The sequence below is a fragment of the Priestia sp. FSL P4-0332 genome (assembly GCF_038005845.1).
Classification (GTDB): domain Bacteria; phylum Bacillota; class Bacilli; order Bacillales; family Bacillaceae_H; genus Priestia.
Genome location: NZ_JBBOUA010000001.1, coordinates 247,501 through 305,171 on the forward strand (window position 1 = coordinate 247,501; position 57,671 = coordinate 305,171).

A 57,671-nucleotide genomic window follows, 5' to 3' on the forward strand; every position below is an offset into this window, starting at 1 on the left:
CGTAAGGACTGGTGGAGCGCTTAGAAGTGAGAATGCCGGTATGAGTAGCGAAAGACAAGTGAGAATCTTGTCCACCGAATGCCTAAGGTTTCCTGAGGAAGGCTCGTCCGCTCAGGGTTAGTCGGGACCTAAGCCGAGGCTGAAAAGCGTAGGCGATGGCCAACAGGTTGATATTCCTGTACCACCTCCCCGCCGTTTGAGTAATGGGGGGACGCAGTAGGATAGGGTAAGCGCGCTGCTGGATATGCGCGTTCAAGCAGTTAGGCTGATGAGTAGGCAAATCCGCTCATCATAAAGGCTGAGCTGTGATGACGAGGGAATTATAGTACCGAAGTTCCTGATTCCACACTGCCAAGAAAAGCCTCTAGCGAGGCGGGAGGTGCCCGTACCGCAAACCGACACAGGTAGGCGAGGAGAGAATCCTAAGGTGATCGAGAGAACTCTCGTTAAGGAACTCGGCAAAATGACCCCGTAACTTCGGGAGAAGGGGTGCTCTGGTAGGGTGTATAGCCCGAGAGAGCCGCAGTGAATAGGCCCAGGCGACTGTTTAGCAAAAACACAGGTCTCTGCGAAGCCGCAAGGCGAAGTATAGGGGCTGACGCCTGCCCGGTGCTGGAAGGTTAAGAGGAGGGGTTATCCTTTGGGAGAAGCTCTGAATCGAAGCCCCAGTAAACGGCGGCCGTAACTATAACGGTCCTAAGGTAGCGAAATTCCTTGTCGGGTAAGTTCCGACCCGCACGAAAGGCGTAACGATCTGGGCACTGTCTCAACGAGAGACTCGGTGAAATTATAGTACCTGTGAAGATGCAGGTTACCCGCGACAGGACGGAAAGACCCCGTGGAGCTTTACTGTAGCCTGATATTGAATTTTGGTACAGCTTGTACAGGATAGGTAGGAGCCTGAGAAGCCGGAGCGCTAGCTTCGGTGGAGGCGTCGGTGGGATACTACCCTGGCTGTATTGAAATTCTAACCCGCGGCCCTGATCGGGCCGGGAGACAGTGTCAGGTGGGCAGTTTGACTGGGGCGGTCGCCTCCTAAAATGTAACGGAGGCGCCCAAAGGTTCCCTCAGAATGGTTGGAAATCATTCGTAGAGTGTAAAGGCACAAGGGAGCTTGACTGCGAGACCTACAAGTCGAGCAGGGACGAAAGTCGGGCTTAGTGATCCGGTGGTTCCGCATGGAAGGGCCATCGCTCAACGGATAAAAGCTACCCCGGGGATAACAGGCTTATCTCCCCCAAGAGTCCACATCGACGGGGAGGTTTGGCACCTCGATGTCGGCTCATCGCATCCTGGGGCTGTAGTCGGTCCCAAGGGTTGGGCTGTTCGCCCATTAAAGCGGTACGCGAGCTGGGTTCAGAACGTCGTGAGACAGTTCGGTCCCTATCCGTCGTGGGCGTAGGAAATTTGAGAGGAGCTGTCCTTAGTACGAGAGGACCGGGATGGACACACCGCTGGTGTACCAGTTGTCTTGCCAAAGGCATCGCTGGGTAGCTATGTGTGGACGGGATAAGTGCTGAAAGCATCTAAGCATGAAGCCCCCCTCAAGATGAGATTTCCCATAGCGCAAGCTAGTAAGATCCCTGAAAGATGATCAGGTTGATAGGTCAGAGGTGGAAGCGTGGCGACATGTGTAGCTGACTGATACTAATCGATCGAGGACTTAACCAAACTTTAAAAGCGTAAGCTTTACTCAGCAAACTGTTATCTAGTTTTGAGAGAACAATCTCTTGTCTGGTGGCGATAGCGAAGAGGTCACACCCGTTCCCATACCGAACACGGAAGTTAAGCTCTTTAGCGCCAATGGTAGTTGGGACTTTGTCCCTGTGAGAGTAGGACGTTGCCAGGCCAATAAAAAGACTAGTCATTCAATGACTAGTCTTTTTTGTTTCTAAAAATTACAGCGTGAATTTAACTTTTAAATTATGTTACACTATAGTGGATTCATTTAATTTTTTATTATAAAAGTTCTTTTTGACGTTGTAAGAAACTTCTTTCGAACTGGAGGCTGCATTTTGGGTAAGAAATCAAAAAAAGTACTATACGAATTACAGGAAAATGAAACAATCGCAAGTTGTTTAGATCGGATGAAAAAAGACGGGTATATGCCCGTTCGACGTATGGAAAAGCCTATCTTTGAAGAAAAAGAAATAAATGGTAAAAAAGAGTACGTTCCAGTAAGACAACAGATTGTTTTCGAGGGCAAAAGTCTCTAAATACGAACATTTTAATGATAAAAATAGTAAACATTCGATTTTTGGGTTGACTTTTTTCTGGTTTGGCTGTTATTATTAAGTTGTCAATTGAGATATCCGAAACCTCATATAATAGTGGGAATATGGCCCACGAGTTTCTACCCGATGACCGTAAATCATTGGACTATGAGGAGAGTACAATTACTAAATAGGTAAACAAGATTCCTTTTCAAAAGGAATGTTGATACATGAAACCTAGGGTAGTTGTGGCTTTCCTTTAGTGAGCCATAACGTACCCTAGGTTTTTTTATAACGTGAAAAAGGAGCTTTTATTCATGAATGTAAAAGTTGCTGTTGTAATGGGCAGTCAGTCAGACTGGAGCACTATGAAATATGCGTGTGACATTTTAGATGAATTAAATATTGAATATGAAAAGAAAGTTGTATCAGCACATCGAACGCCGGATTATATGTTTGAGTACGCTGAAACTGCTAAAGAACGAGGGATTAAAGTTATTATTGCTGGCGCTGGTGGCGCTGCTCACTTACCTGGTATGATTGCTGCAAAAACAATTTTACCTGTAATAGGTGTACCGGTTAAATCAAGTAACTTAAACGGTTTAGATTCACTTTTATCGATTGTTCAAATGCCAGGCGGCGTACCGGTAGCTACAGTAGCTATTGGAAAAGCTGGTTCTACGAACGCTGGGTTGCTAGCAGCACAAATCTTAGCAACACAGGATCCAACGTTAAGTGATCAACTTGAAAATCGTAGAGAGTCTATTAAATCATCTGTGTTAGAAAGTAGTGATCAACTTGTCTAATTTACTTATACCTCCTGGTAAAACAATTGGAATCGTAGGCGGTGGACAGCTTGGGAGAATGATTGCACTATCTGCTAAAGAAATGGGTTATTACATTGCAGTGCTTGAACCAACAGAAGATTCTCCTTGCGGTCAAGTAGCAGATATTAAAGTCATTGGCAACTATGATGATAGAAAAGCGGTTGAACAGCTTGCTGAAGTGTCAGATGTCATCACCTATGAATTTGAAAACGTTGATGTTGAGATGATGAAATGGCTAGAAACAAAATGCTACGTGCCACAAGGCAGTCATTTACTAGCCGTTACACAAAATCGTCGTTTAGAAAAAGAAATGATTACAAAGCTTAATCTAGACGTTCCTGACTACGCAATCGTTACGACTGAAGAAGAACTTTTAAAAGCTGTCGAAACAATTGGTTATCCTTGTGTTGTAAAAACTTGCCGAGGCGGATATGACGGTAAAGGGCAAGTTCTAGTGAAAAATGAAAATAATATTCGTGAAGCAGCTGAGCTATTAGCGCAATCGGAATGTATTGTAGAACAGTGGATGAATTTAGATAAAGAAGTATCAGTTATTGTGCACCGCAATGCAAAAGGCGAAACGGTATGTTTACCAGTAGCTGAGAACATTCATAAGCATCATATTTTACACCAAACAATTGTTCCGGCACGTATTACAGCAGATCAAGAAGCGAAAGCTCTTCAATATGCGCAAGAAATAGCAAAAGGATTAGATTTAGTTGGTACATTAGCAGTTGAGATGTTCCTAACTGAAGAAGGTCAGCTTTATATAAATGAAATGGCACCTAGACCTCATAATTCAGGTCATTATTCAATCAATGCTTGTGATCTTTCTCAATTTCAACAGCACGTAAGAGCCATTTGTAACTGGACCCTAGCACAGCCGACTTTATTAAAACCTGCTGTTATGGTTAATCTATTAGGGGAACATATTGAGAACACAATGGCAAAAATCGAATGTTTAGATGATATGCACTTGCATTTGTACGGAAAAAAAGTTGCAAAAGAGAAGAGAAAAATGGGACATATCACGGTATTAGCTGATAAGATAGATGAGGCGATAGAAAAAGCCGAATCTCTAGGAATTTGGGAAAGAACGGAGGAAGTAACAACATGATTGAACGTTATACAAGACCAGAAATGGCAGCTATTTGGACAGAAGAAAATAAATTTAAAGCTTGGTTAGAAGTTGAAATTCTAGCTTGCGAAGCATGGTCAGAATTAGGACATATTCCGAAAGAAGATGTGAAGTTAATTCGTCAAAATGCATCTTTTGATATTAACCGCATCAATGAAATTGAACTAGAAACGCGTCATGACGTAGTAGCTTTCACTCGTGCAGTATCTGAAACGCTTGGTGAAGAGCGCAAGTGGGTACACTACGGTTTGACTTCAACTGACGTAGTTGATACAGCTCTATCTTATTTATTAAAGCAAGCTAATGAAATCTTGCTAAGTGACGTAGAGCGCTTTGTAGAAGTACTAAAGGAAAAAGCTCAAGAACATAAGTATACGGTTATGATGGGACGTACGCACGGTGTACACGCTGAGCCAACGACATTTGGTTTGAAAATGGGATTATGGTACGAAGAAATGAAGCGTAACCTAGAGCGTTTAAAACGTGCAGCAGCTGAAGTGGAATTCGGTAAAATGTCAGGAGCAGTTGGAACGTTCGCTAACATCGATCCTTTCGTTGAAAAATACGTATGTGAGAAGTTAGGAATTTCACCAGCACCAATCTCTACGCAAACATTACAGCGTGATCGTCATGCACACTATATGTCAGTCCTAGCGTTAATTGCGACATCTATTGAGAAATTTGCAGTAGAAGTTCGAGGTCTTCAAAAGAGTGAAACACGTGAGGTTGAAGAGTACTTTGCAAAAGGTCAAAAAGGATCATCTGCAATGCCTCATAAACGTAATCCAATCGGTTCTGAGAACGTAACGGGACTTGCTCGCTTAATTCGCGGCTATATGGTTACAGCTTATGATAATGTACCGCTTTGGCATGAGCGTGACATCTCTCATTCATCGGCAGAGCGTGTCATCTTACCTGATGCAACGATTGCTTTAAATTACATGTTAAATCGTTTTGCAAACATTGTTAAAAACTTAACAGTATTCCCTGACAACATGAAGCGCAACATGGATCGTACACTAGGATTAATTTACTCACAGCGTGTACTGTTAACACTAATCAATAAAGGCATGGTACGCGAAGAAGCATACGACTTAGTACAGCCAAAAGCAATGGAAGCATGGGAAACGCAAGTTCCTTTCCGTTCTTTAATTGAAGGCGAAGAACGTATTACTCGCCACTTATCACCAGAAGAGATTGAAGATTGTTTCGATCATAAGCACCATTTAAAAAATGTAGATATGATTTTTGAACGTTTAGGTCTTTAATAAAAAAGGCAAGGCACGTCCTTGCCTTTATCTAAGAAAGTGTATCTGAATATTCTGTATGTAGAGGTGACAGCATGGAAAAGCAAGAGTTACTTTATGAAGGAAAAGCGAAAAAGATTTACGCTACTGATGAGCAAGATGTATTGTGGGTTGCTTATAAAAATGAAGCTACAGCATTCAACGGTCAGAAAAAAGCGGAGATTAGCGGAAAAGCACAGTTGAACAATCAAATTAGTAGTTTACTATTTTCAATGTTACATGAGCAAGGGATTACAACTCACTTTGTGAAGCAGCTTTCAGATCATGAACAAGCGGTTAAGAAAGTAGAAATTGTCCCGCTTGAAGTTGTTGTACGAAATGCTACAGCAGGAAGCCTTGCGAAGCGAATTGGCGTAGAAGAAGGTATTCGTTTTGAACAGCCAATCGTTGAACTTTACTACAAAGATGATGCGCTTGGTGATCCATTAATTCTTGCAGAACATGCGATTTTCCTTAAAGCTGCAACTCAAGAAGAGATTGATAGTTTAAAGGCACAAGCACTTCAAATTAACGAAATATTATCGAAATTTTTCAAAGATAAAGATATTTTCTTAGTGGATTTTAAATTAGAATTCGGCCGTACTTCTCAAGGCGACATTATTTTAGCGGATGAAATTTCACCTGACACTTGCCGCTTCTGGGATGTTCATACGAACGAAAAATTAGATAAAGATGTATTCCGCAGAGATTTAGGCGGTTTAACAGAAGCATACGAAAAAATCTTACAGCGAATCGGAGGATAACCCAACCATGTATAAAGTAAAAGTATTTGTCACATTAAGAGAAAGTGTATTAGACCCTCAAGGAGTAGCCGTTAAAAATTCATTGCACCGTATGTCTTATGAAGAAGTAGAAGAAGTACGCATCGGTAAATTTTTAGAGCTAACAATCGACAGCACAGATTCATTAGATGAACGCGTAAAAGAAATGTGTGAAAAGCTTTTAGTTAATACAGTAATTGAAGATTACCGTTACGAGGTTGAGGAGGTTGTCGTACAGTGAAATTTGCTGTAATTGTTTTTCCAGGATCAAACTGTGACGTCGATATGTATCATGCTATCAAAGATGAGCTTGGTGAAGAAGTAGATTACGTTTGGCACGATACAGAATCATTAGATCAATATGATGGTATCTTGCTTCCAGGTGGTTTCTCATATGGAGATTACCTTCGTTCAGGTGCTATCGCTCGCTTCTCAAATGTAATGGACGCTGTAAAAAAAGCAGCAAGCCAAGGAAAGCCAGTACTAGGTGTATGTAATGGATTCCAAATTTTATTAGAAGCAGGATTACTGCCAGGTGCTATGCGCCGTAATGAAAACTTAAAATTCATCTGTAAAACAGTGAATTTGAAAGTAGCTAATAACGAAACAATGTTTACAAATGCTTATGGCAAAGATGAAGTAATTGCTATTCCAGTGGCACACGGTGAAGGCAACTACTATTGTGATGAACACACGTTACAAAAATTGATTGAAAACAACCAGATTCTTTTCCAATACGCAGGTGATAATCCAAACGGAAGTCTTCAAGATATTGCAGGGATTACGAACGAAACAGGCAACGTATTAGGAATGATGCCTCACCCAGAAAGAGCGGTAAGCGATCTTTTAGGAAGCGCGGACGGACTTAAATTATTTCAATCAATCGTAAAGCAGTGGAGGGAACAAAATGTCGTTACTTCTTGAACCAAATGTAGAGCAAATTAAAGAACAAAAGTTATATCGAGACATGGGATTAACAGACGAAGAGTTTGCGAATGTAGAGCAACTGCTTGGTCGTACTCCTAATTATACAGAAACAGGCTTATTCTCTGTTATGTGGTCAGAGCACTGCAGTTATAAAAACTCTAAGCCTGTACTGAAAAAATTCCCTATCACGGGTGAAAAAGTATTACAAGGTCCTGGTGAAGGAGCTGGTATCGTTGATATTGGTGACAACCAAGCCGTTGTATTTAAAATCGAAAGTCATAACCATCCATCAGCGATTGAACCTTATCAAGGAGCAGCAACTGGTGTAGGTGGTATCATTCGTGACGTCTTTTCAATGGGAGCAAGACCGATTGCACTTTTAAACTCTTTGCGTTTTGGTGAATTAACTTCTCCAAAGGTTCGTCATTTGTTTGAGGAAGTAGTAGCGGGAATCGCAGGTTACGGTAACTGTGTAGGAATCCCAACAGTAGGCGGAGAAATTCAGTTTGAAGCTTCATATGAAGGAAATCCGCTTGTTAACGCTATGTGTGTGGGTTTAATTAATCACGAAGACATTCAAAAAGGTCAAGCTAAAGGCGTTGGCAACACGGTTATGTACGTAGGAGCAAAAACGGGCCGCGACGGTATTCACGGGGCAACATTCGCTTCTGAAGAACTATCTGATCAGTCAGATGAAAAGCGTCCTGCTGTACAAGTAGGAGATCCATTTATGGAAAAACTTCTTCTTGAAGCTTGCTTAGAACTTATCAAGTGTGACGCTTTAGTCGGTATTCAAGATATGGGTGCTGCGGGCTTAACAAGTTCTTCAGCAGAGATGGCAAGTAAAGCAGGTTCTGGTATTGAAATGAACCTTGATCTTGTACCTCAGCGTGAAACAGGTATGACACCATATGAAATGATGCTTTCAGAATCTCAAGAGCGCATGCTCATCGTTGTTGAAAAAGGCCGTGAAAATGAAATCGTAGAAATCGTAGAAAAATACGGATTAGAAGCGGTTTCAGTTGGTCACGTAACCGACGATAAGCGCCTTCGTTTAACTCATAACGGAGAAGTAGTCGCAGATGTTCCTGTAGATGCATTAGCAGAAGATGCACCGGTGTACCACAAGCCATCTCAAGAACCAGCATACTATCGTGAGTTCCAAGAGCAATCAGCATATGCTCCTACTGTTGAAAATCACAGTGATATGTTAGTAACACTTTTAAAACAGCCTACTATTGCAAACAAAGAGTGGGTTTACAACCAATATGACTATCAAGTACGTACAAACACAGTTGTATCTCCTGGATCTGACGCGGCGGTTGTTCGTGTACGTGATACAAATAAAGCATTAGCGATGACAACAGACTGTAACTCTCGCTATTTATACCTAGACCCAGAAGTAGGCGGCCGTATTGCAGTAGCAGAAGCTGCTCGTAACCTTGTATGTTCAGGTGCACAGCCTCTTGCAATTACAGACTGCTTAAACTTCGGTAACCCTGAAAAACCAGAAATCTTCTGGCAAATTGAAAAAGCAACAGACGGTATGAGCGACGCTTGCCGTGAGCTATCGACTCCGGTTATCGGCGGTAACGTATCTCTTTACAATGAAACAAAAGGTGAAGCAATTTACCCAACTCCTGTTATCGGAATGGTTGGTTTGATCGACGATATCAACCATATTACAACTCAATATGCGAAGCAAAAAGATGACTTAATCTATGTTATTGGTAAAGCTGAAGCAGAATTCGCAGGTACTGAGCTTCAAAAAGTACTAGAAAACGGTACGGTATTTGGGCATTCACCTAAATTAGATTTAGCAGTTGAAAAAACACGTCAAGATCAGCTTCTTCAAGCAATTCGTGAAGGTGCAGTTCAATCTGCTCACGATATTGCAGAAGGAGGATTCGCGGTAGCCCTAGCTGAAAAAGTGATGAACGGCAGCGGATTAGGTGTGGACGTAACGGTAGACGGCGAAGCAACAGCAGAGCTATTCAGTGAAACACAATCACGTTTTATCGTAACGGTTTCTCCAGAGAATAAAGAAAAATTCGAAATGCTTGTACAAGATGTAACATTAGTAGGACGCGTAACAGAAGACGCAACATTAACTGTTAAACATCAAGAAAATGTTCTTGTTCAATTATCAGTTGAAGAATTAACTACTGCTTGGAAAGGAGCGCTTCCATGCTTGCTGAAATCAAAGGCTTAAACGAAGAATGTGGCGTATTCGGTGTATGGGGACATGAAAATGCAAGCCAGATTGCTTATTACGGTTTGCATAGCTTGCAGCACCGCGGACAAGAAGGCGCTGGTATTGCTGTAACAGACGGAGAAAAAGTGACAGTAATGAAAGGCGTCGGTCTTGTTAACGAAGTATTTGGCCACGGAGAGTTAGAGCAACTAAACGGTAAAGCAGCAATTGGACACGTTCGTTATGCAACAGCTGGAGGCGGAGGGTTTGAAAATGTTCAACCCCTTCACTTCCGCTCTCATAGCGGAAGCCTTGCGTTAGCTCATAATGGAAACTTGGTTAATGCAAATGCATTAAAGCATCAGCTGGAAAACCAAGGGAGTATTTTTCAATCAACATCGGATACAGAAGTACTGGCTCACTTAATTAAACGAAGCGGCTATGAAGATATGAAAGATAAAGTAAAAAATGCTTTATCAATGGTTAAAGGCGCATACGCATTCGTTATCTTAACAGAAGATACGATGATGGTTGCACTTGACCCTCACGGATTGCGTCCGCTATCAATTGGACGATTAGGTGATGCTTATGTAGTAGCTTCTGAAACATGTGCATTTGATATTGTTGGAGCAGTTCATGAGCGTGATGTAGAGCCGGGTGAATTACTCATTATTAACGATGAAGGTATTCAATCAGAACGTTTCACATTAAACGTAAACCGCGCAATTTGCAGTATGGAATATATTTATTTCTCAAGACCAGATAGTAATATTGATGGAATCAATGTCCACTCTGCACGTAAAAATTTGGGGAAACAACTTGCAGTTGAGTCACCAATTGAAGCAGACGTTGTAACAGGCGTTCCAGATTCAAGTATTTCAGCAGCGATCGGTTTTGCAGAACAGTCAGGTATCCCATACGAATTAGGTTTAATTAAGAATCGATACGTAGGCCGTACATTCATTCAGCCTTCACAGGAACTGCGTGAACAAGGTGTAAAAATGAAGCTGTCTCCAGTACGTAAAATTGTAGAGGGTAAACGTGTTGTTATGGTAGATGATTCTATCGTTCGTGGCACAACAAGCCGTCGCATTGTTCGTATGCTTCGAGAAGCAGGAGCAACTGAAGTACATGTACGCATCAGTTCACCACCTATTAAAAATCCATGTTTTTATGGAATTGACACGTCGTCATCTTCTGAGCTAATTGCTGCTACGCGCTCTGTTGAAGAAATTCGTGAATTAATTGAAGCTGATTCACTTGTTTTCTTAAGCAACGAAGGATTAGTAGATGCAATCGGCAGACAGTATGAAGGCAACGGCGGACAGTGTATGGCATGTTTCACTGGAAAGTATCCAACTGAAATTTATCCAGATACTGTACACCCTCATGAAAAGGTAACTTGTTAGTTTTAACGTAAAAAAGGAGTGACAACATGTCATATTCATATAAACAAGCTGGAGTTGACTTAGAAGCAGGATATGAAGCTGTTTCACGTATTAAAAAGCACGTAGAACGAACTGCTCGTGCAGGTATTATGGGAACAGTCGGCGGCTTTGGCGGAATGTTCGATTTATCTACATTGAATTTAAAAGAACCTGTTCTTGTTTCTGGTACAGATGGAGTAGGAACAAAATTGAAGCTTGCTTTTCAAATGGATAAGCATGACACAATTGGTGTGGATGCAGTTGCCATGTGTGTAAACGACGTGTTAGCACAAGGAGCAGAGCCTCTTTACTTCTTAGATTATATTGCTTGCGGGAAAGCAGTTCCTGAAAAAATTGAATCGATTGTAAAAGGAATTGCAGACGGCTGTGAACAATCCAACTGTGCGTTAATTGGCGGAGAAACAGCTGAAATGCCAGGTTTGTACGAAGAAGATGAATATGATCTTGCTGGGTTTACAGTAGGAGCAGTAGAAAAGTCAGAAATTATTACTGGAGATGAGATTGAAGCTGGTCAGCTGTTGATCGGTATTTCATCTAGCGGTATTCACAGCAACGGCTACTCTCTTGTACGTAAAATTGTTGATGATCAAGGATTAAATCTTCACGAAACTTACTCTGGTTTTAATGAAAAGCTTGGAGTTGAGTTATTAACACCAACAAAAATATACGTGAAGCCGGTCCTAAAAGCATTACATGCAGCTAAGATTGCAGGTATGGCTCATATTACTGGAGGCGGATTTGTTGAAAATATCCCTCGTATGCTTCCTGAAGGTTTAGGTGTAGAAATCGATTACGGTTCTTGGCCAATTCCATACGTGTTTGATTTCCTTGAAGAGCAAGGCAAGCTGGACCGTAAAGAAATGTTTGAAGTATTCAACATGGGAATCGGATTTGTTTTAGCTGTTGAACCTGAAGATATGAATAAAGTCATTGAAGCAATTGAAAACGAAGGCGAAAAAGCATTTGTTATCGGACGTGTAAAAGAAGGAACAGGTGTTGAATTTGCTGGAGGGACGTTTGCATGATAAATATTGCAGTGTTTGCTTCTGGAAACGGCAGTAACTTTCAATCCATCTACGAAGCAACTCAGTCAGGTCGATTAAAAGCAAATATTGCGCTTGTTGTTTGTAATAAACCGGATGCATACGTAATTGAACGAGCAAAAGCATGTGGAATACCATGCTTTGTTTGTTCGCCTAAAAACTATGAAAATAAAGAAGCGTACGAGGAAGCAATTCTTGCAGAGCTTACATCAGCTAAAGTAGAATTTCTTGTTTTAGCAGGATATATGCGATTAGTTGGTTCGACGTTGCTTAAGCCATACAAAAATCGTATTGTTAATATTCATCCGTCGCTTTTACCTGCATTTCCTGGGATTGATGCTATTGGTCAGGCTTTTGATGCAGGAGTAAAAGTGATTGGAATTACCGTGCATTTTGTAGATGAAGGAATGGATACAGGACCAATTATTGATCAGCAGGCTATTCGCATTGAAAAAGGCGATACAAGAGAAACAGTTGAGGCCCATATTCATGAAATTGAACATCAATTTTATCCCGCGGTACTAAATGAATTATTTGAACAAGCCGCAGTTAAATAAATAGGATGTAACCTTGTCAAAAAAGTTTTAATCCTTTACTATGGTAGAGTAGTAGTGAAAGAAAGATTTTAAATGAGAGATCGGATCAGGAGGAGTTTACAAAATGACAGCAAAACGCGCACTTATTAGCGTATCTGATAAAGAAGGTATTGTTTCATTTGCACAAGAATTAAAGGACTTAGGAGTAGAAATTATTTCAACTGGCGGTACAAAGCGTACTCTAGAAGAAAACGGTATTGACGTTATCGGAATTTCTGAAGTAACTGATTTCCCAGAAATTTTAGACGGCCGTTTAAAAACATTGCATCCTAACGTTCACGGTGCTTTATTAGCGTTACGCGATAATGAAGAGCATCAAGCACAAATGAAAGAGCATAATATCTCGCCAATCGACTTTGTAGTTGTAAACTTATATCCATTTAAAAAGACAATTGAAAAAGAGGATGTAACGCTTGCTGAAGCGATTGAGAATATTGACATCGGTGGACCTACAATGCTTCGTTCAGCTGCGAAAAACTATCGTTCTGTCTCAGTTGTAGTAGATCCAAGCGATTACGCAACCGTAGTAGAAGAGTTAAAAGCTGATGGCAATGTTTCATTTGAAACCAATCAACGATTAGCAGCAAAAGTATTCCGTCATACGGCAGCTTATGATGCATTAATCGCTGAATACTTAACAAACATTACAGGTGAAACAACTCCTGAGAAATTAACAGTAACGTATGAGCGTGTTCAAGGCTTACGATACGGAGAAAATCCTCACCAACAAGCTTCTTTCTATAAAAAGCCGTTAACACAAAAAGGTTCTATTGCAACAGCTACGCAGCTGCATGGAAAAGAGTTATCATACAATAATATCAACGATGCAAATGCAGCTCTTCAAATCGTAAAAGAATTCAAAGAGCCGGCTATCGTAGCGATTAAACATATGAATCCTTGCGGTGTAGGTGTGGGTGAAACAATTGCTCAAGCTTATCAAAAAGCATACGAAGCGGATCCTACATCTATCTTTGGCGGTATCGTAGCAGCTAACCGTCCTATCGACCGTGAAACGGCTATTCAGTTAAAAGAAATTTTCTTAGAAATCATCATTGCTCCTGCGTTCGATCAAGAAGCATTAGATGTATTAACAGCTAAGAAAAACCTTCGTTTACTAACGATAGAGCTTGATGAAAAAGCAGAAAAAGAAGCTTTCTTAACATCTGTAAAAGGCGGCGTGCTTGTTCAGGATGAAGATGTGTTCGGATTTGATGATGCAACGATTACTGTTCCAACGAAACGCGAGCCAACAGAAAAAGAGTGGGCAGATTTAAAATTAGCATGGAAAGTTGTTAAAAATGTTAAGTCTAATGCTATTGTACTTGCAAAAGATGACATGACAATCGGCGTAGGGGCTGGTCAAATGAATCGCGTAGGCGCTGCAAAAATTGCGATTGAACAAGCTGGTGAAAAAGCACAAGGTTCAGCTTTAGGTTCAGATGCGTTCTTCCCAATGGGGGATACAGTAGAAGCAGCAGCTAAAGCAGGAATCACAGCTATTATTCAGCCAGGCGGATCAATTCGTGATGAAGAGTCAATTGCAAAAGCAGATGAATACGGCATTGCAATGGTATTTACAGGCGTAAGACATTTTAAACATTAATGAGGTGAAGAACGTGAATGTTTTAGTTATTGGAAAAGGCGGAAGAGAGCATACAATTGCATGGAAAGCTTCAAAAAGTCCACTTGTTAACGAAGTGTTTGTAGCACCAGGAAATCCGGGCATGAGAGATGTGGCAACGATTGTACCAATCGATGAAAGCAGCCAAGAAGAGCTTGTGCTATTTGCAAAAGAAAACAAGATTGGATTAACAATTGTTGGACCAGAAAATCCGTTAATTGAAGGCATTGTTGATCGATTTGAACAAGAAGGTCTTCCAGTCTTTGGACCGCGCAAACAAGCAGCGATGATTGAAGGAAGCAAAAGCTTTGCAAAAGAGCTCATGAAAAAGTATGATATTCCAACCGCAGCGTATGAAACATTTACGTCTTACGAGGAAGCAAAAGCATATGTGGAAAAGCAAGGCGCTCCAATTGTTATTAAAGCAGACGGCTTAGCGGCTGGTAAAGGTGTAACTGTTGCTTTAACAGTGGAAGAAGCTGTAGATACATTACGTGATTTTCTAGTTGACCAAAAATTTAAAGAAGCAAGTGCAAAAGTAGTTGTAGAAGAATTTTTGGATGGTGAAGAATTTTCATTAATGGCATTTGTACGCGGTACAAATGTATATCCAATGGTAATTGCACAAGATCATAAGCGTGCTTTTGACGGCGATCAAGGTCCGAATACAGGAGGCATGGGAGCTTACTCTCCTGTTCCGCAAATCAGTGATGCAGAAGTACAAGAGGCTGTAGAAAACATCTTACTTCCAATGGCTAAAGGATTAGCTGAAGAAGGCTGTGAGTATACAGGAATTCTATATGCTGGTCTGATTCAAACACAAAAAGGACCAAAAGTTATTGAATTTAATGCGCGTTTTGGAGATCCTGAAACACAGGTTGTACTGCCGCGTATGAAAAGCGATTTAGTCGATGTGCTTCTTCGCATTTTGAAAGAAGAAAAAGTAGAAATTGAATGGGATGATGAAGCGGCTATCGGAATCGTATTAGCAGCAGCAGGCTACCCAGAAGATTATCAAAAGGGTGCGCCAATTAACGGATTGGATGCGATTAGTGAAGACGCGCTTGTTTTCCACGCTGGTACAGCTTTAGAAAACGACACATACGTTTCAAACGGCGGCCGTGTTCTATTAGTAGGTGCTAAAGGAGCAACTCTTCAAGAAGCGCAGCAAGAAGTATACAAACAAATGGCTCATATCGATTTAGAAAAAGGCTTTTTCTACCGCAAAGACATCGGCCATCGTGCATTAACAAAAGCAGCTTTAAAATAAAAAAGGAGAGCTTAGGCTCTCCTTTTTACCTTACGAAGGATTATACGTTTCTTCATTTCCATTTGGATGGTGTTCATGTTCATCGTGTTTTTGACATGAATCATAAGCGTACGTAAGGGGGCAAAAACGTGTGATACCTTCTGCCACTTTTAAAGCTCCCATTAACCCTAGGAAGATGTATGAATCTTTGTACGGTCTGCGAGATAAACGAGATGTTGTCCAAGAAAGAAGGGTAAAGCCCAGTGTAAGTCGAATTAATGCGTTAACAATGCCGATATTTGGTTTCATGTTTTATCACCTTTATTCATAAAATTAATAACAGTTTCTGAATGCGTTTACATCAAGGATGTGTTACGATAAAAATACATAGTAAATTAGGGGGAATTTAGCATGCCGGAACAAAGATACCGCTGGAAAAGCAAACATATTAGACAGCAGCTCTTAGTATTAAACGGTCAAAAAGCACCAACTATTGTCTTAAAAGATGCAACATATTTGAACGCTCGAATGAAGCAGTGGAAAAAAGCACATATTTGGGTTTACCAAGATCGTATTGTATACGTTGGCTCACAGATGCCTAAGCACACAGACGCTTCTACAGAGATTATAGACTGCAGTGAGAAATATGTGGTTCCTGGGTATATTGAGCCGCATGTTCACCCGTTTCAGTTATATAATCCCCAGACTTTTTCCCAATATGCAGCCAAGCACGGAACAACGACTTTATTTAATGATAATTTAATTCTCGCTTTACAGCTTGAACAAAAAACGGCATTTTCATTGATTGAAGAAATGAAAACGTTACCACAATCGCTGTACTGGTGGTGCAGATTTGATTCGCAGACGGAAATTGATGAAGAGGCTGACATCTTCTCACATACGAACATTACTTCTTGGCTACAAAATGAAGCTGTCTTACAAGGAGGCGAACTGACAAGTTGGCCGAAGCTTTTAGACGGGGATGATTTAATGCTTCACTGGGTTCAAGAGACAAAAAGGATGAGAAAGCATATTGAAGGACATTTCCCGGGGGCATCAGCATTTACCTTGGCAAAAATGAAATTACTAGGGGCAGACAGCGATCATGAGTCTATGACAGGGGAAGATGTTGTTGCTCGGTTAACGCAAGGCTATGACGTTGCTTTGCGCCACTCTTCAATTCGGCCAGATTTGCCAAAATTGCTACAGGAGTTAAAAGAGCTGCAGGTAGATTATTTTGACCATATTACGATGAATACAGACGGTTCTCCGCCTTCTTTTTACCAAAATGGCGTGTCAGATATGTTAATTACATTAGCTATTTCAGAAGGGGTTCCCGTGTTAGATGCTTATAATATGGTGTCTGTAAATATTGCTCGCTATTATAACATGGAACATTTGCACGGGCATGTAGCAACAGGCTGTGTGGCTAATATTAATATTTTAGAAGATCCTATGCGGCCTACTCCGGTCTCTGTACTAGCAAAAGGAAAGTGGATGAAAAAAGAAGGCAAAGAACAAGCATTAGCCTCAGTAGAATTTCCTTGGGGAAAGTTTGGTTTTTCACCGCTAGAGTTGGACTTTGATTTAACGATGGACGATTTTCAATTTTCCATGCCAGTAGGCGTAAAAATGAAAAATGCTGTTATTATGGAGCCGTATTCAATTCACTTGAATGTGAGCGGAGATGTATTAGCCTCTGATCATGATGAAAGTTTTTTAGTGCTGGTGGACCGAGAAGGCAAGTGGCGGATCAATACGCTGTTAAAAGGATTTGCGACAAATGTATCGGGACTGGCGAGTTCATTTTCAAATACAGGTGATTTTATTTTAATTGGAAAATCGAAAAAAGATATGATGTGTGCATTTAAACGTATGAAAGAAATTGGAGGCGGTATTGTCATTACCGAAGATGAGAAAGTAGTATACGAACTGGATCTTCCGTTAAAAGGAGTCATGTCGAATCTGCCGATGGAGGAGTTAAGTAAACGAGAGGTAGAACTCAAGAAAGTGCTGGGGGAGCGAGGATACAAACACGATGATCCTGTCTATTCACTGCTGTTCTTTTCGTCTACACATTTGCCTTATATTCGTATCACGCCAGTAGGAATTTATGATGTTATGAATAAAAAAGTACTTTTTCCGTCTATAATGCGTTAAAATATAAAAGTATCAAAGGAATTTGAAATTTGTATGAAATTGGCTGTCTTCATACAGAATGAATGTATGTGCAAATAAATATAGAAACTGTATTTTATAGATAGAAACAACCAGTAAAGAAAGCCAATGATAAAGGAGTTCGATACGATGCAAATCAACAAACTACGAGGAAAAGAATTAGATCAGCTATTTCAAGCGATTTTATCATTAGAAAACATTGAAGAATGCTATCAATTTTTTGATGACCTATGTACAGTTAATGAAATTCAATCATTAGCACAGCGCTTAGAAGTGGCAAGAATGCTAAGAGAAGGCAACACGTACCATAAAATTGAGACGGAAACTGGAGCAAGCACAGCAACTATTTCCCGTGTTAAACGCTGCTTGAATTATGGAAGCGATGCGTATCAAATGGTGTTAGAACGCCTTCAAGAAGATTCAAATCAAAAGTAAAGCGTATGGCTGAAGCAGCCATACGCTTATTTTTTAATTAAAATTGAGTTGCTTCTTCAATGATATTTTTAAGGTCGCTAATTGCAACACGTTTTTGTTCCATTGTGTCGCGGTTACGGATTGTTACTTGATTGTCTTCTAATGAATCGAAGTCGAATGTAATACAGAACGGCGTACCGATTTCATCATGGCGACGGTAACGTTTCCCGATTGAACCAGCATCATCATAGTCAATCATAAAGTATTTTGCTAAATCTTCAAAGACAGCGCGAGCTTCGTTAGAAAGCTTTTTAGAAAGTGGCAATACAGCAGCTTTAAATGGTGCTAAAGCAGGGTGAAGCTGCATAACTGTACGAGAAGAGCCATCTTCTAACGTTTCTTCTTCATATGCATCAATCATATAAGCTAATGTTACACGGTCAGCGCCTAAAGAAGGCTCGATGCAGTAAGGTACATAGCGTTCGTTTGTTTCTTGATCAACATATTGGAAGTCTTCTCCAGAGTGTTCCATATGCTGCTTTAAGTCATAGTCTGTACGAGAAGCTACGCCCCATAGTTCGCCCCAGCCGAATGGGAACTTGTATTCAAAGTCCGTTGTTGCATTACTGTAGTGAGAAAGTTCATCATCATCATGGTCGCGAAGACGAACGTTTTCTTCTTTCATACCAAGAGAAAGAAGCCATTTGTTACATGTTTCTTTCCAGTAGTTAAACCACTCTAATTCAGTGCCTGGTTTACAGAAGAATTCAAGTTCCATTTGTTCAAATTCACGCGTACGGAATGTGAAGTTACCAGGTGTAATTTCGTTACGGAAGCTTTTACCCACTTGGCCGATACCGAACGGAAGCTTTTTACGCATTGAGCGCTGAACGTTTTTAAAGTTTACGAAAATACCTTGAGCTGTTTCAGGACGAAGGTAAATTTCATTTGTTGATGTTTCAGTTACACCTTGGTGCGTTTTGAACATTAAGTTAAATTGACGAATTTCAGTGAAGTTAGCTGAACCACACTCAGGACATGTAATTTCATGTTCTTTAATTAAGTCAGCCATTGCATCAAATGAAAGGCCGTCTACGATCATTTCAATGCCTTTTTCTTGAAGTTTTTCTTCAATTAATTTATCGGCACGATGACGAGCTTTACAATCCTTACAGTCGATCATTGGGTCATTAAAGTTTCCTAAGTGACCAGAAGCTTCCCATGTTTTTGGGTTCATCAAAATCGCAGCGTCTAAACCAACGTTGTATGGAGATTCTTGAATGAATTTTTTCCACCATGCTTTTTTAATATTGTTTTTTAATTCTACGCCAAGCGGGCCGTAATCCCATGTATTTGCAAGACCGCCGTAAATTTCAGATCCTTGAAATACAAAGCCGCGGTGTTTAGCGTGAGATACGATTTGATCCATTGTTTTTGACATTCTAATTCCTCCTGTAAATGGTAGTGATTCAAGCGAAACAAAAAGAGCGGGTACAAAAAAACTCTCGTCCCTGGGCATATCAACAATATGCCCAGGGACGAGAGTTTTTCCCGCGGTTCCACCCTGGTTGATACAAAATGTATCCACCTTCGTCTGTATATACTCCAGATTGCCTTTTCCTTAAACCATTCTCTAGGCTCCCACCGTCCCTAGTTCGCTTTGTGAAGAGGATTTAAGTACTATTGATCCTTCAGCGTATATCATATGAATTTTAGTAGCTATATATTAGCATATCCTATGCAGAGAAACAATAACCTTGTGCAAAATGGGCTTTTTTTGTGATGTTTTCTTCCGGAATTTGAGGATAAAACCATATCTTTTATACATATTTTTTGAAAACAAAAAACGTAATGAAAAGTTCGGTTTTCCTTTCATTTCACCCTCTTAGTTTTGTTATAATGAACAAATGGACGAGCGCGAACTTTTAAGTGTAAAGAAATGGAGGAACATATATGTATGATATTAAAGAGTGGAGACATGTCTTTAAATTAGATCCTAATAAAGAGATTTCAGATGCAGATTTAGAAAAAATTTGCGAATCCGGCACGGATGCGGTTCTTGTCGGAGGATCTGACGGAGTGACTCTAGACAATGTACTGCAGCTGTTAATGCGGATTCGCCGCTATACGGTGCCGTGTGCGCTTGAAGTATCAACAATTGACTCTGTAACACCTGGGTTTGATTCTTATTTTATTCCGACCGTTTTAAACAGCAAGGATCCAAAGTGGATTGTTGATTTACATCACGGGGCGATGAAGGAATACGGAGAAATCATGGACTGGGATGAAATTTTTGTAGAAGGATACTGCGTACTTAACCCCGAAGCAAAAGTAGCTGCGCTAACGGAAGCGAAAACAGATTTGAACACAGAAGACGTTGTAGCGTATGCTCGTATGGCTGAACGCATGTTTCATTTGCCCGTTTTCTATCTAGAATACAGCGGAACGTATGGAGATCCTGAATTAGTGGCAGAAGTTAAAAATTCGCTAAATGAGACGAAGTTATTTTACGGCGGAGGTATTGAGACAAAAGAGCAAGCGAGTGAGATGGGAGAGCTAGCCGATACGGTTATTGTAGGAAATGTTATTTATACAAATTTAGCGGAAGCGTTAAAAACTGTAAAAGCAGTAAAAAAGAATATTGCACAGTGAAAAATAAATAAAGTAGAATAGAGAATATATGTTCGATATAGGCGGTGAAAACGTGAATTTTTTAAGTGAAAAATTATTAACAGGATTAAACCCTCAGCAGCAAGAGGCAGTTAAAACAACAGACGGACCACTATTACTTATGGCCGGTGCAGGAAGTGGAAAAACACGTGTATTAACGCATCGAATTGCGTTTTTAATGGCAGAAAAAGAAGTTGCACCTTGGAATATTTTAGCCATTACTTTTACAAACAAAGCAGCTCGTGAGATGAGAGAGCGTGTGGCAAGTATCGTTGGCGGAGTAGCGGAAGATATCTGGATTTCAACGTTCCACTCGATGTGCGTACGTATTTTACGAAGAGATATTGATCGTATTGGCTTTAATCGCAACTTTACGATTTTAGATTCAACGGATCAGCTGTCCGTTATTAAAAATATTTTAAAAGATCAAAACATCGACCCTAAAAAATTCGATCCGCGCTCGCTATTAGGAAGCATTAGTTCAGCTAAAAATGAGCTGAAAGTAGCGGAAGAATTTGATAAAACAGCAGCGGGACCATATGAAGAAGTTGTAAGCAAAGTCTACAAAGAGTATGAAAAGCGCTTAAAGAAAAACCAAGCGCTCGATTTTGATGATTTAATTATGACAACGATTCAGTTATTTAAACGAGTTCCTGAAGTGTTAACGTACTATCAGCGCAAGTTTCAATATATTCATGTGGACGAGTATCAAGATACAAACCATGCGCAATATATGCTTGTTCGTTTGCTAGCTGCACGATTTGAAAATGTATGCGTAGTAGGGGATTCAGATCAGTCTATTTACCGCTGGCGCGGGGCTGATATTACAAATATCTTGTCATTTGAAAAAGATTACCCAAAAGCCAAAACCATTTTGCTTGAACAAAATTATCGTTCAACGAAAACGATTTTGGCTGCGGCAAACGGCGTCATTGCAAACAATATGAATCGTAAAGTGAAAAACTTATGGACGGAAAACGATGAAGGCCAGAAGATTTATCATTACCAAGCAATGAGTGAGCATGATGAGGCACAGTTTGTAGCACGTAAAATTAAAGAAGCAGTAGACAGCGGAAAGCGTAAATACAGTGATTTTGCCATTTTGTATCGTACAAATGCACAGTCTCGTGTGATGGAGGAAGTGCTGTTAAAATCCAATATTAATTATACAATTGTCGGCGGCATTAAGTTCTACGACCGCAAAGAGATTAAAGATTTGCTTGCGTACTTGCGCTTAATTGCCAACCAAGATGATGACATTAGCTTAGCTCGTATTGTGAACGTTCCAAAGCGCGGAGTTGGAGCTACTTCAGTCGATAAAGTAGCCAATTACGGAAACGTTCATGACATTTCTATTTTCAAAGCGCTTGATGAAGTAGAATTGATGGGGTTAACGGGCAAAGCAACAAAGGCACTTCGTGACTTCCAATCAATGATTTCAAACTTAGCTCAAATGCAAGACTATATGTCTGTAACAGAGCTTGTGGAACAAGTATTAGAAAGAACAGGATACCGTGAAGCGCTTAAAGTAGAAAAAACAATTGAAGCACAAAGTCGCTTAGAGAATATTGATGAGTTTTTATCTGTTACAAAAACGTTTGAAGAAGCAAGCGAAGATAAAAGCCTAGTAGCATTTTTAACCGATTTAGCACTTGTTGCTGATATCGATAAGCTTGATGATGAGGAAGAAGAAGAGAACGAACAAGTGATTCTGATGACGCTTCACTCAGCAAAAGGTCTAGAGTTCCCGGTTGTTTTCCTAATGGGTATGGAAGAAGGCGTATTCCCTCATAGCCGATCATTATTCGAAGATAATGAAATGGAAGAAGAACGACGCCTAGCCTACGTAGGGATTACACGTGCTGAACAAGAATTGTATTTATTAAATGCTCAAATGCGCACACTATTTGGTAAAACAAACGTTAATCCAAAGTCGCGCTTCATTGGGGAAATCCCAAGCGAGCTTGTGGAATCTTTAAATGAAGCAATGCGCAAACCTGCTGCTGGTCGTTCAGGGGCTTCAGCTTCGCCGTTTGCAGCGCGCCGACAAGCGGCCGTGGCAAAAACGAAGCTTGTGTCAACAGGCAGTGAATCAATTGGATGGAGCGTTGGAGATAAGGCCGAGCATAAAAAATGGGGAATTGGTACAGTTGTAAGTGTAAAAGGAGAAGGAGATTCAAAAGAATTAGACATTGCTTTTCCTAGTCCTACAGGTGTAAAAAGACTGCTTGCTAAATTTGCCCCGGTTACGAAAGTGTAATCGTGAAAAGGAGCTAGAATATGGAGTTTGAGACAGCAAAATCACGCGTTCAAGAATTACGTGACTTATTAAATCAATATGGCTATGAATATTATGTGTTAGATCAGCCATCTGTTCCAGATGCAGAATACGATAAGTTAATGAATGAGTTAATTGAGATAGAAGAATCATTTCCAGAATTAAAAACAGCTGACTCACCTACTCAGCGCATCGGCGGCCAAGTGCTCGATGCGTTTGAGAAGGTTCAGCATCAAACGTCTATGCTAAGTTTAGGAAATGCATTTAATGAAGAAGACCTTCGGGATTTTGATCGCCGAGTGCGCCAAGCCGTTGGAGATGAGTTTTCTTATGTATGCGAACTTAAAATTGACGGCCTAGCTGTATCTCTTCGCTATGAAGATGGATACTTAGTACTGGGGGCTACGCGCGGAGACGGTACGACGGGTGAAAATATTACTGAAAACTTAAAAACAATTCGCTCTATTCCACTGCGAATTAAAGAACCGTTATCAATGGAAGTTCGCGGAGAAGCATTTATGCCGAGAAAATCATTCGAAGCACTTAATGAAGCAAAAATGGAAAGGGATGAAGTTCCGTTTGCTAACCCGCGTAACGCAGCTGCAGGCTCACTGCGTCAGCTAGATCCTAAAATTGCGGCAAAACGTAATTTAGATATCTTTGTATATGCCATGACTGATACAGGAGAATTAGAAATCGACTCTCACAGCGAAAGTTTGAATTTGCTCGATGAGCTCGGTTTTAAAACAAATAGAGAAAGACAGACGTGTGAAACCATTGATGATGTGATTGCTTACATCGAAAGCTGGCAAACGCAACGTCCAGAACTATCTTATGATATTGATGGCATTGTTGTAAAAGTAGATTCATTTGATCAGCAGGCTGAGCTTGGAACAACGGCCAAAAGTCCACGCTGGGCTATTGCTTATAAGTTTCCTGCTGAAGAAGTTGTAACCAAGCTTGTAAATATTGAGCTGACGGTAGGCCGGACAGGGGTCATTACGCCAACAGCTATTTTGGAGCCGGTTCAAGTAGCAGGTACGACGGTACAGCGTGCGTCTCTTCACAATGAAGATTTGATTCGTGAAAAAGACATTCGCATCGGAGATTATGTCGTAGTGAAAAAAGCAGGAGATATTATTCCTGAAGTAGTGAATGTGATTGAGGAGAAGCGAACGGGAGAAGAGCAAGAGTTTACGATGCCTACTCACTGCCCGGAATGTGAAAGTGAACTGGTGCGTTTAGAAGGAGAAGTTGCGCTTCGCTGCATTAATCCAAGCTGTCCTGCTCAAATTCGTGAAGGACTTATTCATTTCGTGTCCCGCAATGCGATGAACATTGATGGACTTGGTGAAAAAGTTATATCGCAATTATTTCGCGAACAGTTAATTAAAGATGTAGCGGATATTTATACGCTGACAAAACAGCAGTTAATCGAGCTTGAGCGCATGGGTGAGAAATCTGCTGATAATTTGATTGCGGCCATCGAAGCATCGAAAAAAAATTCGCTTGAGCGTTTGCTTTTTGGCTTGGGCATTCGCCATGTCGGAGCAAAAGCTGCAAAGACGTTAGCTCAGCACTTTGAAACCATAGACAAGTTAACAAAAGCAACGTATGATGAATTAGTGGCAATTAATGAAATTGGTGCCAAAATGGCTGATGCTATTGTCGCTTACTTTACACAAGAAGAGGTTCAAGAACTTATACATGAATTAAAAGAGTATGGAGTAAACCTTACATACAAAGGACCCAAGCTTGTAAGTGTAGAAAATGTAGATTCTGTTTTTGCTGGTAAAACCGTTGTATTAACAGGTAAGCTTGAACAGCTATCTCGCAATGAGGCAAAAGCACAAATTGAAGCACTTGGCGGTAAAGTCACAGGAAGCGTAAGTAAAAAGACAGACCTTGTTGTGGCAGGGGAAGAGGCTGGTTCCAAACTGACAAAAGCTAACGAGCTTGAAATTGAAGTATGGGATGAGGCAAGGCTACTTACGGAATTAAATAAATAAGAGGTGTGTGTAGTTGAAAAAGATATTGTTACTTTCTCTTGCGGTCATGCTTGTAACTTCAGCGTGTGCACCGAATCTTTCGGACGATAAAGAGACTGTTCAACAAACCAACAACAAGAAAGAAAAAGCAGTTATTCCGAAGTATAGTATTTCAGATGATTATTACCGAACAATTCTTCCATTTAAAGCGGGAGTGGCAAGAGGCTTAGTAGCAGCAAACTTAAACAACCGCTTGGATGCGCAAGAATTTGAAACAGGTTTAATGCGCTTATCGACAGATAGCTATTCTCCGAAAAAATATGTGTATCAAGAAGGCCAGTACCTTGATAAAGATACTATTCGCTCATGGTTAAGCCGTAAGCTGAGCGATAAACAGTTTAAAGATCTTCAAAGCAAAACAAAAGATGCTACGGCGAAAAAGAAACTTAAGAATAATGGATTAAACCCAATTGATACAGAAAAAGGCGATTTGAAAACTCGTAACGAAACAAGTCCAATGTACTTAGCGAACATTACTGAGCAAGATTACCTTATCCAAGACGGAGACGACAAGGTAAAACTTGGAGGCGTCACAATTGGCCTGGCGATGAATTCTGTTCATTATTATACAGAAGAAAATGGTTATGCTCGTGAAAAACAACTAACTGATAAAAATATTGAAGAGCAAGGCAAAAAGATGGCCGATGAAATTGTGCAGCGGATGCGTAATATCAAGGGCTTAGAAAACGTTCCAATTCGAGTAGCGTTATTTAAACAAAGTGCTAAGGCTTCTTTAACGCCAGGTAACTTTATGGCTGTCGGAAATGCAGGTTCAAATGATACGGCCGTTGGCAGCTGGGATGATTTAGACGAGAAATATTATTTATTCCCATCATCAGATGCAACAAAAGATCACCGAGATGATGCGATGAAATTTGATGAGTTCAAAGCGCAAATCGAAGACTACTTCCCGAACTTTACAAGCGTAGTAGGGAAAGGGTATTACAAAGATGGACAGCTTCAAAAAATGACGATTGATATTCCCGTCCAATTTTACGGAAAAGGTGAAATTGTAGGATTTACTCAGTACGTTGCTGGTTTAATGCTTGATCATTTCCCTTCATATATGGAAACGAGTATCTCTATTAACTCAGTAAGCGGACCTGAAGCTCTCATTGTTAGAAAAGCAGATGAGGACAAGCCGTTCGTTCATATTTACGAAGAGTAAGCAAAAAAGACACTGCTCAAGCAGTGTCTTTTTCTAATTCTATGAAATTGCCTCCTATGAAGGAATGGCGTGAGAATTTTGTCTTGTAAACTTAGCAAGATAATAAGCAGCAAATGCAAATGCATCTTGTTCAGTTGTCCGCTCTTCATACGGGCGCTTTTTATCCAGCTCAAATTCTTTCTGATAATAAGGGATGTGATCTTGAATATAGTGGCGCAGCTCGTGAAAGATCGTTTCAATAAGCGGAAGATAGTCATCAAATTTAAAAATAAATATAATGCCGACTTCTCGCCAGTAAACGCCTGATGCAAACTGCAGGTATTCTGCTTCTTCTTCTCCAAGAGCAGAGACAATTTTATTGGCTTCGCATGAATCACAAAAAATTATAGGAATATGAAAGGCTTTATTTAAACAAGCAAAAACATCTTTTTGCAAGGTGGACAAATCCCACTTGAATTCTTCATCTAATACAAACCATCTTCCGCTTTGCTGATACTCAGGGCGCTGGTGGATGACTGACTGTATAAGTATTTTATTCAATTTTTATAGCACCTCTTTTACGGTAAAGTAGTTATTCGTTTTCTTTACTTTCCCAAAGACTAGTGAAATTAAAACATGGTGGTGTGTTCATCTGAAGCATGTTTCTCTTTCTATCTATCTTTTCTAAAAAGAAGGTTATTTTATACCTATGCAAGAGAGAAATATTTTATGACGAAGGAAAAGTATGGAATGTTGTTTGAATGAAATGGATTTGGTATAAAATAGAAGTGATAAATGTAAGCCCTGTCTTGCCTGGCGGGGTTTTTAATATTTTAGGAACTAGTCTCAGAAATGTTGCCTGTTGCTAGTGAAGTTTGGTATTATCAGTATATTGTAGTGGGACGAATATTCGGAGGTGAAGGAACATGTCAAGAATTTCTGTTGATCAAGTAAAACACGTTGCAAACTTAGCGAGACTTGCGGTGACGGATGACGAAGCAGAACTATTTACAAAACAATTAGATGCTATTATTACATATGCAGAACAATTAGATGAGTTAGATACTACAAATGTAAAACCAACTTCTCACGTATTGGATATGAAAAACGTAATGCGTGAAGATAAGCCAGCTAAAGGTTTACCAATTGAAGACGTAGTAAAAAATGCGCCAGACCACAAGGATGGCTACATTCGAGTACCAACTATTTTAGAATAAGGAAGGAGGCTTTACGATGTCTTTATTCGATCGTAAACTTTCAGAACTACATAGCCTTTTACACAAGAAAGAAGTACGTGTACAAGATTTAGTAGACGAATCATATAAACGTATTAATGAAGTAGATGATAAAGTAGGTGCGTTCTTAGCGCTTAATGAAGACAATGCTCGTGCTTATGCAAAAGAGCTAGATGAAGCACTACAAACAAAAGATGAATTTGGCCTATTATTTGGTATGCCAATCGGTGTAAAAGATAATATTGTCACAAAAGATTTACGTACAACTTGTTCTAGTAAAATTCTAGCAAACTTTGATCCGATTTATGATGCAACAGTTGTTCAAAAATTGCAGGCAGCTGAAGCGGTAACCATCGGTAAATTAAATATGGATGAATTCGCAATGGGTTCTTCAACTGAAAACTCAGGTCTTCAGTTAACGCGCAACCCATGGAATTTAGATTACGTACCAGGTGGATCTAGCGGTGGTTCAGCTGCAGCTGTAGCAGCAGGCGAAGTTCCGTTTTCTTTAGGTTCTGATACAGGTGGTTCAATTCGTCAGCCAGCTGCTTATTGCGGTGTTGTCGGATTAAAACCAACGTATGGTCGCGTATCTCGTTACGGATTAGTGGCATTTGCATCTTCTTTAGATCAAATCGGACCAATCACAAATTCTGTTGAAGATAATGCATACTTACTTCAAGCAATTTCAGGCGTAGACCCAATGGATTCTACTTCTGCTAATGTTGATGTACCGGATTATGTATCTGCTTTAACAGGTGACGTAAAAGGTCTTAAAATTGCTGTTCCAAAAGAATACTTAGGCGAAGGTGTGGGCGAAGAAGCTCGCCAGTCTGTTTTAGATGCACTAAAAGTGTTAGAAGGACTAGGCGCAACTTGGGAAGAAGTATCGCTTCCACACTCTAAATACGCATTAGCTACGTATTATCTATTATCTTCTTCTGAAGCGTCTGCTAACTTATCTCGTTTTGACGGCGTTCGCTACGGATATCGTACAGATAATGCTGAGAACTTAATCGAAATGTACAAGCAGTCTCGAAGCGAAGGCTTTGGAAACGAAGTAAAACGCCGTATCATGCTTGGAACATTTGCGTTAAGCTCTGGTTATTATGATGCTTACTACAAAAAAGCACAGCAAGTACGTACGTTAATTAAGCAAGACTTTGAGTCTGTATTTGAAAACTATGACGTTATCATTGGACCGACTACACCAACTCCATCATTCAAAATTGGTGAGAAAACAGACGATCCATTAACAATGTATGCAAACGATATTTTAACAATCCCAGTAAACCTTGCTGGAGTACCTGGTATTTCTGTGCCTTGCGGCTTATCAAATGGATTGCCATTAGGGTTACAAATTATCGGTAAGCATTTCGACGAAAGCACAATCTATCGTGTTGCTCATGCATTCGAACAAGCAACTGAGCATCATAAAGCGAAACCAGCACTGTAAGGGGTGAGATAAAGATGAACTTTGAAACGATTATTGGTCTTGAAGTACACGTTGAGCTTAAGACAAAATCTAAAATTTTCTCAGCAAGTCCAAACGCATTTGGTGCGGCTCCAAATGCTAACACAAGTGTAATTGACTTAGGTTATCCTGGAGTATTACCTGTGTTAAACAAAGAAGCAGTTGATTTTGCAATGAAAGCAGCGCTTGCGCTAAACTGTGAAATCGCAACAGATACAAAGTTTGACCGTAAAAACTATTTCTATCCGGATAACCCAAAAGCTTATCAAATCTCTCAATTTGATAAACCAATTGGCGAGAACGGTTGGATTGAAGTAGAAGTTAAAGGTGAAACGAAGCGTATTCGTATCAACCGACTTCATTTAGAAGAAGATGCTGGTAAGTTAACGCATACAGGCGATGGCTATTCACTAGTAGACTTCAACCGTCAAGGTACACCTCTAATTGAGATTGTATCAGAAGCAGATATGCGTTCTCCTGAAGAAGCATATGCTTATTTAGAAAAATTAAAATCAATTATTCAATATACAGGCGTATCTGATTGTAAAATGGAAGAAGGTTCACTTCGCTGTGATGCCAATATTTCTTTACGTCCAGTTGGACAAGAAGAGTTCGGTACAAAAGCTGAGTTAAAGAACTTAAACTCATTTAACTATGTGCGCCGCGGTCTTGAACACGAAGAAATTCGTCAAGAAAAAGTGTTATTGTCTGGTGGCTTAATCGAGCAAGAAACACGCCGTTTTGACGAGTCTACGGGCGAAACAATTCTAATGCGTGTAAAAGAAGGATCTGACGACTACCGCTACTTCCCAGAGCCTGACTTATTAGAATTACACATCGACGAAGAGTGGAAAGAACGCGTTCGTGCTTCGATTCCTGAACTTCCAGATGCTCGTAAAAAGCGCTATGTAGAAGAGCTTGGTTTACCTGCTTATGATGCAATGGTATTAACGCTAACAAAAGAAATGTCTGATTTCTTTGAAGCAACGCTTGCTGCGGGCGGAGACGCGAAGCTATCTTCTAACTGGTTAATGGGTGAAGTTTCTGCTTACTTAAACTCAAACCAAAAAGAACTTTCAGATGTAGCCTTAACACCTGAAGGTCTAGCTGGTATGATTCAATTAATTCAAGAAGGTACAATTTCGTCTAAAATTGCGAAAAAAGTATTCAAAGAATTAATTGAAAATGGCGGAGATGCAAAGAAAATTGTAAAAGAAAAAGGTCTTGTACAAATTTCTGATGATGCAACTTTACGTAAATTCGTAACAGATGCATTAGATGCAAACCCTCAATCTATTGAAGATTTCAAAAACGGTAAGGATCGTGCAATTGGCTTCTTAGTTGGTCAAATTATGAAAGCTTCAAAAGGCCAAGCGAACCCACCGATGGTTAATAAAATTCTTTTAGAAGAAATTAATAAACGCTAAATTTGATAACTAAATGTGAGGTGGATATCCATCTCACATTTATTATGAGTAAGGGCGATCGCGCTGAAGGTATGAATAAAAACCGAAACGTGAATATTGTATATCAAGGTTAATTTCTTTATAATATGTTTGTTCATGCCCCCTCTTGTTGATGATGTAATGTGAGGGGGCATTCTTTCACTGATAAAAGTAGGCAAAGATTTGTGACAAATTATCATTATTAGGATGATGAATATGAAAAGAGCGAGAATTATTTATAACCCGACATCGGGCCGTGAAATTTTTAAGAAAAACTTACCGGAAGTCTTGCAAAAGCTAGAGCAAGCAGGCTACGAAACATCTTGTCATGCTACAACTTGTGCTGGTGATGCAACAGAAGCTGCTAAAGTAGCGGTAGAACGTCGTTTTGACGTTGTAATTGCAGCCGGTGGAGACGGTACCATCAATGAAGTCGTAAACGGTATTGCCGGACAAGACTATCGCCCGCAGCTAGGTATTATTCCTGTTGGAACAACCAATGACTTTGCTCGTGCCATTAATGTGCCGCGCACGATTGAAGGCGCTATTGATGTCATTGTAGAAGGCGTAACAAAGCCAATTGACTTGGGCTGTGTAACAAACGACGGAGAAACGCATTACTTTGTAAATATCGCCGGAGGCGGCCGTTTAACTGAATTAACATATGAAGTGCCAAGCAAGTTAAAAACAATGCTTGGACAGCTAGCTTACTATTTAAAAGGCATGGAAATGCTTCCTTCTATTAAACCAACATCTGTTGAAATTGAGTATGACGGAAAATTCTTTGGCGGCGAGATTATGTTCTTCCTCGTTTCCTTAACGAACTCAGTCGGCGGCTTTGAAAAGCTGGCACCAGATTCTTCTTTAGATGACGGTATGTTTGATTTGATTATTTTAAAGAAAGCAAATTTAGCTGAATTTATTCGAATTGCGACACTTGCGCTGCGAGGAGAACATATCAATGATCCTCATATTATTTATACAAAAGCGAACCGTGTTAAAATTCATACGAATGATAAAATGCAGCTAAACCTAGATGGCGAGTACGGAGGGTTATTGCCTGGAGAATTTGTAAACTTATATCGCCATGTAGAAATCTTTGTTCCAAAAGCAACAGCTGAATTGATGGAAAAAAATGAGATCGCCTAATTGCGATCTTTTTTCATGCTTTTCTTTGTTTGGCTTTCGCTCTTATGGTACAATCAGTTCAGCATTTTCAAATGATTAAAAGGATGTAACGATAAATGGAAAAATTAAAACCACCTGTAGAAAAAAATGAATATATAGATGTTGCGTTTGAAGATTTAACGCATGACGGAGCGGGTGTAGCGAAAGTGAACGGATTTCCTGTTTTCGTTCAAAATGCGCTGCCCGGCGAAAGCGGCCAAGTAAAAGTCATTAAAGTAAAAAAAGGCTATGCGTTTGGCAAGCTTATCAAACACCATACAATTAGTGAACAGCGTGTTGAAGCACCTTGTCCGGTCTACAAGCAGTGCGGAGGCTGTCAGCTGCAGCATGTAAGCTATGAAGGACAGCTGCAATTTAAACAAAAGCAAGTAAAAGACGTCATGGCGCGAATTGGTCATTTACCTGACGTTCCGGTACATTCGACGCTAGGAATGAACGATCCTTGGCGCTATCGAAACAAAGCTCAAGTGCCCGTAGCAGAACGAGAAGGCGGTTTGGTCGCTGGGTTTTATCAGCAGCGAAGCCACGACATCATTAACATGGATGCCTGTTTGATTCAGCAGCAGGCAAATGATGATGTTGTTCAAGCAGTCAAATCAATCTGTGAAAAGCATGGCGTTTCTGCTTATCAAGAACAAAAACATAAAGGCTCGCTTCGTCATATCATGGCGCGTTACGGGCTTGTAACGGGTGAAATCATGGTTGTAATTGTGACTCGTACAGCTGAGCTGCCAAACAAAAAGCGTATTATAGAAGACATTATCGAAGCCGTGCCGAACGTAAAATCAATTGTTCAAAACGTAAACAGCAAGCGTACAAACGTCATTTTAGGGAACCAAACGAACGTACTTTGGGGAGAAGAATATATTTACGACTATATCGGCGACGTTAAATTTGCCATTTCAGCAAAATCATTTTACCAAGTAAACCCTGAGCAAACGAAAATGCTTTATGACAAAGCGCTTGAGTATGCAGATTTAACAGGAGAAGAAACGGTAATTGACGCCTACTGTGGAATCGGAACAATCTCGTTATTTCTCGCTCAAAAAGCGAAAAAAGTATATGGCGTTGAAATCGTGCCTGAAGCGATTGAAGATGCAAAGCGAAACGCTGAGCTAAACGGTATTCACAACGCTGAATTTGAAGTAGGCGAAGCAGAAGTCGTCATTCCAAACTGGTACAAACAAGGCATCAAAGCGGACGTCATCGTCGTAGATCCGCCGCGAAAAGGATGCGACGAAGCTCTTTTGAATACCATCATTGACATGAAGCCGAAAAAAGTTGTCTATGTGTCATGCGGACCAGCAACTCTTGCGCGTGATTTAGCTATTTTAGAAAAAGGCGGATATGAGACGGTTGAAGTTCAGCCTGTTGATATGTTTCCGCATACGACACATGTGGAGAATGTGGCGGTCTTAAAATTAAAATAACTCTTCATCAAAGCTGCTATCTTAGTAAAGATAGCAGCTTTTTATTTTGAATAAGCAAGAAAAAGACAAAGTTAGAGTGCTCATACCAAAAGCAGATAAAACTCGATATAAAAGCGCTAATTGCCGTTATGTCCGTTTTATTTTGCCGTTTGTCCACCCCACCAACACAACAAATTTCTGAATATACTTTTTTTAAGGTTTTCAATATTTTAGGAATTATAATAAAGAAGCAATAAATGAAAACATTATATTTGTGGTAAGAGGTGAAGGGACATCATGTATAGAGCAATTGCTATTATAGCAGGTTCTGTGTTAATTGGATTTGCATACAATTGGTTTTTAATCCCCCATAAAGTGTTAAGCAGCGGCATTAGCGGTATTGCTATGATTATAGGAATTTTAACGCCTGCAAGCACGGGAACAATGAATTTTTTGTTGAATTTACCCCTTTTAATTATTGGTTTTATGAAGTTAGGAAAGCGGTTTGTTTTACATACCCTGCTGTCCGTTGTGGCTTTATCAATTGCTTTATACGTGATTCCCTTGAGAGCTGTTAGTACAGATCCTATTCTGTCAGCTGTTTTTGGAGGAGTTTTAACTGGAATTGGCGTAGGGTTTGTTTTTCGTCAGTCAGCTTCGACAGGTGGATTTGATATTATTGCGATGCTTCTTACGCATAAAAAAGAATTCCCGCTTGGCGCTATATTATCAGCGATGAATGCCGTGGTTGTGTTTGTTTCAGGTTTTTTTGTGAATTGGGACGCGGCTTTATATACGATGCTTTCGATTTTCGTCACAGGAAAAGTAGTGGATGCAATTCATACTCGCCATATTAAGCTCACGTTAACCATTATTACGAGAAAAGGTGAAGAAATGAAGCAGCAGCTTCTTACGAATTTGGTGCGCGGCGTGACGTTAATGAACGGTGAAGGAGCTTATTCAAGAGAAGACCGTAAAATATTAATGACGGTGATTTCACGCTATGAGCTTGCAAACCTCAAGCAGTTAATTCAATCGGTGGATCCTGAAGCTTTCGTAAATATTACGGAAACGGTAGAAGTAATGGGGCTGTTTCGACGGGATGCCTATTAATATATTTGTTATTTCAGCGCCCATTTATGATAAATAGCCATTTTTATAGTATAAAAGTTATAAAAAAAGCCTTAAGAGTAGTTCTTGAGGCTTTTTTTGCGTAAAATATGAGTAAGAAAATATCGTGTATGAAAAGTATAAAAAAGGGAATTTGATAGAGTACATAAAATATTGACATCAAAAAGGAGAGACTATATGACGGTAGAATATCAGTTAACGAAAAAGAAATATTACGAAACGTTTATGCAAGAAAATGAAAATCAGCCGCCTGTAAAGGTCCTTGGACAAGCTTATTACGAAGAGCAGCAAAAAGAGTGGTACGACTTATCGCTCGTTCGCTTAGCCCAGGGAGAAGTTTACTTCCATAATCAAGATTTTGAGTCCGCGATTTTTAAGTGGGAGAATGTAAATGGTGAATTTAAGCTGTGGGCGAAGAAAAATACAGCCGACGCGCATTATGAGTTGGGATTGTCTACGCTAGCTGAAGAGCTTTACCTATCCATCGAAACGGATTCAAAAGTATTAAAAGCTGAAATAGCGCTAAAGCTGTTTTCGCTTTATACGGACCATAACAATATTGAACGAGCTTATGAAGTCATTAACGAGCTGGTTGCTTCTCAGCCGGATTATCCAAACGTCACGGCGATTGCACGCAGATTTTATGAAGAGCAAGAAGACTTTAACAGCGCAGTGGAGCTTGCGGTAGATGAGTGTATTCGGACAGAATCGTTAAATTGGTTTGCGGTATTAAAGACTTACGTAGATAAAGGATATACAGCAAACTTTATCCCTAACTATTTTTATCAAGTGATGATTGCATTTTACAAAGTGGATCAAGTGTATTTCAAACAGCTTGTCTCAGCTTTATGGAAACAATATAAGAGCCAGCCTCCTTATCTTGCTTGGATTAAAACTATCAATGATATTTTCTTGAATATTGAAGTGGGCCTCTATGATTATTGGCAAGAGATTTCAACTCTTTATCAAGAGACGTATACCGACTTAATGGAAAGTGATCATTCTGTAAAGGAATTGCATGAAGTCATTCCGAACGTATTAACAAACTGGCTTAAAATTACCAATAAGTCACGTGCGTTATTTCCGTCTGCAGCCGTACTTTCATGGAATGAAAAGTTTCCGTCAACTATTGATACCATTACAATCGAAAATGCAGGCAGATTAATTTTTGAGGCGCGTAACGACATTGATGGTCTTGAATATCACTACAAGCTTTGCCATGGCATTATTAAATGGGCTAATGAAAATGGTTTAGAAGTGGGGCACACCTTTAAATGGTGGGTAGATTTTTTATTAGATGCTCATACGACACACTTATTAATTACAGGAACAAATGCTGCAACGTCTTCATTTGTGGGATCGATTACAGAAGAAAAGGTACCGCAAAATCACGAAACAACCTTTGTGTTCATTCATGATGAGGAAGAATCTATCCAGCAAATCGCTGATCAAGAAATCATTCCGATGGAAACGATTGACGGAGCGGAGCAATCTCCTCACCAGGCGCTTGTAGAAGTGAAAAAACCTTTTGCGTTCCTTGATAAGCATAATTGTTCATGCATTATTACGCCAAGCTTTACAGAACAAGAGGCACGTGAGCAGGATGCATTTAAATATGCTCCTTTAGCAGATGGTTTACTGTTTGTGCTTGATGCAAAAGAATCGCTGCTTGATGAAGAAAAAGAATTATTGCTGGAGATAAAAGAGCATGCGCCAAATACGCCAGTTCATTTTGTCATCAACAATATGGACAGTCTTTATAATCAAGCAACGATTGAGCGAATTACAAAAGAATTTGAAGCAAGCATTGGAGCTGATTTCCCGCAGGCACATGTATTAGCCTATACGCCTCACTACGTATCGAGTCAGCACCACGGAGACTTGGCTCAGTTTATTAAAGCTAATTTCTATTACGATCCAAACGACGTTGGAGTAGAAGAGCGTGCGCGCAGACTGCTGTTCTTCATTCAAAGCATGCTAAAGAGCTTAGTGGAGAAGAGAAATCAAACAGAAAATCATTTGATTGAAAGCATTAAATGGAACGAAGATATGCTTGTGCGATTAAATGGCTTCTTGCATCGAGTAGATGACTTAGAACAAGAAAAAGCGAGTAGTATTGTTTCGGCTTATCACGGAATCAAAGAGGATATTAGCAAAAAGCTAAAAAATAAAATTCCTCGTTTACTCAAAAAGTCTTCAGAATTAGTGAAGGAAGACAGTGATTTTAGTACGGTTCATATTGAGCTAAATAAACAAATGAATATGCGCGTGGAAGAGCACTTGCAGCAAGATGTCCTGCCCAAGTTCCGCATTTCTTTAAAGGACTGGATTGCTACATCAAATGAAGAGCTGATTGCGAGTCAAGTAGACATTGAAGAAGTAGCAGAGTCATTAAATAAGATGTACAATGAGCAAAAATTAACGTTAGTCTGCGATTTTAAAGTACTGGACGACTGGCGTCGCGACGTTAATCGTATGGCTAATCGGGTTCAGCTGGATGAAGAAAATATTTTACTTCGCGTTAATCCAACGCAGCTCTTGTTAAAAGGAGCAGGAAAACTGTTTTCTTCCATTCTTCAAAACCAAACGCTGCTTTATAATCAATATAAAAAGTACATTGAAAGTCAAGACTATCAAGATATCACAGAATCAATGCTGGCAAAGTTTTTTATGCAATTTAATTTATTTGAGAAAAATTTAGAAGTTGATATTGAACTATTCTTTGAAAAGCCAAAAGAGGTTTTAAAAGAAACGATTGAAGAAACACAGGCGCATATTAATGAAAATCAAGACGTGTTAAGTCATATGAAAGCCAATCCTGAAGCTTACCATGATCCTTTAACATTATTCCAGCTTCGCTTGCGTCAGTATGAGTTAATGGTTAAAGCTACAGAAGAGGTACACTACAACGTATAAAAGGTGGAGCAGGATGTATTTAACGATAAAAGAAGCAGCAGAGTATCTATCTTTTCCTGAAGAATATGTGCAGAAATTGATTCAAGAAGGAAAAGTACGAGCTATATTTGATGGTGAAAACTACTTATTAAATAAAGAGCAGTTTAACACCCATTTAGAGCAAATGGAAAAGTACAAAAAACAAATTGAAGAATACCTAAATGAGCCTATCCCTGAAGATATGGATGTAAAAGATGAAGATTGAAGGCAGAAGCAGAAAACAGATGTTTTCTGCTTTTTTCTTTTGGAATGAAAGTGTTAAAAAAGGTAAGATATGAAAGAAATGTCGAAAAAAGTTGGAATTTCGTTAAAGATGTAGTCTTTTTAGATGCTTTTTTTATATAATGAAAGTATGCTAAACAAAAAGGAGAAGGTCTATGCAACGATCAAGACAGTTAAGGCTGATTTTATTGCTTGCCCTGATTGTTGTCGCTTCGTTTTTAATTATTATTATTTCGAAAACACAAGGGATTATAAGTCAGCAAACGACAAAAAAAGTAGAAAACACAAGCGTTGCAATTCTCACCTCTGATGTACTGACAGATCAAAGCTGGGGCAGTCTAGCTTATAAAGGAAAAATCAACATCGAGCAGCAGTATCCTGTTTCGGCTCAAGTTATTAGCGAAGTAAATACGAACCAAAAAATGAAGGAAGCTGCTGAAAAAGTTATTCAAAATGGAACAAAAGTCGTAATTGGACATGGAAGAGAATTTTCTACCGTTTTTACAGAACTAGCTCCTAAGTATCCTCATGTTCATTTCGTCACCATTCACGGTACTTCAATGTATAAAAACCAAACTGTATATACATTTGATCAAACAAAAATAGAGCACCTGGCAGGCACGGCAGCTGCCATGAAGACAAAAACGAAAAAAATTGGATTACTTGATACATTTGCAAAAGAAAAAAATCCAGGATTCGAACAAGGAATCAAAGCGTATGATTCATCGATTGCTTTTTATTATCGAGTTGTAAACAGCCGAGACGATGGAGCAAAAGCAGTAAAGCTGCTCCGCGAGTTAAAAGCTCAAGGTGTCGATATCGTCTATGCTAAAGGAAATTCGTATAATCAAGAAGTTATTCAAGAAGCGAAAACACAAGGAATGTACGTAATAGGATATTTAGATGATCAGGCGTACATGGGTAGGTCTGTTATTTTAACAAGTGTGATAAATGATGTTCCTCAAGCTTACAACGTGATTATGAAAGACTATTTTAGTAAAAAAGGTCTTCCATCTGGAGAAGTCAAACTTGACGCCAGGGACGGTGTTTATAAACTAGCGCCTTTTGGACCGATGTACAGTAAGCGGGAAAAACAAATTTTATATTCGAAAGTTAGAATGTCTACACAGCCGAAGTAACTATGAAAAAGAAAGAGATGATTATGAATCAATTATTTCGCAACATGTCATTCCGTAGCCAAATATTAACGATTCTTCTTTTGATTACATTCATGTTAAGCGGGTTCTCTTTAGTTTTAGTGCATGCCATTGATAAAATGAATCATGTAAGCAACGAAATTAAAGATGAAGATGTTCCTCAAATGGTGTGGCTTTCTTATTGGGAAGAGCAGCTGAACATAAAAGAATACATTGTGAAAAATAATCTAAAGAACCCCACTGTCTCTTTGATAGAAGAATATCAATCATATGATACACGAGTTATCGAAAATAATGAAAGATATAAGCAGCCTGTGCCAAAATCGTTGATTCCACTAAAGGAAAAAATTGAGCTGCTGGATTTTAAGATTTCTAATAACGTGCAGGGACTGCTGAAGTACGGAGATATAGAGGGAGCAAAAGAGTATCTTAAGAGAAATTATTTGCCGGATCTGCATCAGATAAAAAAAGATATTAATAGTTCAAAAGAAGAGACGGTTGATTCACTTGATACACTATCAGATACACTGTCTGTCATTATTAAAGATTCATTAATTTTACTATTGATTTTAACAGTAAGTGCTATTGTGGCTTCTCTTTATGTTTCTTATCGTATGAGTGCGAGCCTTACGAAACCAATTGAACAAATGATTGAAAAAGTGAATGACATTGCAGACGGAGAATACGGTCTTGTTCTTCAAGACACAAAGCAAATCGAGCTGAAGCAGCTTTCGGCTTCTATCAATCAAATGTCGGTTAGTTTAGAAGATTCATTTTGGAAAATCATTAAAGATAAAGCATATCGCCAGCAGATCTTAAATTCACTGCCTGTTGGAATTATCACAATAGAAGATGAGACAAATAGTATATTTGCCAATACCTCAGCAAAGCAGTTTTTAGATCTCGACGAAAAGGATATTTGCGGGTATATGGAGGAATGTCCTGAATATAATACTGAATTTTGGAGCATGGTGAATTCGGGAGAAATTCACGAAAATAAAAAAGTATTATTTGGAACGAAAGAGACGTGCTATTGCTTTTTAGCCTCTCAAACGCAGCTGTTTAATGAGAAGAACGAGAGCATCGGAAGAATTTTTTATTTCATTGATATATCGGATACCGAAGAATTAGAAAAGCGAATGCATCAGTCTGAGAAACTTGCTCTAGTTGGAGAAGTGGCAGCCGGAGCTGCTCATGAGATTCGTAATCCTCTTGCCGTGATTCATGGATTTATATCTCTTATGAATCAGTCTCTCTCTGATGAGGAGAAAAAGCGTTTTTACCTGCCTCTGCTTATGAAAGAGTTAGAGAGGATTAATTACATCATTGAAGAAATGCTGCTGTTATCAAAACCAGGAGCTCCGGTAATGAAAAAAGTCAGTATGCAGGATATTATTAATGAGCTATTGCCTTTGATTACTCACTCAAGCAAATTTACAGAAAAAGATAAGCTTATCTTTGATGTGAAACTGCAGCCGCATATACTAAAGGTAGATGAAAAACAAATCAAACAAGTTCTTCATAATTTAATTCGAAACAGTATGGAAGCCATGGATGGAGAAGGAGTCATTACAATCTATTCACAGGTTCATGATGATAATTATTGTCTGTATATTGAAGATAATGGAAAAGGGATTCCTTTGCATATGCAGCAGTCGCTGTACCAGCCGTTTTCCACTTCAAAAGATAGTGGAACAGGTCTTGGTCTGCCAATTGCTCAGCGTATTCTAGAAAGCCACGGAGGACAGATTAAATTATTATCTACTTCTTCCCGCGGCACAGTTTTTGTTATTAAATTTCCTCTACATTAAGAAAACAGCCTCAAAAGGGCTGTTTTTTTAATGTGCTGTTAAAATAAGAGGACCGTTTTTCGTAATCGCAAGTGTATGTTCAAATTGAGCGGATAATTTACCGTCTGTTGTACGAGCCGTCCAGCCGTTTTTATCCATTTTAGAATGCCATGTACCAGCATTCACCATTGGCTCAATTGTAATAACCATACCTTCTTTTAAACGTGTACCTTTGCCAGCTTTTCCGTAGTGAAGAATTGTAGGCGCTTCGTGCATGGTATTTCCAATTCCGTGTCCTGTGAAGTCGCGTACGACAGAGAATTTTTCGCCTTCTACATAGCTTTGAATAGCGTGGCCAATGTCACCTGTGCGATTTCCTGGCTGTGCTTGCTCGATTCCTTTTAAAAGCGCTTCGTATGTAACATCTACTAGACGCTGTGCTTCGTCTGAAATGTCTCCAACGGTGTGAGTCCATGCGGAATCTGCTAAGCCTCCGTTTAAATTTACAACCATATCGATGGTTACGATATCGCCGTCTTTTAACGGTTTATTTGTTGGGAAGCCGTGGCAAATTTCATCATTTAAAGAAGCGCACGTTGCATATTGATATCCTTTGTATCCTTTTTGTTCCGGCGTTGCTCCGTGCTTTGCTAAGTACTCTTCAACAAATTTATCAATTTGCATTGTTGTTATGCCTGGTTTGATCATTTTAGCGATTTCTTTATGACAAGAAGCTAATAATTTACCTGCTTCGTGCATTAAATTAATTTCGCGTTCACTTTTTAATGTGATCATTGTTGTTCACTCCTTTTTTGATGTAACTTTACGAAAAAAGTTGAGCAGCGGTTATAGCGATGAAAGTCGACTATTCATCAGTTCATTCTTCTTTATTTGAAAATCCAGGAAATACAGAAGCCGTCTGCTATGGGGCGATATAAAATCATCCTTAATCATAACGCCCCATGGTAGGAAAATGCAAGATGCAGGCTTAAAAAGGAAGGGTTTGACGATAGGCATGTAGGGAAAACTGATAAATGAACGTTGAATTGGAGCATTCTCTATAACAAATGCGGTATGATATAGTAAAATAAATGAAACAAAACAATTCTTTAGGAGGGGTATAGGAAAATGAGTGAACATGGAAAATTTATTGGATTTGCAGGTACATATACAAAAGCAGGCAGTGAAGGTGTCTATACATTTACGTTAGATACGAAGGCTAAAAAGATTGTAGAAGTAAAAGCCGTGGCTAAAATTGAAAATCCTACATACTTAAATGCAAGCAAAGACAACGAACATCTTTATACAGTTATTAAAGAAGGAGAAAAAGGCGGAGTAGCTGCTTTTAAGGTTGATCCAAACACGGGGCAACTAAAGTTTGTAAACAAACAGCTGCTAGACGGCGCGCCTCCTTGCTATGTTTCAGTGAATGAGGATAATACGCTTGTTTTATCTGCTAACTTTCATAAAGGGAGCGTTGAGACGTATTCTGTTAATGAAGAAACAGGGGAAATTGAATATGTAGCATCTGTAGTGGAACATCCTCATTCAGATCTCAAAAAAGGACAACAAGGAAAACCGCACGTACACTATGCCGATTTTACTCCTGGAGAAAAGCACGTGGCCGTTGTGGACTTAGGTATTGATAAAATCGTGACATATGAAGTGGAAGAGAATAAATTGAAGGAAGTCAACAGTCTTTCTACATCTGTTGGTTCGGGCCCTAGACATTTAACGTTCCATCCAAATGGCCGCTATGCGTATGCAATGACAGAATTCAGCTCTGAAGTTTTATTTTTCACTTATGACGAAAGCAAAGGAAGCTTCACTCAACAACAAGCTGTTTCAACAATTCCAGCTGATTTTACAGAAAATAATCAAGGGAGTGCTATCCACATTTCTTCAGATGGCCGCTTTGTCTATGCAGGAAACCGCGGACATAACTCAATTGCAACATTCAAAGTAGATCAGGATTCTGGACAGTTAACATTCATAGAATGGACAGGCACTGAAGGCGACTGGCCGCGCGATTTTGTTTTAGATCCAACAGAACAATTCATTGTAGCGTCTAATCAAGAAACAGGAAACTTGGTACTGTTTGAAAGAGACCAAGAAAGTGGAAAGCTAACGCTTCTTCAATCTAACGTTACGGTTCCAGAAGCTGTATGCGTAAAGTTCCTCCATTATAAGTAATCGATGTAGAAAGCCAGACCTGATCAAAGAACAATCAGGTCTGGCTTTCTAAACTTAAGCGGCTGTCACTTCCCTTACGGAGTTAGTGTCATCCACATAGGTGAACCTTTGAGGGAATAATCAGGCAGTGCGCGTTCCTTAGCATCATTTATGATCTCAATTTTTGAAACGAGCATAATCTATATATGGAAGAAAAGCCCTTTTGGAGGGCTTTTTTTTCTGGGGTTATAGTAAAATGAAGAGAGAACGCATGAAAGGCTGAGGTGAGAAGTGTGGAATATATATGTAAATATCCAATTGTACAAGCTCCCATGGCAGGAGGAGTTTCGACGCCTAAACTAGCTGCAGCAGTATCTAATAGCGGAGGACTAGGGTTTCTAGCTGCGGGATATAAAAGTGCGCGTGAATTGGAGCAGGAAATTATAGAGATGCACTCACTTACGAAAAAACCTTTTGGAGTGAATCTGTTTGTGCCGACAAATGAAAAAGTAGCAGTTGATGCACTTGATTGTTATCAAAAAGAACTGTCAAAAGCAGCTGAATATTTGGAGTGTCAAGTTGATATACCAAAGAATGATGATGATGAATGGAATGCCAAGCTCGACATCATTCAAAAACATCGAGTACCTGCTGTGAGCTTTACATTTGGGTGCCCGGATCGAGAGATTGTAGCAAGTTTAAAAGGAATTGGAAGCCGTGTTTTCGTTACGATTACAACACCTCAAGAAGCCGAAGTGGCTTTGAGAGCAGGAGCGGATGCGCTATGTTTGCAAGGCATTGAAGCCGGCGGCCATCGATCTACTTTTTTAGAGAGTTCGGTGGATTACCCGCTTATGAAATTGCTGAAAGAAGTTCGCTCAATCACTAAAAAGCCATTGATTGCTGCGGGAGGGTTGATGACGGGGTCTGACATAAAACGTGTGTTACAAGAAGGAGCTTCTGCTGCCCAGTTAGGTACGGCTTTTATTTGTTGTCCAGAAAGCGGAGCGAGTGCTCTTCATAAAGAAAGCATTCTTCATAAGCGTTTTAATGAAACAGGTGTCACACGAGCTTTTACAGGGAAACGTGCTAGAGGATTTGTGAATGCCTTTTTTATTTCCTATGATAAATCAGCACCATCCGCCTACCCTCATATTCATTACATGACAAAGCCTATTCGAGCAAAAGCTACACAAATGAATAATCCAGAGTACACTTCTTTGTGGGCAGGAACCGGATTTACGCTGGCAAAAAAACTGCCTGCACATCTTATTGTGGAAGAGCTTGTACAAGAACTAAATGAATGACGAGAATTACGGTGTTGCTTGCTTTAAGTGCAAGCAGCTTTACATAAAGAAGGTGAACTTATAGTGCAAAACAAATTTACGATTGGACAAATGGCCAGACTGCATGATATTCCGGTTAAAACACTTCGCTATTATGATGAAATTGGCCTGTTCGAGCCTTACGAAGTTGATCCACAAACCGGTTATCGATATTATACGTTAGAACAATTTAAGAAATTAGATATCATTGTCTATTTAAAGCTGATGGGAGTTCCTTTAAAAGAAATTAAAAGAAAGATGGAGCACAGCAGCTTGGATGAATTTATTGAAACTTTAGCGGAATATGAGAAGGTAACAAAAGAAAAAATTCGTCACCTTCAAAGAGTGAATGTGCAGTTAACAACTCGAATGAAGGAATTAGAACAGACGAGACATATTAACCAAATAGGAGCCCCGTTCATAAAACACCTTCCTTCTCGTGAAGTTGTGCAAGTAAAAGCAGAGGTAGGTACGTTAGACGGGACTGAAAGTGTTCTCCGTGATTTAAAAAAGAAAATTAGTCATATTACCCCGATTATGATTGGGAAAGTAGGGTTTATGCTATCGGTAGAAAACGCGAAAAAACAACAATTTACAGATTACGATGGCATTTTTTTATTGGTCGAAAGTGATGTTTCTTTTAAGCATGAACTCGTTACGTTAATACCTGAAGGAGATTACGCATCTATTTATATGAGAGAAAAGAGAGATACCACAGGAGTCTATTACGATGCATTACTGAACTTTATTAAAGCGGAAGGATACAAAGCAGAAGGTCCTTTCTTAATTCGGCGGATTGTAGATTCATTTATTTCACATCATGAAGAAGAGCGGCTGACGGAAATTCAAATTCGAATTACGTCTTGACTATCCAGTAGCTGGAGGGTTTAAGATGAGACTATTGTAAAACTGCTGAAGGGAGAGACAACAATAGATGAATCAGCAAAGTATTTCCCAAGGAATGTCTTTAAGCCGAGGAAATCGTATTTTATTTATTTTAATTTTGGGTTCACTGAGTGCATTTGGACCGTTATCAATCGATATGTATTTGCCAGCGCTGCCGACGCTTGCGAAAGAATTGCATACTTCAGCTTCTTTAGCGCAGGTCAGTCTGACAGCTTGCTTATTGGGCTTAGCATTTGGGCAAGTGGTCATGGGGCCATTCAGTGATATTCGCGGAAGGAAAAAGCCGCTTGTAGCAGCATTAATCACCTATGCAGTTGCATCTGTTTTATGCGTGTTTGCACCGTCTATTTGGATTTTTATCGTTTTGCGATTTATTCAAGGTATGGCAGGAGCAGCAGGAATGGTTATTTCAAGAGCGAGCGTGCGAGACTTGTTTTCAGGTTCGGATTTAACAAAGTTTTTCTCCATGCTTATGCTTGTAAATGGCTTAGCTCCTATTTTAGCTCCGGTTGCTGGTGGACAGCTGCTGACGATTATGTCGTGGCGAGGAGTATTTGGTGTGTTAGCAGTGATTGGTGCACTAATGTTTTTTGCCGTTTTATTTGGTTTAAAAGAAACGCTTCCGCTCGAACGCCGTAAAGAAGGTGGATTAACAGAAGTACTGCGTACATTTGGCGTATTGCTAAAAGATGGTGTCTTCGTGGGATATGCGCTGGCGCAAGGTTTTATTATGAGTGCCATGTTTGCTTATATTTCAGGTTCTACATTTGTCCTTCAAGACATTTATGGACTATCTCCGCAGATGTTCAGCTTTGTTTTTGCTATTAACGGTTTTGGACTAATTATAGCTACTCAAGTGACAGGACGTTTAGCGGGTAAAATAAAAGAAGCAACTCTTCTTATGTATGGATTGCTTCAAGCAGCTGTTGGAAGCGTGCTTTTAGTGGCCGTGATTGTTACTCACATGTCCGTTATTTTGGTCTGCATCTTGCTTTTCTTTGTAGTATCGAGCGTAGGAATTGTGAACACAACCGTTTTTTCACTCGCTATGGAAAATCAAGCTTCGAACGCGGGAAGTGCTTCAGCGCTTCTAGGGTTGCTTCCGTTCTTGCTCGGAGCAGCCGTAGCTCCTCTTGTTGGTCTTGGAGGAGGGCAAAATGCTCTGCCGATGGGCATTGTGATTATGGTCTGCGATTTATTAGCATTAGGTGTGTACATGACGTTAGTGAGAAGGAAAACTGCATCATAAAAAAGCTACTTGGCTTTCAACAGCCAAGTAGCTTTTTTAGTTATTGAGCTTTGTGCTCGTGATTTTCAAACGGCATTGTAACGCCAAGATTTTGTATTTCTTTTTTTGCATTTTCCAAAATGGTTTCAGCTTTCGCTTTTGTTTCAGCATCTACCCCGCTTAGAAAATCTTTCTTTTTAGCAGGAAAATTCACGCCAAGTTCTTTTAATTTGGCTTCCGCTTGTTCTTTAGTCAGCGTGCCGTCGCGAAACTGATCCATAATAGCTTTCGCTTTTTTCTTTGTAGCCGCATCTAAATTGTTAAAAGGACCGCCTCTATGTTCAGGAAAATTCACGCCAAGTTCTTTTAATTTGGCTTCCGCTTGTTCTTTAGTCAGCGTGCCGTCGCGAAACTGATCCATAATAGCTTTCGCTTTTTTCTTCGTAGCCGCATCTAGATTGCTGAAGGGGCCGTCTTTGTGCTGAGGCAAGTTTACGCCGAGTTTTTGTAATTTTTCCTGTGCTTTTTTCATAATATCATCAACTTTTTGTTGTGTTGCATCATCCGTATTTGTTGTACTGCCATTTGTTCGCTCTACAACTGTTGAAGAGCTTGTTTCATCTTTGCTGGCTGCAAATGCCGTGGAGTTTGCAGCGGCCATAACTCCTAGTGTTAAACCGCTTGCCATGATATAACCGAATAGTTTCTTTTTCATGCTGTTGTCACTCCTTAAAAGTTATAGGGGTGTGGTACAGAGCTGTCCACAATTGTTAATGTAACCACCAATAGTGAAAAAATGGTGAAAATAGATAAAAAACGAAAAAATATAGACGTTTGTTGAACACTACAGCTCTTTTATTGGATAACAAAATGAAATTCGATATGATTTTATCTAAACAACAGCAAAAAAGAATGGAGACTTTATATAGATGAACGTTCTTAAAAAATTGGGAATAGCTTTGATAGTTACGATAGCGGTAAGCCTGGTATTTTTGTTTCGCGATGAGTTAAAGCCAGGTCCAACGCTAGAAGATTTTTCAGGAGCAACTGATTTGCATCCTGTCGTAGAAGAAAAGAAAAATAAACTTGTTCAACAAGCAAGTGACCAAGGAATCTCGATTGTCATTACGGAAGGTTTCCGTTCAAAAGAAGAACAAGATAAGCTTTATGCAAAAGGCAGGACGGAAGAAGGCAATATTGTTACCTATTCAAAGGGCGGCCAGTCTTATCATAACTATGGACTAGCTATTGATTTTGCTATTCAGTTAAAAGACGGACGAGTTATTTGGGACATGGAATATGACGGTAATAATAACAATCAGTCTGATTGGATGGAGGTTGTAGATATCGCAAAAAATTTAGGATTCGAATGGGGAGGAGATTGGCAAGGGTTTAAAGACTATCCACATTTTCAGATGAGTCTGGAAAATATAAAAGACCACACACGCTAATAAAGCGTGTTTTTTTTAGAGGGATAATACAATTTCACTATATCTATGTCAGAACCTCTAACACGAATAGAAGCTTGTATTTTCTTTTTTTGTTAATTTACCGTTAAGAGAATTATATATATTAATATAATAAAGATATAGACGGATAATTAGAAAGAGGGGTGATTAGAGAGAACTGCCCCCTAAAAATGAAAGACAATTCGTATAAAGATATGCGTTAACTAATATAATCTATTGATTAAGCTTATACAAGTACCTTCAGCCTGGCGAACGTATGCTTACATATCGGCAAATGCCAACAAAGCCTTTTATTTTTCTAGCATATTTTATTTGAAGATAGTTCATTTTGATTACAAAAAAGAGATAATTTGTCAACTGTTGACTTTGCTTTAAGGGTAAGAATATAATTTTTAATATATTTTAAATATTTTAAAAAATTTAAATATTTATTGTTGTTCGCAAATTAGGAGGGGGAAAATGATTGTTTTTGACGGAGTGAATAAATATTACGGTGATTTTCACGTATTAAAAGATATCAATTTAACAATTGAAAAAGGTGAAGTTGTCGTCGTAATTGGACCTTCGGGTTCAGGTAAAAGCACGATGCTGCGATGCATAAATTATTTAGAAACAATATCTAACGGACAGTTAACGGTAAATAATATATTGGTCGCGGATAAAAAAACAAATATTAATAAACTGCGCCGCAATATAGGTATGGTGTTTCAACATTTTTATTTATATCCGCATAAAACAGTTTTAGAAAATATCACTTTAGCACCTATGAAAGTATTGGGACAGTCGTCAGAAGAAGCTAAGAAGACAGCCCTATACTATTTAGATAAAGTCGGAATCGGTGAAAAAGCTAACGCCTACCCATCCCAGCTGTCAGGCGGCCAGCAGCAGCGTGTAGCTATTGCGAGGGGACTTGCGATGAAGCCAGAAATTATGCTTTTTGATGAGCCTACCTCTGCTCTTGATCCAGAAATGATTGGAGAAGTGCTGGATGTCATGAAAACATTGGCTAAAGAAGGAATGACCATGGTAGTTGTAACTCATGAAATGGGGTTTGCAAAAGAAGTAGCGGACCGCATTGTATTTATGGATCAAGGAAAAATCTTAGAAGAGGCAACTCCGGCTGAGTTTTACGAAAACCCGCAAGAAGAAAGGGCACGTTTATTTCTTAGCCGTATTTTAAATCATTAATTGTTTAATAGGGGGAGTAATATGAAGAAATCAAAAACGTTTTTAAAGGCAGCTGTGCTTTCATTAGCAGCGGCTATGATGTTAGCAGCTTGCGGAGGGAAAAGTGAAGAAACGAGTGGATCATCAGCTAAAAAAGATGCGCTCACTGAAATCAAAGACCGAGGGAAAATCGTCATTGGAGTTAAAAATGATACGCGTTTGTTTGGCTTAAAGAATCCAAAGACGGGTGAAGTAGAAGGTTTTGATGTTGATATTTCTAAGCAGCTGGCTAAAGAGATTTTAGGCGATGAAAACAAGGTAGAATTTAAAGAAGTTACGTCCAAAACAAGGGTTCCTCTTCTTCAAAAAGGAGATATTGATGCTGTTGTTGCAACAATGACTATTACAGATGAACGTAAAAAAGAAGTAGACTTTACGGATGTATATTTCCAAGCTGGACAGTCTCTGCTTGTGAAAAAAGGCAGTAAAATTAAAAGCGTTGATGATTTGAAGAAAGGTACTAAAGTGTTGGCTGTTAAAGGATCAACTTCAGCTATTAATATTCGCGAAAAAGCACCAGAGACAACGGTATTAGAGTTTGAAAACTATGCAGAAGCATTTACAGCTTTAAAATCTAAGCAAGGAGATGCTTTAACAACTGATGATGCTATTCTTTATGGAATGGCTGATGAAGATCCTTCTTATGAATTGGTAGGAAAGCCGTTCACAGAAGAGCCTTATGGCATTGCTGTGAAAAAAGGAAACAAAGAGCTGGTAGATGCCTTAAACGATGCGCTTAAAAAGATAAAAGACTCTGGAAAATATGATGAAATTCACGACAAGTGGATCAAACAATAAGCGTACAGTTTTCTTTTCTCAGGATGAGCAGCATTATGCTCATCCTGCTTGTTTAGTTGAAAGGAGGAAGAAAATTGCTGGATTTTTCAATTCTGACGAACAATATGGATCTTTATTTAGAAGGTTTTAAGTACACCATTATCGCCAGTCTGATCGCTTTAGTGGCCAGCTTTGTACTTGGCACGATCATTGCGGTAATGCGAATAGCCCCTCTCAAAATAGTAAATGTAATTGGTACGGTCTATGTAGAGTTCATTCGAAATATTCCCCTTGTGGTTATCGTCTTTTTTATTTTTATTGTGGCGGGAATCAGCGGTACAGCTGCCGGAGTGCTGGGACTAACTATTTATACGGCAGCTTTTATAGCCGAAGCCATACGAGCGGGAATTATGGCTGTTCCAAAAGGACAGCTTGAAGCGGCACGTTCATCCGGCCTTACGTACGGTCAGGCGATGCGGTTCATTATATTGCCTCAAGCCATTAAAATCGTCATTCCTCCTCTTGGAAATCAATTCATTAATTTAGTCAAAAACTCATCCGTGTTAGGGATTGTTGCTGGTTTTGATTTAATGTATCAGGCAGATCTTGTTTCCTCTCAAACTTACGTAGTGTTTGATGTGTATATTTTTGTGGCTCTGTTCTATTTAGTTCTAACCATTCCGTTAAGCTTAGGAGTTGGTTATCTTGAGAAACGTCTTGGTAAAACAAGCTGAAAGGAGTGAAAGTGATGGATTTTATGGGTGCTTATTCTCCTGATCACCTTTCCTTCTTAATGGAAGGATTTTGGGTCACTTTAAAAGTGGCATTCATTTCGATTGTGTTAAGTTTTCTTATTGGAAGTATAGTAGGTATTTTAAGGTATGCCCGCATTCCAGTTCTGTCTCATGTACTCGCTTTTGTCGTAGAAATTATCCGGAATTTGCCGCTGCTTTTAATTATCTTTTTTACATACTTTGCTTTACCTGAAATCGGAATTGATATGGAAATTACGTCAGCAGCGATTGTGGCCCTTACTGTATTTGAATCTGCTATGATTTCAGAAATTATCCGAAGCGGATTGAAATCAATTGAAAAAGGACAGATCGAAGCGGCGCGTTCATCAGGTTTAAACTATTATCAAACGCTTCGTTTCGTTGTGCTGCCTCAAGCTTTGCGGAGAATGGTACCTCCTTTAGTTAGTCAATTTATTTCCTTATTAAAAGATACGTCGCTTGCAGTAGTGATCGCACTTCCTGATTTGCTGCATAACGCTCAAATCATTTACGGACAGAAACAAAGTTACGTAGTCCCAATGTTTTTGATCATCGCGATGATGTATTTTATTGTAAACTATGCTTTATCCATCATTGCAAGAAGACTAGAAGTCAAAAGGGTGTAGATACTCTTTTGACTTTATTTTTGGAAAATAAATAACATTGACAATGTATTAATTCAACGCATAAAATGACTAAAGTAACAGTGGTAAAATCAGATCATTTTCATTCAACATAGAGAAGAAAAACAGTGTTGGTTCACCCCCTACTGAATATCCGGTAGGGGTTTTTGCGCAAGAAGTGATTTGGTTAAACTAACACGTAAAATGAACAGAAGGGACGGGCATCATGGAAAAACAAGATCAAAATTTAAAAAAAGGTCTGTTGCCTCGTCATGTGCAGCTCATTGCGCTTGCCGGTATGATTGGGACAGGTATTTTTAAAGGTAGTGCTGATACGCTAGGTATTGCAGGACCAAGTGTTGTACTGGCGTATTTATTTGGCGGTCTTATCTTATTTATTGTAATGACAGCATTGGCGGAGATGGCAATTGTCTATCCGAATATGAACGTACAAAATTTAGTGCATAAGGCATTCGGTACGCAAACCTCTTTTATTGTAGGGTGGCTGTACTGGGTGAACTGGATTGTCGTGACAGTTGTTGAACTGCTTGCGGGAGGAAGCTTTTTGAAGTTTTGGTTCCCTTCTGTACCTCTTTGGCTCTTAAGCTTTCTCTGTGCAGTGCTGATTGTAGGGATGAATTTATTTCAAGTTAAGTATTACGGAGAAATTGAGTTTTGGTTTGCCGGTATTAAAGTAATTGCTCTTACCGCTTTTATCATTTTGGGAGCTTTCATTTTATTCGGTGTGATTCCAAGTGATGTGCAAAACCCCTGGGCAAATTATACGGCTCATGGAGGCTTTTTCCCTCACGGCATGAGCGGTGTGCTGAGTGCCTTTTTAATTGTGATGTTCTCTTACGGCGGAGCTGAATTAATTGGTGTGGCCGTAACGGAAACAAAAGATGTGAAAAACGTGTTACCGAAAGTGATCAAAGGCACAGTATGGCGGGTGATTGGCTTTTATATTTTGCCTATTTTAATTATTTGCGGCCTTATGCCCTGGAATTCTGTATCAGGACAAGACAGTCCATTTGTGCAAGTGTTTAGTATCACCGGACTGCCGGGTGCGGCTCATATTATGAACTTCGTTTTATTAACGGCTGTTTTATCAGCAGCGAATTCAGGGATGTATGCAACTTCGCGTACGCTCTATGCTATGGCTCAAAGCGGAGAAGCATCAAAGCGCTTCTTGAAAGTTTCGAAAAACGGTATTCCGATTAATGGTTTGATGATTACGGCTGTTTGTATTTTAATGGGTGTGTTTTTAGCTTATAAAACACCGGATAATGTAATTAGTTATTTAATGACCATTCCCGGCTTCACGATTATTCTTATTTGGGTAAGTATTTGTTTAGCTCAATTAAAGCTGCGTAAAGGGTATAAAGAAAAGCCGTTTTTCGCATTAAAGTGGTTTCCTTATACAACGCTCTTTGCAACAGCAGCACTGCTTGTTATTTTTGTATCATTTATGTTTAACAAAAACAATGTGATTGGATCCAGTGTATGTGCGGTTATCTTGGTCGTACTCCTCATTTTTTCATTTATTAATAAAAGTCGAAAAGAAAAAAAGTTTGAAGTATAGCAAAAAGGCAATATACTAGAAAGACGAGGGTAAAAGCTTGTCTTTCTTTTTTTTGCGGAAATTTCTGTATCACGTTACATATTTCTAGATGAAATGTTTAGTTAAATAAATAAAGGATGAGGACTACAATGGAATCAAATAATGTATTTACAACAAATCCAAAGAAGAAATCAAAGCACTTAGCCGTGATTTCTTTGGCGATTATGGGAGTGGGCTTCGTTGCCACAATGCCTTTTGGTGATTCAATTTGGGGTCGGTTGCTTCAAGGTGGGTTCGAAGCTGGATTAGTCGGCGGATTAGCGGATTGGTTTGCCGTTACGGCTCTTTTTCGTCACCCTTTAGGCATTCCTATTCCACACACTGCGCTGCTTCCTAAAAACAGACAGCGTATTACAAGAGGGCTAGTCTCAACCCTTGAAAACGACTGGCTGTCAAAAGAAAGTATTCAAGAAAAAGTAAAAAGAATTGCGTTTACACAGCGTTTGCTTCCGATTGTTCGAAAAGGTGTTCATTCGGAAACGATTCAACAAAAAGGAACCGCACTGCTTGTTGATGCGATTAATCGTGTGGATACAGAGAAAGTCGTTCCTATTATTGAAAAAGAGCTCAAATCATCGCTTTCAGCAATAGAGTTAAAGCCTATTGTGCATTCGATTGTTGGAGAAGTGGTGAAAAATCAGTATGATGAAAAAGCGCTTGATGTTCTTTTAAATAAAGGGGAGAGCTGGATTAAAAAAGAAGAAACGCAGTATCAGCTCGGAAGTATTGCTAAAAATGCGCTTGATAATATTGAGCTTGATGGTATTTTACAATTTGCTCTCAAATCATTTCAAAGCATGATTAATGAAGAGAAGCTAGGGTCTATTTTGCAAAATTTATTGCTTTCTATTACAGGGCGTCTTCGTAACGAAGAGGATGAATACCGCCTTGCTTTGGTAAACGGAATTAGAAAAGAGCTGCAAGGCTTGGAGCAGAATGAAGAACTTCTTGAAAAATTAGAAGCATGGAAACAAAAAACGATTAATGAATTAAACGTAACGAATAAATTAACAGAAATCGTCGATAAAATGAAAGCGAAAGTGATAGCATTCATTGAAAGCCCTGAATTTATGAAAAGCTACGCCGTTCCTTACGTAGAGAGCTGGCTGAATGCTCTTGAAGAGGATGTACAGCGTCAAGAAGCAATTGATACGGCTATTCAAAAGCAAATCATGAGCTTTGTAGACGAGAATCATTCGAAAATTGGACAGCTTGTTCAAGAAAACTTAGATAAATTAGATGATGAAACACTTGTGGATATGATGGAAAACAATGTCGGAAAAGATTTGCAGTGGATTCGAGTGAACGGAGCTCTATGTGGATTCTTGATTGGTATTGTATTAACGGTTATTAAATTAGCGGTATAAAAAAAGAAGCACGCTCCTTTTGGAGTGTGCTTTTTCTATTAATCATCTATTTCTACACTGATCACGCCGCCGTTTTTGGCATCTACTGAAACAGTTGCTTCACGTTTATCGGCTGTGTCAATTTCAATTTCATATACTAAACGGTTGTTTTCTTGGTCTAGATCCGTTTCATTGACGGTTCCTTTAGCGCTCTTTAAAGCTGTTTTTATCGCTTGATCTAATGAAATAGCAGGGGAAACGTTTTGAAGTTCCTCTTCTTTCTCATCTTCACCGTCTTTTTGCTCTTCATCAAATTCAATGATTTTACCGCTGCTGCTGTCAATGTCTACATCGTATTCTTTATTACCTTTTGTGATGTCTACTTCATATTGTTTAACGCCGTCATCTACGGCTAATTGGATATTTGTAATGTCGCCGCCGTCTGTTTTTTGAAGGGCAATGTCTTTTGCCTTTGCTTCTTCAATCGTTGTGGTTTGCTTCTTATCATTGCTTTTGGACTGGTCTGTCATTGCATATGCGCTTGCACCTAATCCACCGACTAGTACTGCACTGGCTAAAACGGTTGTAATAACTTTCATATGTTATGGCCTCCTCGATTTGTTGTTAAGACTATCTTAGCTAATGAACTTTAAAGGAAAAGAAGAAGAAGTTTAAAATTTTCTTAGAAATAAATAAAAATGGATAAAAAAAGCACAGCTTTCCGCTGTACTTTTAATCATCGTCATTTTCATAGGTGATGGAATCTACATGTCCGGAGTAAGCATTTATCATCACTTTAGCTTCTCTTGTTTTAGACTGATCAATTTCGACTTCGTAAAAGGTTTGGCCTTCTTCCTCTTCTATTTCAACTGAAGAAAACGTTCCTTTTACTTTTTGTAAAGCAATGTCTCTTGCTTGTTCCATTGAAATGAGAGGCTCGTCGGATGTAGGAGAAACTAGTGGTTGCTCGCTCTTTTTTTGCTCTTCTTCTGTATTATTTTTAGTTTGAGTAGACGTTTGTTTCTCTACTTTTTGTTTGATTAATGACTGGACTTCTCCATTTTCTCCATTTACTGTGATGTGGTATGGAATATCATCTTTAAGCAAAGTGATTCGATAAATCGGTTCATCATCTTTTTGAGAAAAGCTTGTATTTTCAATAGTGCCGCCATATTTTTGCTGAATCATACTGCTGACGTCAGATTCGGATAAAAGTGTATCAGGACGATTCACTGCTTTTGCTATTCCGTAAAAGCAAGCTGAACCAACAGCAAGAAAAATAAGTATAAAAAGCACCGTTTTCTTCATACATTCACCTCCAGTATCTTAAAAAGTAGTATAGCAGGCAATTCTTAAAAATCTCTAAGAAAAGGCGAGAAATCAAAGAGGAAAGGAAACCGTTACTGATGTCCCTTTTCCTTCTTGGCTGTTAATCTCAATACGCCCGCTATGAGCTTCTACAATCTTTCGAGCAATGGATAATCCAAGTCCAGAACCACCGGTTTCTCGATTTCTTGCTTTATCTACGCGAAAAAAGCGTTCATACACGTTTGATAAGTCTTCTTTTGGAATACCAATTCCTTGATCTGTGACCGTAATCATAAAGCTTTTGCTTCTTGTTATGGTTACCTCTACCGCTTTTTCACTATATTTAATGGCATTATCTAAGAGGATGTACAGCAGCTGCTTTAAGCGTTTTTCATCCGCTGTTACGACGGGATGATCCGTTTTTATATTTAAATAAATGGTTCGTTCAAAGGCTTGTTCTAGATGCTTGATTGTTTGGTTACAGACCGCCGCCGCATCTACGTGTTCCAGGTGAAGCTCCCACTGCGACTCATCTTTCGCAAGCACCAGCATTTGAGACGTAAGCTGTTTCATGCGTAAAGACTCAGAGTGAATAGCTTCGATGGCTTCTTCTAAAATATCCGGCCGCTTCATTCCCCAGCGTTTTAGCATATTGGCATAGCTTTCTACAACGGTCAGGGGTGTTTTTAATTCATGAGAAGCATCGGATACGAACTGCTCTTGCTTTTTATAGTTTTCCTCTAATAAATCCATCATATTATTGAAGGTGTTGGCCATTTGATCTAACTCATCTTTAGAAGGAGAAGAGAGGTCAATTTTTTTGAATGTGCGAGACACTTGAATTTCTTCCATAGTATGAATAAGAGATTTGATAGGCCGCAAAATAATTTTACTTAAAAGCCGTCCAGCAAATATAGTTGGAATTAATATAACAAGAGAGGCAATGAGCAAGATAAATTTTAATGTCTGCAGAGATTGTTCCACATCTGCCAGTTGTTCCGTGACTTCCAAAGAAACAACTTCACCGTTCATCCAAATGACAGGGGTGTGTGAAATCGCGTATAGATGACCATCATCTTCTTTGATGCTTGTTTGTTCATTTGAATAATAGGAATAAGGTAAGTCCTGAAGCTCTTTCGTTTGATCCGTAACGGATACAACTAAAGGACTGCCGGATTTAGGTAAAATACGAATCATCCCGTTAGGAGGCAAATAGGCACGAAGCAAATTGGCTTGTTTAACCGTCGCACTCGTTTGCTTTAGCCCATTTGTTACATTGCTTGTTTCTGCTTGCAAACGTTCAATTGCGTTGTCTTCCATGGTCTTCTTGAAAATGAAGTAAATCGAACTGTTTGCAATTACTAGTAAAATAAAAAGCAGTGCAGTTGATGTAAGAATAATCTTTGTTTGTAGTTTCATAAGCTACTCCTTCAGCATGTAGCCAACGCCGCGCACTGTTTGAATGTAAGGAGTTGAAAATGGTGCATCAATCTTTTTGCGCAGATAACGAATGTATACGTATACAATATTGGTGTCTCCGTAGTAATCGAATCCCCACACGTTTGTAAGAAGCTGTTCAAAGCTCAGCACTTGATTGTTGTTTTGAAGCATATAGACAAGCAAATCATATTCTTTAGGAGTCAGCTCAATAGCTTCATTTTCACGCGTGACTTCTCGCGTTTTTTCGTTAACGACTAAATTGCCTAGTTGAAGAGTGGCCGTTTCTTGTTCAGCAGGCGATGTTGATGCAGGATGGCGAAGCCATACGCGAATGCGTGCAAAAAGCTCTTCAATTTGAAAAGGCTTTGTAATGTAGTCGTTCGCTCCTAAATCTAGTCCGCTTACCTTATCAGGAAGGGCGTCTCGAGCTGTTAATAAGATAACGGGCGTTTGATCATCATTTGCTCGAATGCGACGAAGTACTTCGAGTCCGCTCAGTTCAGGAAGCATCACATCTAAAAGCAGCAAATCCCAATCGTGTTCTTGAAACTCTGCCAATCCTTCTGTTCCAGTGTAAGCCATGCCCGTTTCGTACCCTTCATGTTCAAGCTCGAGCTGAATTAAACGAGCAATTTTGCGCTCATCTTCTACAATTAAAATTCTGCCTTTACTCAACAAAAATTCCCCCTTGTGTCTATGTATAGTTGCGTACATTATAGCACGGAGAGATTGGAGGTGTATAAAAACAGCCGGAGGTTAGTCCGGCTATTGATCTGCTGAAAGAGGAAGGTGCAAGATAATGGAAGTGCCTTCGTGAAGAGTAGAACTTACTTCGATATGTCCTTTATGAAGTTCACAAATAGCTTTTGCGATGCTCATGCCAAGTCCAGCACCTTCTGTTTTTTCGGTTGTATTTGTGCCGCGGTAATAGCGGTCAAATAAATTTTTCTGCGTTTCTTCATCCATTCCAATTCCATCATCTTGAATCGTAATCAAGACGCAGTCACTTTTTATCGCGGTCGAAATCGTAATGGTAGTGTTCTTAGGGTTATGTTTAATAGCGTTAAAAATTAAATTATCAAGCATTCGTTCAAACCAGCGCGGGTCAGCTTGAATAAAAGGTTGAAGATGAGCGGGCACATAAGAGAAGTGAACATTTTCAATGGTTCTATCGTTAACGAATTTTAAAACAATATGCTGAAGTAATTGATGAACGTCCACTTTTTTTGTTTCTAAAACAACCACGTTATTTTGAAGCTTAAAGGCCAATGAAAAATCCTCTACAAGCTCCACCATGTATTCACTTTTATCACGGAGTGTTTGGCCAATTTCTTTTAACTCTTCTTCGTTCCAATTGTAATGGCCGCTTTCAAGCATATGCCCATATCCTT

50 protein-coding genes, 2 rRNA genes and 1 riboswitch (2 of these 53 only partly in view) are annotated in these 57,671 nt (G+C 39.4%); of the genes, 42 read left to right on the forward strand and 10 right to left on the reverse strand.

Going from position 1 to position 57,671, the window contains the following annotated elements:
* The 15 genes from MKY06_RS01395 to purD form a co-directional block, all read left to right on the forward strand.
* Positions 1-1,671: ribosomal RNA gene (locus MKY06_RS01395) — 23S ribosomal RNA — on the forward strand; it begins 1,265 nt to the left of the window's first position.
* Positions 1,672-1,733: 62 nt separating this feature from the next.
* Positions 1,734-1,849: ribosomal RNA gene (gene rrf / locus MKY06_RS01400) — 5S ribosomal RNA — on the forward strand.
* Between the two features lie 166 nt (positions 1,850-2,015).
* Entirely contained in the window at positions 2,016-2,216 is a 201-nt protein-coding gene (locus MKY06_RS01405; protein WP_057240125.1) for an NETI motif-containing protein, read from the forward strand.
* Positions 2,217-2,300: 84 nt separating this feature from the next.
* A riboswitch (purine riboswitch) is annotated at positions 2,301-2,402 on the forward strand.
* 128 nt (positions 2,403-2,530) lie between these two features.
* Positions 2,531-3,019: a 5-(carboxyamino)imidazole ribonucleotide mutase gene (gene purE, locus MKY06_RS01410; protein WP_013055034.1), complete on the forward strand. Its 489-nt coding sequence runs from the start codon at positions 2,531-2,533 to the stop codon at positions 3,017-3,019.
* Positions 3,012-4,157, forward strand: a complete 1,146-nt coding sequence (gene purK / locus MKY06_RS01415; protein ID WP_013081438.1) for a 5-(carboxyamino)imidazole ribonucleotide synthase — start codon at positions 3,012-3,014, stop codon at positions 4,155-4,157. Before purE ends, purK begins: the two co-directional genes overlap by 8 nt.
* A complete protein-coding gene (gene purB, locus MKY06_RS01420) occupies positions 4,154-5,446 on the forward strand; it encodes an adenylosuccinate lyase (RefSeq protein WP_013055036.1) in 1,293 nt (430 codons plus the stop codon). Before purK ends, purB begins: the two co-directional genes overlap by 4 nt.
* 74 nt (positions 5,447-5,520) lie before the next feature.
* The gene (gene purC, locus MKY06_RS01425; protein WP_013055037.1) at positions 5,521-6,228 is read left to right on the forward strand and encodes a phosphoribosylaminoimidazolesuccinocarboxamide synthase; all 708 of its coding nucleotides are present in this window, start codon (positions 5,521-5,523) and stop codon (positions 6,226-6,228) included.
* A gap of 7 nt (positions 6,229-6,235) precedes the next feature.
* Positions 6,236-6,487, forward strand: a complete 252-nt coding sequence (gene purS, locus MKY06_RS01430; protein WP_013055038.1) for a phosphoribosylformylglycinamidine synthase subunit PurS — start codon at positions 6,236-6,238, stop codon at positions 6,485-6,487.
* Positions 6,484-7,170: a phosphoribosylformylglycinamidine synthase subunit PurQ gene (gene purQ / locus MKY06_RS01435; RefSeq protein WP_013055039.1), complete on the forward strand. Its 687-nt coding sequence runs from the start codon at positions 6,484-6,486 to the stop codon at positions 7,168-7,170. Before purS ends, purQ begins: the two co-directional genes overlap by 4 nt.
* Positions 7,154-9,385 (forward strand): phosphoribosylformylglycinamidine synthase subunit PurL, encoded by a 2,232-nt coding sequence (gene purL / locus MKY06_RS01440; protein WP_013055040.1) that lies wholly within the window; start codon positions 7,154-7,156, stop codon positions 9,383-9,385. Before purQ ends, purL begins: the two co-directional genes overlap by 17 nt.
* Complete coding sequence (gene purF / locus MKY06_RS01445; protein WP_013055041.1) at positions 9,361-10,776, forward strand: amidophosphoribosyltransferase; 1,416 nt, start codon at positions 9,361-9,363, stop codon at positions 10,774-10,776. The genes purL and purF overlap by 25 nt, the downstream gene beginning before the upstream one ends.
* Positions 10,777-10,802: 26 nt before the next feature.
* Complete coding sequence (gene purM / locus MKY06_RS01450; protein WP_013055042.1) at positions 10,803-11,840, forward strand: phosphoribosylformylglycinamidine cyclo-ligase; 1,038 nt, start codon at positions 10,803-10,805, stop codon at positions 11,838-11,840.
* The gene (gene purN / locus MKY06_RS01455) at positions 11,837-12,415 is read left to right on the forward strand and encodes a phosphoribosylglycinamide formyltransferase (protein WP_013055043.1); all 579 of its coding nucleotides are present in this window, start codon (positions 11,837-11,839) and stop codon (positions 12,413-12,415) included. Before purM ends, purN begins: the two co-directional genes overlap by 4 nt.
* Positions 12,416-12,518: 103 nt before the next feature.
* Positions 12,519-14,057 (forward strand): bifunctional phosphoribosylaminoimidazolecarboxamide formyltransferase/IMP cyclohydrolase, encoded by a 1,539-nt coding sequence (gene purH, locus MKY06_RS01460; protein WP_013081443.1) that lies wholly within the window; start codon positions 12,519-12,521, stop codon positions 14,055-14,057.
* Positions 14,058-14,070: 13 nt separating this feature from the next.
* A complete protein-coding gene (gene purD / locus MKY06_RS01465) occupies positions 14,071-15,345 on the forward strand; it encodes a phosphoribosylamine--glycine ligase (RefSeq protein ID WP_013055045.1) in 1,275 nt (424 codons plus the stop codon).
* Between the two features lie 30 nt (positions 15,346-15,375).
* Here purD and MKY06_RS01470 read toward each other — a convergent pair whose 3' ends face one another.
* On the reverse strand, positions 15,376-15,633 hold the full coding sequence (locus MKY06_RS01470) for a YgaP family membrane protein (RefSeq protein WP_016762773.1): 258 nt from the start codon (positions 15,631-15,633) through the stop codon (positions 15,376-15,378).
* Between the two features lie 102 nt (positions 15,634-15,735).
* On the opposite strand from MKY06_RS01470, the gene MKY06_RS01475 reads away from it, so the two are divergent.
* Both MKY06_RS01475 and MKY06_RS01480 read left to right on the forward strand, forming a co-directional pair.
* Positions 15,736-17,484 carry an adenine deaminase C-terminal domain-containing protein gene (locus MKY06_RS01475; protein ID WP_029325693.1) on the forward strand — a complete coding sequence of 583 codons (1,749 nt, stop codon included), beginning with the start codon at positions 15,736-15,738 and terminating at the stop codon, positions 17,482-17,484.
* A 147-nt stretch (positions 17,485-17,631) separates the two neighbouring features.
* Positions 17,632-17,937, forward strand: coding sequence for a YerC/YecD family TrpR-related protein (locus MKY06_RS01480; RefSeq protein WP_013055048.1), 306 nt, complete (start codon positions 17,632-17,634; stop codon positions 17,935-17,937).
* A 37-nt stretch (positions 17,938-17,974) separates the two neighbouring features.
* On the opposite strand, the gene MKY06_RS01485 is transcribed toward MKY06_RS01480, so the two are convergent.
* Positions 17,975-19,357, reverse strand: coding sequence for a glycine--tRNA ligase (locus MKY06_RS01485; RefSeq protein ID WP_013055049.1), 1,383 nt, complete (start codon positions 19,355-19,357; stop codon positions 17,975-17,977).
* A 512-nt stretch (positions 19,358-19,869) separates the two neighbouring features.
* On the opposite strand from MKY06_RS01485, the gene MKY06_RS01490 reads away from it, so the two are divergent.
* The 4 genes from MKY06_RS01490 to MKY06_RS01505 are packed head-to-tail and all read left to right on the forward strand — an operon-like array spanning position 19,870 to position 26,080.
* Positions 19,870-20,568 carry a heptaprenylglyceryl phosphate synthase gene (locus MKY06_RS01490; protein ID WP_029324664.1) on the forward strand — a complete coding sequence of 233 codons (699 nt, stop codon included), beginning with the start codon at positions 19,870-19,872 and terminating at the stop codon, positions 20,566-20,568.
* Between the two features lie 52 nt (positions 20,569-20,620).
* Positions 20,621-22,846, forward strand: a complete 2,226-nt coding sequence (pcrA, locus tag MKY06_RS01495; protein WP_013055051.1) for a DNA helicase PcrA — start codon at positions 20,621-20,623, stop codon at positions 22,844-22,846.
* Positions 22,847-22,866: 20 nt separating this feature from the next.
* Entirely contained in the window at positions 22,867-24,873 is a 2,007-nt protein-coding gene (gene ligA, locus MKY06_RS01500) for an NAD-dependent DNA ligase LigA (protein ID WP_029324662.1), read from the forward strand.
* A gap of 13 nt (positions 24,874-24,886) precedes the next feature.
* A complete protein-coding gene (locus tag MKY06_RS01505) occupies positions 24,887-26,080 on the forward strand; it encodes a CamS family sex pheromone protein (RefSeq protein WP_013055053.1) in 1,194 nt (397 codons plus the stop codon).
* Positions 26,081-26,134: 54 nt separating this feature from the next.
* On the opposite strand, the gene MKY06_RS01510 is transcribed toward MKY06_RS01505, so the two are convergent.
* Positions 26,135-26,620 (reverse strand): DUF3920 family protein, encoded by a 486-nt coding sequence (locus MKY06_RS01510; protein WP_025601294.1) that lies wholly within the window; start codon positions 26,618-26,620, stop codon positions 26,135-26,137.
* A gap of 365 nt (positions 26,621-26,985) precedes the next feature.
* Between MKY06_RS01510 and gatC the strand changes: the two genes are divergently transcribed.
* The 10 genes from gatC (at position 26,986) to MKY06_RS01560 (ending at position 40,086) form a co-directional block, all read left to right on the forward strand.
* Positions 26,986-27,276, forward strand: a complete 291-nt coding sequence (gatC, locus tag MKY06_RS01515) for an Asp-tRNA(Asn)/Glu-tRNA(Gln) amidotransferase subunit GatC (protein ID WP_013055055.1) — start codon at positions 26,986-26,988, stop codon at positions 27,274-27,276.
* A 16-nt stretch (positions 27,277-27,292) separates the two neighbouring features.
* The gene (gatA, locus tag MKY06_RS01520) at positions 27,293-28,750 is read left to right on the forward strand and encodes an Asp-tRNA(Asn)/Glu-tRNA(Gln) amidotransferase subunit GatA (RefSeq protein ID WP_013055056.1); all 1,458 of its coding nucleotides are present in this window, start codon (positions 27,293-27,295) and stop codon (positions 28,748-28,750) included.
* Positions 28,751-28,764: 14 nt separating this feature from the next.
* A complete protein-coding gene (gene gatB, locus MKY06_RS01525) occupies positions 28,765-30,195 on the forward strand; it encodes an Asp-tRNA(Asn)/Glu-tRNA(Gln) amidotransferase subunit GatB (protein WP_013055057.1) in 1,431 nt (476 codons plus the stop codon).
* 234 nt (positions 30,196-30,429) lie between these two features.
* Positions 30,430-31,362: a diacylglycerol kinase gene (locus MKY06_RS01530; protein WP_016762783.1), complete on the forward strand. Its 933-nt coding sequence runs from the start codon at positions 30,430-30,432 to the stop codon at positions 31,360-31,362.
* A 95-nt stretch (positions 31,363-31,457) separates the two neighbouring features.
* Positions 31,458-32,831 carry a 23S rRNA (uracil(1939)-C(5))-methyltransferase RlmD gene (gene rlmD / locus MKY06_RS01535; protein WP_025601301.1) on the forward strand — a complete coding sequence of 458 codons (1,374 nt, stop codon included), beginning with the start codon at positions 31,458-31,460 and terminating at the stop codon, positions 32,829-32,831.
* Positions 32,832-33,107: 276 nt separating this feature from the next.
* Positions 33,108-33,923, forward strand: a complete 816-nt coding sequence (locus tag MKY06_RS01540; RefSeq protein ID WP_013055060.1) for a YitT family protein — start codon at positions 33,108-33,110, stop codon at positions 33,921-33,923.
* A 195-nt stretch (positions 33,924-34,118) separates the two neighbouring features.
* Positions 34,119-36,857, forward strand: coding sequence for a GTPase domain-containing protein (locus MKY06_RS01545; protein WP_025601303.1), 2,739 nt, complete (start codon positions 34,119-34,121; stop codon positions 36,855-36,857).
* 13 nt (positions 36,858-36,870) lie between these two features.
* The gene (locus MKY06_RS01550) at positions 36,871-37,101 is read left to right on the forward strand and encodes a helix-turn-helix domain-containing protein (protein ID WP_013055062.1); all 231 of its coding nucleotides are present in this window, start codon (positions 36,871-36,873) and stop codon (positions 37,099-37,101) included.
* 172 nt (positions 37,102-37,273) lie between these two features.
* Complete coding sequence (locus MKY06_RS01555) at positions 37,274-38,257, forward strand: BMP family ABC transporter substrate-binding protein (RefSeq protein ID WP_025601306.1); 984 nt, start codon at positions 37,274-37,276, stop codon at positions 38,255-38,257.
* A 23-nt stretch (positions 38,258-38,280) separates the two neighbouring features.
* Positions 38,281-40,086, forward strand: coding sequence for an ATP-binding protein (locus MKY06_RS01560; protein WP_025601308.1), 1,806 nt, complete (start codon positions 38,281-38,283; stop codon positions 40,084-40,086).
* A gap of 27 nt (positions 40,087-40,113) precedes the next feature.
* On the opposite strand, the gene map is transcribed toward MKY06_RS01560, so the two are convergent.
* The gene (map, locus tag MKY06_RS01565; protein ID WP_013055065.1) at positions 40,114-40,860 is read right to left on the reverse strand and encodes a type I methionyl aminopeptidase; all 747 of its coding nucleotides are present in this window, start codon (positions 40,858-40,860) and stop codon (positions 40,114-40,116) included.
* Positions 40,861-41,193: 333 nt separating this feature from the next.
* Between map and MKY06_RS01570 the strand changes: the two genes are divergently transcribed.
* The 4 genes from MKY06_RS01570 (at position 41,194) to MKY06_RS01585 (ending at position 45,717) form a co-directional block, all read left to right on the forward strand.
* Positions 41,194-42,258, forward strand: coding sequence for a lactonase family protein (locus MKY06_RS01570; RefSeq protein WP_025601310.1), 1,065 nt, complete (start codon positions 41,194-41,196; stop codon positions 42,256-42,258).
* A 272-nt stretch (positions 42,259-42,530) separates the two neighbouring features.
* A complete protein-coding gene (locus tag MKY06_RS01575; protein ID WP_025601312.1) occupies positions 42,531-43,544 on the forward strand; it encodes an NAD(P)H-dependent flavin oxidoreductase in 1,014 nt (337 codons plus the stop codon).
* A gap of 63 nt (positions 43,545-43,607) precedes the next feature.
* The gene (locus MKY06_RS01580) at positions 43,608-44,429 is read left to right on the forward strand and encodes a MerR family transcriptional regulator (RefSeq protein WP_025601314.1); all 822 of its coding nucleotides are present in this window, start codon (positions 43,608-43,610) and stop codon (positions 44,427-44,429) included.
* Between the two features lie 67 nt (positions 44,430-44,496).
* On the forward strand, positions 44,497-45,717 hold the full coding sequence (locus tag MKY06_RS01585; RefSeq protein WP_013055069.1) for a multidrug effflux MFS transporter: 1,221 nt from the start codon (positions 44,497-44,499) through the stop codon (positions 45,715-45,717).
* Between the two features lie 40 nt (positions 45,718-45,757).
* Here the strand turns inward: MKY06_RS01585 and MKY06_RS01590 are convergent, their stop codons facing one another.
* Positions 45,758-46,411, reverse strand: a complete 654-nt coding sequence (locus tag MKY06_RS01590; protein ID WP_340960162.1) for a hypothetical protein — start codon at positions 46,409-46,411, stop codon at positions 45,758-45,760.
* A 214-nt stretch (positions 46,412-46,625) separates the two neighbouring features.
* On the opposite strand from MKY06_RS01590, the gene MKY06_RS01595 reads away from it, so the two are divergent.
* From MKY06_RS01595 to MKY06_RS01625, 7 genes are all read left to right on the forward strand, one after another.
* Positions 46,626-47,147, forward strand: coding sequence for a M15 family metallopeptidase (locus MKY06_RS01595; RefSeq protein WP_013055071.1), 522 nt, complete (start codon positions 46,626-46,628; stop codon positions 47,145-47,147).
* Between the two features lie 477 nt (positions 47,148-47,624).
* Complete coding sequence (locus tag MKY06_RS01600; protein ID WP_013055072.1) at positions 47,625-48,353, forward strand: amino acid ABC transporter ATP-binding protein; 729 nt, start codon at positions 47,625-47,627, stop codon at positions 48,351-48,353.
* A 21-nt stretch (positions 48,354-48,374) separates the two neighbouring features.
* Positions 48,375-49,190 (forward strand): transporter substrate-binding domain-containing protein, encoded by an 816-nt coding sequence (locus MKY06_RS01605; RefSeq protein ID WP_013055073.1) that lies wholly within the window; start codon positions 48,375-48,377, stop codon positions 49,188-49,190.
* Between the two features lie 74 nt (positions 49,191-49,264).
* The gene (locus MKY06_RS01610; RefSeq protein ID WP_013055074.1) at positions 49,265-49,903 is read left to right on the forward strand and encodes an amino acid ABC transporter permease; all 639 of its coding nucleotides are present in this window, start codon (positions 49,265-49,267) and stop codon (positions 49,901-49,903) included.
* A gap of 14 nt (positions 49,904-49,917) precedes the next feature.
* Positions 49,918-50,568: an amino acid ABC transporter permease gene (locus MKY06_RS01615; RefSeq protein WP_013055075.1), complete on the forward strand. Its 651-nt coding sequence runs from the start codon at positions 49,918-49,920 to the stop codon at positions 50,566-50,568.
* Positions 50,569-50,791: 223 nt separating this feature from the next.
* Complete coding sequence (locus tag MKY06_RS01620) at positions 50,792-52,147, forward strand: amino acid permease (RefSeq protein ID WP_013055076.1); 1,356 nt, start codon at positions 50,792-50,794, stop codon at positions 52,145-52,147.
* Between the two features lie 128 nt (positions 52,148-52,275).
* The gene (locus tag MKY06_RS01625) at positions 52,276-53,553 is read left to right on the forward strand and encodes a DUF445 domain-containing protein (RefSeq protein WP_013055077.1); all 1,278 of its coding nucleotides are present in this window, start codon (positions 52,276-52,278) and stop codon (positions 53,551-53,553) included.
* A gap of 38 nt (positions 53,554-53,591) precedes the next feature.
* Here MKY06_RS01625 and MKY06_RS01630 read toward each other — a convergent pair whose 3' ends face one another.
* The 5 genes from MKY06_RS01630 to MKY06_RS01650 form a co-directional block, all read right to left on the reverse strand.
* Positions 53,592-54,131 (reverse strand): PepSY domain-containing protein, encoded by a 540-nt coding sequence (locus MKY06_RS01630; protein WP_013055078.1) that lies wholly within the window; start codon positions 54,129-54,131, stop codon positions 53,592-53,594.
* A 133-nt stretch (positions 54,132-54,264) separates the two neighbouring features.
* Entirely contained in the window at positions 54,265-54,840 is a 576-nt protein-coding gene (locus MKY06_RS01635; protein ID WP_029324633.1) for a PepSY domain-containing protein, read from the reverse strand.
* Positions 54,841-54,912: 72 nt separating this feature from the next.
* A complete protein-coding gene (locus MKY06_RS01640; RefSeq protein ID WP_289910600.1) occupies positions 54,913-56,259 on the reverse strand; it encodes a HAMP domain-containing sensor histidine kinase in 1,347 nt (448 codons plus the stop codon).
* 3 nt (positions 56,260-56,262) lie between these two features.
* Entirely contained in the window at positions 56,263-56,994 is a 732-nt protein-coding gene (locus MKY06_RS01645) for a response regulator transcription factor (RefSeq protein WP_269150811.1), read from the reverse strand.
* 51 nt (positions 56,995-57,045) lie between these two features.
* Positions 57,046-57,671, reverse strand: the 3' end of a protein-coding gene (locus MKY06_RS01650) for a sensor histidine kinase (protein WP_289910609.1). The gene runs 1,120 nt beyond the window's last position; the window shows 626 of its 1,746 coding nt (coding positions 1,121-1,746); its start codon lies off the right edge, out of view — the gene reads right to left on this strand; it ends in the stop codon at positions 57,046-57,048.

Excerpts from the sequence above, each read along its gene's own strand:
- purE (WP_013055034.1), top strand. The coding sequence starts at position 2,531 with ATGAATGTAAAAGTTGCTGTTGTAATGGGCAGTCAGTCAGACTGGAGC.
- purB (WP_013055036.1), top strand. The coding sequence starts at position 4,154 with ATGATTGAACGTTATACAAGACCAGAAATGGCAGCTATTTGGACAGAA.
- purC (WP_013055037.1), top strand. The coding sequence starts at position 5,521 with ATGGAAAAGCAAGAGTTACTTTATGAAGGAAAAGCGAAAAAGATTTAC.
- purS (WP_013055038.1), top strand. The coding sequence starts at position 6,236 with ATGTATAAAGTAAAAGTATTTGTCACATTAAGAGAAAGTGTATTAGAC.
- purL (WP_013055040.1), top strand. The coding sequence starts at position 7,154 with ATGTCGTTACTTCTTGAACCAAATGTAGAGCAAATTAAAGAACAAAAG.
- purF (WP_013055041.1), top strand. The coding sequence starts at position 9,361 with ATGCTTGCTGAAATCAAAGGCTTAAACGAAGAATGTGGCGTATTCGGT.
- purM (WP_013055042.1), top strand. The coding sequence starts at position 10,803 with ATGTCATATTCATATAAACAAGCTGGAGTTGACTTAGAAGCAGGATAT.
- purN (WP_013055043.1), top strand. The coding sequence starts at position 11,837 with ATGATAAATATTGCAGTGTTTGCTTCTGGAAACGGCAGTAACTTTCAA.
- purH (WP_013081443.1), top strand. The coding sequence starts at position 12,519 with ATGACAGCAAAACGCGCACTTATTAGCGTATCTGATAAAGAAGGTATT.
- MKY06_RS01470 (WP_016762773.1), bottom strand. The coding sequence starts at position 15,633 with ATGAAACCAAATATCGGCATTGTTAACGCATTAATTCGACTTACACTG.
- MKY06_RS01475 (WP_029325693.1), top strand. The coding sequence starts at position 15,736 with ATGCCGGAACAAAGATACCGCTGGAAAAGCAAACATATTAGACAGCAG.
- MKY06_RS01480 (WP_013055048.1), top strand. The coding sequence starts at position 17,632 with ATGCAAATCAACAAACTACGAGGAAAAGAATTAGATCAGCTATTTCAA.
- MKY06_RS01485 (WP_013055049.1), bottom strand. The coding sequence starts at position 19,357 with ATGTCAAAAACAATGGATCAAATCGTATCTCACGCTAAACACCGCGGC.
- MKY06_RS01490 (WP_029324664.1), top strand. The coding sequence starts at position 19,870 with ATGTATGATATTAAAGAGTGGAGACATGTCTTTAAATTAGATCCTAAT.
- ligA (WP_029324662.1), top strand. The coding sequence starts at position 22,867 with ATGGAGTTTGAGACAGCAAAATCACGCGTTCAAGAATTACGTGACTTA.
- gatC (WP_013055055.1), top strand. The coding sequence starts at position 26,986 with ATGTCAAGAATTTCTGTTGATCAAGTAAAACACGTTGCAAACTTAGCG.
- gatA (WP_013055056.1), top strand. The coding sequence starts at position 27,293 with ATGTCTTTATTCGATCGTAAACTTTCAGAACTACATAGCCTTTTACAC.
- gatB (WP_013055057.1), top strand. The coding sequence starts at position 28,765 with ATGAACTTTGAAACGATTATTGGTCTTGAAGTACACGTTGAGCTTAAG.
- MKY06_RS01530 (WP_016762783.1), top strand. The coding sequence starts at position 30,430 with ATGAAAAGAGCGAGAATTATTTATAACCCGACATCGGGCCGTGAAATT.
- rlmD (WP_025601301.1), top strand. The coding sequence starts at position 31,458 with ATGGAAAAATTAAAACCACCTGTAGAAAAAAATGAATATATAGATGTT.
- MKY06_RS01540 (WP_013055060.1), top strand. The coding sequence starts at position 33,108 with ATGTATAGAGCAATTGCTATTATAGCAGGTTCTGTGTTAATTGGATTT.
- MKY06_RS01545 (WP_025601303.1), top strand. The coding sequence starts at position 34,119 with ATGACGGTAGAATATCAGTTAACGAAAAAGAAATATTACGAAACGTTT.
- MKY06_RS01550 (WP_013055062.1), top strand. The coding sequence starts at position 36,871 with ATGTATTTAACGATAAAAGAAGCAGCAGAGTATCTATCTTTTCCTGAA.
- MKY06_RS01555 (WP_025601306.1), top strand. The coding sequence starts at position 37,274 with ATGCAACGATCAAGACAGTTAAGGCTGATTTTATTGCTTGCCCTGATT.
- MKY06_RS01560 (WP_025601308.1), top strand. The coding sequence starts at position 38,281 with ATGAATCAATTATTTCGCAACATGTCATTCCGTAGCCAAATATTAACG.
- map (WP_013055065.1), bottom strand. The coding sequence starts at position 40,860 with ATGATCACATTAAAAAGTGAACGCGAAATTAATTTAATGCACGAAGCA.
- MKY06_RS01570 (WP_025601310.1), top strand. The coding sequence starts at position 41,194 with ATGAGTGAACATGGAAAATTTATTGGATTTGCAGGTACATATACAAAA.
- MKY06_RS01585 (WP_013055069.1), top strand. The coding sequence starts at position 44,497 with ATGAATCAGCAAAGTATTTCCCAAGGAATGTCTTTAAGCCGAGGAAAT.
- MKY06_RS01590 (WP_340960162.1), bottom strand. The coding sequence starts at position 46,411 with ATGAAAAAGAAACTATTCGGTTATATCATGGCAAGCGGTTTAACACTA.
- MKY06_RS01595 (WP_013055071.1), top strand. The coding sequence starts at position 46,626 with ATGAACGTTCTTAAAAAATTGGGAATAGCTTTGATAGTTACGATAGCG.
- MKY06_RS01600 (WP_013055072.1), top strand. The coding sequence starts at position 47,625 with ATGATTGTTTTTGACGGAGTGAATAAATATTACGGTGATTTTCACGTA.
- MKY06_RS01605 (WP_013055073.1), top strand. The coding sequence starts at position 48,375 with ATGAAGAAATCAAAAACGTTTTTAAAGGCAGCTGTGCTTTCATTAGCA.
- MKY06_RS01615 (WP_013055075.1), top strand. The coding sequence starts at position 49,918 with ATGGATTTTATGGGTGCTTATTCTCCTGATCACCTTTCCTTCTTAATG.
- MKY06_RS01620 (WP_013055076.1), top strand. The coding sequence starts at position 50,792 with ATGGAAAAACAAGATCAAAATTTAAAAAAAGGTCTGTTGCCTCGTCAT.
- MKY06_RS01625 (WP_013055077.1), top strand. The coding sequence starts at position 52,276 with ATGGAATCAAATAATGTATTTACAACAAATCCAAAGAAGAAATCAAAG.
- MKY06_RS01630 (WP_013055078.1), bottom strand. The coding sequence starts at position 54,131 with ATGAAAGTTATTACAACCGTTTTAGCCAGTGCAGTACTAGTCGGTGGA.
- MKY06_RS01635 (WP_029324633.1), bottom strand. The coding sequence starts at position 54,840 with ATGAAGAAAACGGTGCTTTTTATACTTATTTTTCTTGCTGTTGGTTCA.
- MKY06_RS01640 (WP_289910600.1), bottom strand. The coding sequence starts at position 56,259 with ATGAAACTACAAACAAAGATTATTCTTACATCAACTGCACTGCTTTTT.
- MKY06_RS01645 (WP_269150811.1), bottom strand. The coding sequence starts at position 56,994 with ATGTACGCAACTATACATAGACACAAGGGGGAATTTTTGTTGAGTAAA.